The 53,834-nt window shown below is 62.2% G+C and carries 54 protein-coding genes, 1 tRNA gene and 1 pseudogene (1 of these 56 cut by a window edge); 19 read left to right on the top strand and 37 right to left on the bottom strand.

All coding sequences use genetic code 11. From position 1 onward, the window contains the following. A partial coding sequence (locus ABIC75_RS20670) for a transposase (protein WP_354015775.1) occupies window positions 1-200 on the bottom strand: 200 nt, incomplete at its 3' end. A 619-nt stretch (window positions 201-819) separates the two neighbouring features. After that, window positions 820-1,797: a hypothetical protein gene (locus ABIC75_RS20665; protein ID WP_354015774.1), complete on the bottom strand. Its 978-nt coding sequence runs from the start codon at window positions 1,795-1,797 to the stop codon at window positions 820-822. 667 nt (window positions 1,798-2,464) lie between these two features. On the opposite strand from ABIC75_RS20665, the gene ABIC75_RS20660 reads away from it, so the two are divergent. Continuing rightward, on the top strand, window positions 2,465-3,859 hold the full coding sequence (locus ABIC75_RS20660) for a hypothetical protein (RefSeq protein WP_354015773.1): 1,395 nt from the start codon (window positions 2,465-2,467) through the stop codon (window positions 3,857-3,859). A gap of 75 nt (window positions 3,860-3,934) precedes the next feature. After that, window positions 3,935-4,177 carry a helix-turn-helix transcriptional regulator gene (locus tag ABIC75_RS20655; protein WP_354015772.1) on the top strand — a complete coding sequence of 81 codons (243 nt, stop codon included), beginning with the start codon at window positions 3,935-3,937 and terminating at the stop codon, window positions 4,175-4,177. Window positions 4,178-4,680: 503 nt separating this feature from the next. On the opposite strand, the gene ABIC75_RS20650 is transcribed toward ABIC75_RS20655, so the two are convergent. The 5 genes from ABIC75_RS20650 to ABIC75_RS20630 all read right to left on the bottom strand — a co-directional run bounded on the left by ABIC75_RS20650 (window position 4,681) and on the right by ABIC75_RS20630 (window position 8,754). Continuing rightward, on the bottom strand, window positions 4,681-4,989 hold the full coding sequence (locus tag ABIC75_RS20650; protein ID WP_354015771.1) for a hypothetical protein: 309 nt from the start codon (window positions 4,987-4,989) through the stop codon (window positions 4,681-4,683). After that, window positions 4,961-5,809, bottom strand: a complete 849-nt coding sequence (locus ABIC75_RS20645) for a ThiF family adenylyltransferase (RefSeq protein ID WP_354015787.1) — start codon at window positions 5,807-5,809, stop codon at window positions 4,961-4,963. Before ABIC75_RS20645 ends, ABIC75_RS20650 begins: the two co-directional genes overlap by 29 nt. 319 nt (window positions 5,810-6,128) lie before the next feature. Continuing rightward, a complete protein-coding gene (locus tag ABIC75_RS20640) occupies window positions 6,129-7,103 on the bottom strand; it encodes a fatty acid desaturase family protein (protein ID WP_354015770.1) in 975 nt (324 codons plus the stop codon). A gap of 25 nt (window positions 7,104-7,128) precedes the next feature. Continuing rightward, window positions 7,129-7,983: a fatty acid desaturase gene (locus ABIC75_RS20635; RefSeq protein ID WP_354015769.1), complete on the bottom strand. Its 855-nt coding sequence runs from the start codon at window positions 7,981-7,983 to the stop codon at window positions 7,129-7,131. 147 nt (window positions 7,984-8,130) lie between these two features. Beyond that, complete coding sequence (locus tag ABIC75_RS20630) at window positions 8,131-8,754, bottom strand: alpha/beta hydrolase (protein WP_354015768.1); 624 nt, start codon at window positions 8,752-8,754, stop codon at window positions 8,131-8,133. A gap of 6 nt (window positions 8,755-8,760) precedes the next feature. Here ABIC75_RS20630 and ABIC75_RS20625 point away from each other — a divergent pair, with 6 nt between their 5' ends. After that, window positions 8,761-8,985: a hypothetical protein gene (locus tag ABIC75_RS20625; protein WP_354015767.1), complete on the top strand. Its 225-nt coding sequence runs from the start codon at window positions 8,761-8,763 to the stop codon at window positions 8,983-8,985. 42 nt (window positions 8,986-9,027) lie between these two features. Here ABIC75_RS20625 and ABIC75_RS20620 read toward each other — a convergent pair whose 3' ends face one another. The 10 genes and pseudogenes from ABIC75_RS20620 to tpiA all read right to left on the bottom strand — a co-directional run bounded on the left by ABIC75_RS20620 (window position 9,028) and on the right by tpiA (window position 16,211). Beyond that, a complete protein-coding gene (locus tag ABIC75_RS20620) occupies window positions 9,028-9,513 on the bottom strand; it encodes an acyl-CoA thioesterase (protein WP_354015766.1) in 486 nt (161 codons plus the stop codon). Continuing rightward, window positions 9,510-10,301, bottom strand: a complete 792-nt coding sequence (locus ABIC75_RS20615) for a class I SAM-dependent methyltransferase (RefSeq protein WP_354015786.1) — start codon at window positions 10,299-10,301, stop codon at window positions 9,510-9,512. Before ABIC75_RS20615 ends, ABIC75_RS20620 begins: the two co-directional genes overlap by 4 nt. Window positions 10,302-10,303: 2 nt before the next feature. Then, window positions 10,304-10,399 (bottom strand): annotated as a pseudogene (locus tag ABIC75_RS20610) (class I SAM-dependent methyltransferase); the annotation flags it as partial. A 3-nt stretch (window positions 10,400-10,402) separates the two neighbouring features. Further along, the gene (locus tag ABIC75_RS20605) at window positions 10,403-11,245 is read right to left on the bottom strand and encodes a hypothetical protein (RefSeq protein ID WP_354015765.1); all 843 of its coding nucleotides are present in this window, start codon (window positions 11,243-11,245) and stop codon (window positions 10,403-10,405) included. 292 nt (window positions 11,246-11,537) lie between these two features. After that, entirely contained in the window at window positions 11,538-12,425 is an 888-nt protein-coding gene (locus tag ABIC75_RS20600) for a patatin-like phospholipase family protein (protein WP_354015764.1), read from the bottom strand. A 568-nt stretch (window positions 12,426-12,993) separates the two neighbouring features. Beyond that, on the bottom strand, window positions 12,994-13,488 hold the full coding sequence (locus tag ABIC75_RS20595) for a hypothetical protein (RefSeq protein WP_354015763.1): 495 nt from the start codon (window positions 13,486-13,488) through the stop codon (window positions 12,994-12,996). A 14-nt stretch (window positions 13,489-13,502) separates the two neighbouring features. Continuing rightward, the gene (locus ABIC75_RS20590; protein ID WP_354015762.1) at window positions 13,503-14,708 is read right to left on the bottom strand and encodes a tyrosine-type recombinase/integrase; all 1,206 of its coding nucleotides are present in this window, start codon (window positions 14,706-14,708) and stop codon (window positions 13,503-13,505) included. A gap of 185 nt (window positions 14,709-14,893) precedes the next feature. Next, window positions 14,894-14,978: transfer RNA gene (locus tag ABIC75_RS20585), tRNA-Leu, on the bottom strand. Between the two features lie 11 nt (window positions 14,979-14,989). Further along, the gene (gene secG, locus ABIC75_RS20580) at window positions 14,990-15,436 is read right to left on the bottom strand and encodes a preprotein translocase subunit SecG (RefSeq protein WP_354015761.1); all 447 of its coding nucleotides are present in this window, start codon (window positions 15,434-15,436) and stop codon (window positions 14,990-14,992) included. Between the two features lie 25 nt (window positions 15,437-15,461). Then, complete coding sequence (tpiA, locus tag ABIC75_RS20575) at window positions 15,462-16,211, bottom strand: triose-phosphate isomerase (RefSeq protein ID WP_354015760.1); 750 nt, start codon at window positions 16,209-16,211, stop codon at window positions 15,462-15,464. Between the two features lie 122 nt (window positions 16,212-16,333). Here tpiA and ABIC75_RS20570 point away from each other — a divergent pair, with 122 nt between their 5' ends. Then, the gene (locus ABIC75_RS20570) at window positions 16,334-17,149 is read left to right on the top strand and encodes an SDR family NAD(P)-dependent oxidoreductase (RefSeq protein WP_354015759.1); all 816 of its coding nucleotides are present in this window, start codon (window positions 16,334-16,336) and stop codon (window positions 17,147-17,149) included. Window positions 17,150-17,286: 137 nt separating this feature from the next. Further along, window positions 17,287-18,024 carry a class I SAM-dependent methyltransferase gene (locus ABIC75_RS20565; RefSeq protein WP_354015758.1) on the top strand — a complete coding sequence of 246 codons (738 nt, stop codon included), beginning with the start codon at window positions 17,287-17,289 and terminating at the stop codon, window positions 18,022-18,024. Window positions 18,025-18,127: 103 nt separating this feature from the next. Here ABIC75_RS20565 and ABIC75_RS20560 read toward each other — a convergent pair whose 3' ends face one another. The 5 genes from ABIC75_RS20560 to orn form a co-directional block, all read right to left on the bottom strand. Continuing rightward, window positions 18,128-19,063, bottom strand: a complete 936-nt coding sequence (locus tag ABIC75_RS20560) for an isopenicillin N synthase family dioxygenase (RefSeq protein WP_354015757.1) — start codon at window positions 19,061-19,063, stop codon at window positions 18,128-18,130. A 109-nt stretch (window positions 19,064-19,172) separates the two neighbouring features. Continuing rightward, window positions 19,173-20,519 carry a phosphoglucosamine mutase gene (glmM, locus tag ABIC75_RS20555; protein ID WP_354015756.1) on the bottom strand — a complete coding sequence of 449 codons (1,347 nt, stop codon included), beginning with the start codon at window positions 20,517-20,519 and terminating at the stop codon, window positions 19,173-19,175. A 57-nt stretch (window positions 20,520-20,576) separates the two neighbouring features. Next, complete coding sequence (folP, locus tag ABIC75_RS20550; RefSeq protein WP_354015755.1) at window positions 20,577-21,491, bottom strand: dihydropteroate synthase; 915 nt, start codon at window positions 21,489-21,491, stop codon at window positions 20,577-20,579. Beyond that, entirely contained in the window at window positions 21,488-22,087 is a 600-nt protein-coding gene (locus ABIC75_RS20545) for a YiiX family permuted papain-like enzyme (protein ID WP_354015754.1), read from the bottom strand. The genes folP and ABIC75_RS20545 overlap by 4 nt, the downstream gene beginning before the upstream one ends. Before the next feature lie 14 nt (window positions 22,088-22,101). Continuing rightward, window positions 22,102-22,674, bottom strand: a complete 573-nt coding sequence (gene orn / locus ABIC75_RS20540) for an oligoribonuclease (protein WP_354015753.1) — start codon at window positions 22,672-22,674, stop codon at window positions 22,102-22,104. Between the two features lie 128 nt (window positions 22,675-22,802). Between orn and sbcB the strand changes: the two genes are divergently transcribed. Then, on the top strand, window positions 22,803-24,251 hold the full coding sequence (gene sbcB / locus ABIC75_RS20535) for an exodeoxyribonuclease I (RefSeq protein WP_354015752.1): 1,449 nt from the start codon (window positions 22,803-22,805) through the stop codon (window positions 24,249-24,251). Window positions 24,252-24,262: 11 nt separating this feature from the next. Further along, complete coding sequence (locus ABIC75_RS20530; RefSeq protein WP_354015751.1) at window positions 24,263-24,949, top strand: DUF2461 domain-containing protein; 687 nt, start codon at window positions 24,263-24,265, stop codon at window positions 24,947-24,949. Between the two features lie 142 nt (window positions 24,950-25,091). Here ABIC75_RS20530 and ABIC75_RS20525 read toward each other — a convergent pair whose 3' ends face one another. Both ABIC75_RS20525 and ABIC75_RS20520 read right to left on the bottom strand, forming a co-directional pair. Further along, the gene (locus tag ABIC75_RS20525) at window positions 25,092-26,003 is read right to left on the bottom strand and encodes a LysR family transcriptional regulator (RefSeq protein WP_354015750.1); all 912 of its coding nucleotides are present in this window, start codon (window positions 26,001-26,003) and stop codon (window positions 25,092-25,094) included. Window positions 26,004-26,197: 194 nt separating this feature from the next. Continuing rightward, window positions 26,198-28,789 (bottom strand): bifunctional aconitate hydratase 2/2-methylisocitrate dehydratase, encoded by a 2,592-nt coding sequence (locus ABIC75_RS20520; RefSeq protein WP_354015749.1) that lies wholly within the window; start codon window positions 28,787-28,789, stop codon window positions 26,198-26,200. Window positions 28,790-29,256: 467 nt separating this feature from the next. Between ABIC75_RS20520 and acnA the strand changes: the two genes are divergently transcribed. Next, window positions 29,257-32,007, top strand: coding sequence for an aconitate hydratase AcnA (acnA, locus tag ABIC75_RS20515; RefSeq protein ID WP_354015748.1), 2,751 nt, complete (start codon window positions 29,257-29,259; stop codon window positions 32,005-32,007). A gap of 69 nt (window positions 32,008-32,076) precedes the next feature. Here the strand turns inward: acnA and ABIC75_RS20510 are convergent, their stop codons facing one another. After that, the gene (locus ABIC75_RS20510; RefSeq protein WP_354015747.1) at window positions 32,077-32,523 is read right to left on the bottom strand and encodes a hypothetical protein; all 447 of its coding nucleotides are present in this window, start codon (window positions 32,521-32,523) and stop codon (window positions 32,077-32,079) included. Between the two features lie 118 nt (window positions 32,524-32,641). On the opposite strand from ABIC75_RS20510, the gene ABIC75_RS20505 reads away from it, so the two are divergent. Further along, window positions 32,642-34,333, top strand: a complete 1,692-nt coding sequence (locus tag ABIC75_RS20505; protein ID WP_354015746.1) for a long-chain-fatty-acid--CoA ligase — start codon at window positions 32,642-32,644, stop codon at window positions 34,331-34,333. Between the two features lie 141 nt (window positions 34,334-34,474). On the opposite strand, the gene ABIC75_RS20500 is transcribed toward ABIC75_RS20505, so the two are convergent. Continuing rightward, the gene (locus ABIC75_RS20500; protein WP_354015745.1) at window positions 34,475-34,843 is read right to left on the bottom strand and encodes a PilZ domain-containing protein; all 369 of its coding nucleotides are present in this window, start codon (window positions 34,841-34,843) and stop codon (window positions 34,475-34,477) included. Between the two features lie 94 nt (window positions 34,844-34,937). Then, window positions 34,938-36,113, bottom strand: a complete 1,176-nt coding sequence (locus tag ABIC75_RS20495; RefSeq protein ID WP_354015744.1) for a DNA polymerase IV — start codon at window positions 36,111-36,113, stop codon at window positions 34,938-34,940. A 471-nt stretch (window positions 36,114-36,584) separates the two neighbouring features. Here ABIC75_RS20495 and ABIC75_RS20490 point away from each other — a divergent pair, with 471 nt between their 5' ends. Genes ABIC75_RS20490 through arsC form a run of 4 tightly spaced genes read left to right on the top strand, consistent with a single transcriptional unit; the run spans window position 36,585 to window position 40,295 of the window. After that, window positions 36,585-37,496, top strand: a complete 912-nt coding sequence (locus tag ABIC75_RS20490) for a segregation and condensation protein A (protein WP_436407956.1) — start codon at window positions 36,585-36,587, stop codon at window positions 37,494-37,496. Window positions 37,497-37,546: 50 nt separating this feature from the next. Continuing rightward, on the top strand, window positions 37,547-38,428 hold the full coding sequence (gene scpB, locus ABIC75_RS20485; RefSeq protein WP_354015743.1) for an SMC-Scp complex subunit ScpB: 882 nt from the start codon (window positions 37,547-37,549) through the stop codon (window positions 38,426-38,428). Continuing rightward, window positions 38,425-39,936 carry a pseudouridine synthase gene (locus ABIC75_RS20480; protein ID WP_354015742.1) on the top strand — a complete coding sequence of 504 codons (1,512 nt, stop codon included), beginning with the start codon at window positions 38,425-38,427 and terminating at the stop codon, window positions 39,934-39,936. The genes scpB and ABIC75_RS20480 overlap by 4 nt, the downstream gene beginning before the upstream one ends. A gap of 11 nt (window positions 39,937-39,947) precedes the next feature. Then, window positions 39,948-40,295: an arsenate reductase (glutaredoxin) gene (gene arsC, locus ABIC75_RS20475; RefSeq protein ID WP_354015741.1), complete on the top strand. Its 348-nt coding sequence runs from the start codon at window positions 39,948-39,950 to the stop codon at window positions 40,293-40,295. A gap of 42 nt (window positions 40,296-40,337) precedes the next feature. On the opposite strand, the gene ABIC75_RS20470 is transcribed toward arsC, so the two are convergent. Together ABIC75_RS20470 and ABIC75_RS20465 are read right to left on the bottom strand one after the other, a co-directional pair. Continuing rightward, a complete protein-coding gene (locus tag ABIC75_RS20470; protein ID WP_354015740.1) occupies window positions 40,338-40,562 on the bottom strand; it encodes a helix-turn-helix domain-containing protein in 225 nt (74 codons plus the stop codon). Between the two features lie 7 nt (window positions 40,563-40,569). Beyond that, window positions 40,570-41,016, bottom strand: a complete 447-nt coding sequence (locus ABIC75_RS20465) for a DUF2975 domain-containing protein (RefSeq protein ID WP_354015739.1) — start codon at window positions 41,014-41,016, stop codon at window positions 40,570-40,572. A gap of 119 nt (window positions 41,017-41,135) precedes the next feature. On the opposite strand from ABIC75_RS20465, the gene ABIC75_RS20460 reads away from it, so the two are divergent. Then, complete coding sequence (locus ABIC75_RS20460) at window positions 41,136-42,473, top strand: retropepsin-like aspartic protease (protein WP_354015738.1); 1,338 nt, start codon at window positions 41,136-41,138, stop codon at window positions 42,471-42,473. A gap of 18 nt (window positions 42,474-42,491) precedes the next feature. On the opposite strand, the gene ABIC75_RS20455 is transcribed toward ABIC75_RS20460, so the two are convergent. Genes ABIC75_RS20455 through ABIC75_RS20445 form a run of 3 tightly spaced genes read right to left on the bottom strand, consistent with a single transcriptional unit; the run spans window position 42,492 to window position 45,442 of the window. Next, window positions 42,492-43,295, bottom strand: coding sequence for an amidohydrolase (locus ABIC75_RS20455; RefSeq protein ID WP_354015737.1), 804 nt, complete (start codon window positions 43,293-43,295; stop codon window positions 42,492-42,494). Next, window positions 43,283-44,428, bottom strand: a complete 1,146-nt coding sequence (locus ABIC75_RS20450; RefSeq protein ID WP_354015736.1) for a pyridoxal phosphate-dependent aminotransferase — start codon at window positions 44,426-44,428, stop codon at window positions 43,283-43,285. Before ABIC75_RS20450 ends, ABIC75_RS20455 begins: the two co-directional genes overlap by 13 nt. 60 nt (window positions 44,429-44,488) lie before the next feature. Then, window positions 44,489-45,442 (bottom strand): LysR substrate-binding domain-containing protein, encoded by a 954-nt coding sequence (locus ABIC75_RS20445; protein ID WP_354015735.1) that lies wholly within the window; start codon window positions 45,440-45,442, stop codon window positions 44,489-44,491. A 115-nt stretch (window positions 45,443-45,557) separates the two neighbouring features. On the opposite strand from ABIC75_RS20445, the gene ABIC75_RS20440 reads away from it, so the two are divergent. Then, window positions 45,558-46,142, top strand: coding sequence for an FMN-dependent NADH-azoreductase (locus ABIC75_RS20440; protein ID WP_354015734.1), 585 nt, complete (start codon window positions 45,558-45,560; stop codon window positions 46,140-46,142). Between the two features lie 39 nt (window positions 46,143-46,181). Here the strand turns inward: ABIC75_RS20440 and ABIC75_RS20435 are convergent, their stop codons facing one another. Together ABIC75_RS20435 and ABIC75_RS20430 are read right to left on the bottom strand one after the other, a co-directional pair. Beyond that, complete coding sequence (locus ABIC75_RS20435) at window positions 46,182-47,858, bottom strand: amidohydrolase (protein WP_354015733.1); 1,677 nt, start codon at window positions 47,856-47,858, stop codon at window positions 46,182-46,184. Window positions 47,859-47,972: 114 nt separating this feature from the next. Next, window positions 47,973-48,209 (bottom strand): hypothetical protein, encoded by a 237-nt coding sequence (locus tag ABIC75_RS20430; protein WP_354015732.1) that lies wholly within the window; start codon window positions 48,207-48,209, stop codon window positions 47,973-47,975. Between the two features lie 328 nt (window positions 48,210-48,537). Here ABIC75_RS20430 and ABIC75_RS20425 point away from each other — a divergent pair, with 328 nt between their 5' ends. Together ABIC75_RS20425 and ligD are read left to right on the top strand one after the other, a co-directional pair. Further along, window positions 48,538-48,774 carry a hypothetical protein gene (locus tag ABIC75_RS20425; RefSeq protein ID WP_354015731.1) on the top strand — a complete coding sequence of 79 codons (237 nt, stop codon included), beginning with the start codon at window positions 48,538-48,540 and terminating at the stop codon, window positions 48,772-48,774. Window positions 48,775-48,812: 38 nt separating this feature from the next. Continuing rightward, window positions 48,813-49,721 carry a non-homologous end-joining DNA ligase gene (gene ligD / locus ABIC75_RS20420; RefSeq protein WP_354015730.1) on the top strand — a complete coding sequence of 303 codons (909 nt, stop codon included), beginning with the start codon at window positions 48,813-48,815 and terminating at the stop codon, window positions 49,719-49,721. Here the strand turns inward: ligD and ABIC75_RS20415 are convergent. The 3 genes from ABIC75_RS20415 to ABIC75_RS20405 all read right to left on the bottom strand — a co-directional run bounded on the left by ABIC75_RS20415 (window position 49,718) and on the right by ABIC75_RS20405 (window position 52,435). Beyond that, complete coding sequence (locus tag ABIC75_RS20415) at window positions 49,718-50,173, bottom strand: response regulator (RefSeq protein ID WP_354015729.1); 456 nt, start codon at window positions 50,171-50,173, stop codon at window positions 49,718-49,720. The two genes, ligD and ABIC75_RS20415, sit on opposite strands and share 4 nt — an antisense overlap. 112 nt (window positions 50,174-50,285) lie before the next feature. Beyond that, complete coding sequence (locus ABIC75_RS20410) at window positions 50,286-50,936, bottom strand: response regulator transcription factor (RefSeq protein WP_354015728.1); 651 nt, start codon at window positions 50,934-50,936, stop codon at window positions 50,286-50,288. Further along, the gene (locus ABIC75_RS20405; protein WP_354015727.1) at window positions 50,897-52,435 is read right to left on the bottom strand and encodes a sensor histidine kinase; all 1,539 of its coding nucleotides are present in this window, start codon (window positions 52,433-52,435) and stop codon (window positions 50,897-50,899) included. Before ABIC75_RS20405 ends, ABIC75_RS20410 begins: the two co-directional genes overlap by 40 nt. A 539-nt stretch (window positions 52,436-52,974) precedes the next feature. On the opposite strand from ABIC75_RS20405, the gene ABIC75_RS20400 reads away from it, so the two are divergent. Further along, window positions 52,975-53,670, top strand: coding sequence for a response regulator transcription factor (locus ABIC75_RS20400; protein WP_354015726.1), 696 nt, complete (start codon window positions 52,975-52,977; stop codon window positions 53,668-53,670). Window positions 53,671-53,766: 96 nt separating this feature from the next. Then, window positions 53,767-53,834, top strand: partial view of a glycine zipper domain-containing protein gene (locus ABIC75_RS20395; RefSeq protein WP_354015725.1) — the start only. Its footprint extends 391 nt past the window's final position; the window shows 68 of its 459 coding nt (coding positions 1-68); its start codon is at window positions 53,767-53,769; its stop codon lies off the right edge, out of view.

Raw genomic sequence — 53,834 nt, 5'->3', positions numbered from 1 at the left:
TTGAGCTTGGCGTGCTCCGCTTCGATGTCCCGCAAGCGCTGCACATCCGAGGCCCCCATGCCGCCGTACTTGGACTTCCACACGTAGTAGGTCGCCTCAGAAATGCCGAGCTCGCGGCACACATCCTTGACCTGCCGACCGCCTTCGACCTGCTTCAACGTCGCGACGATCTGGCTCTCAGTGAACTTGCTTTTGCGCATCGTGGGTCTCCTTGGGGCTAGTTTGCCCGGAGACCTCTAGTGATGGGTGGAGTGAGCTTAAGGGGAGTCGACAATTGAACGCCCCGAGCAACAGAATCTTTTGGATCAGCATCTCGTTACGTTGACCGATGTTGAGCGGCAATTGCTTGGCTCATCGAACTTAAATACTGATTCGGTAGCAACATCGACTGGGTAGTAAGACGCACCCGTAGTGACATATGCCGTGGAAAGCCGCTGACTTAATCCCATCCGTCGCCATAGAAAATAGAAGAGTCGGGTCCGCAGCACCCGCCCTTCCTTGTTGGGCTAAATCTGGCCCAGCCTTTTCGCCTACGCTTCCTCGCTGGGCCAAATCTGGCCCAACCTTTTCGTCTACGCTTCCTCGCTGGGCCAAATCTGGCCCAGCCTTTTCGCCTACGCTTCCTCGCTGGGCCAAATCTGGCCCAGCCCTTTCGTCTACGCTTCCTCGTTGGGCCAAATCTGGCCCAACCTTTTCGACTACGCTTCCTCGCTGGGCCAAATCTGGCCCAGCCTTTCTGACTACGGTTCCTTGCTGGGCCAAATCTGGCATAGCGCTCACAGCCTGGGCAATCCGGCTCTAATCACAGTGGTATGAAGCCTAGATGCGGACCGCCCGGGCACGACGGGACGACGGGTGCGCTCTCAACTTCCGTCGGATCCCTGCGACATCTACAGAGGACGCCCGCACATGGATCCCTGCCGTACCTTGCGCCCGCCTGGCGTAATGAAACGTCGCTGTTGCGTCAGTCGCGTGCCCCATTAGAGCTGCTAGCTCTTCCAATGGCACCCCAGAGGCTTTGGCATCCGCCGCGAACTGATGTCGGAACGAATAGATCGATGGATAACGCTTCCGACGACCAAGTATTGAGCGCCCCGCCCGCGTCATGAAAAGCGACACCCGCCTAAGCCACTCACTGAATGCCAAACCTCCTGGGCGTTCTTGGATATGGGAGAGAAGTGCCCGGACGGCATTGGCCACAATCGGCTGATCAGGCGACAAGTGCAGTCGACGAAACATTTGCCCTGCCCGATGCTCCCCGAACTTGGCATTGCGAACTACAAGCACCACCCCGTCCTCACGCTCTTCCAAATAAGCCTGGCCCCACTCACATGGACGCAGACCCGTTAGATAGGTGGCTCCGAGTAATACTCCCAAGGATTTTGCCCAGCGATAGTGGTCCATATTCGCGCGAAGAAAGCGAATAATTTTGACAAAATCTTGTCGACCACAACCTTTCTGCTTGATAGCAGACGTGCGCGTTCCTCGCCTCATGGCACCGGTCTGCGGTTCATTCGATAAGATCTCGAGCGCACCTTGAAGCTCCCGAGCACGAATGTCGTCCCTGGAGCCACAGGCCAATTCCTCGAGATGGAACTTTAGCGCTGCCTTATTCTGGCGCCAGGTCGACTTCGATACAGACGGCTTTTGATCTATCAAATAGCGGACGGCCAACTCTGGCGGTAATGGCTCATGAGGACCAAGGCCATACAAATTCGATACCCGGACACAAATTTCGCGACCACGCTTGGCATACGCCTTTTCGGTCTCAATTGATCGGCTCAGCACGTTCATCATTAACGACTCCCTACGTTACCTCGCGCTTTGAAGTAAGAGGTAACGCTTTAGCGATACCTCTTCGCCCTGCGACAACTCGCTGGACATGCTGGCTGGACGAGCGGCAAGCCACCTAGCCGCTAAGCGCGTGACCATTGCTTGCGGCCGCCACTTTTGAGGCTTGAAGTTGGCGAACCTCATTTGCGAGACGAGCGTCATACTCGGCTTGAATTCGGGCCCGTGCTTGCCGCCCCACCCAGGCGAGGCGCCTTTTTCTTCGAGCCTCAATGCGACGCTCAAAAGCTATCTTCGGCGGCACACGAAGCTGTCCATCTCGCGCCGCGTGCGTCAAATAATTGACATACGCCTCCATGTCAGCGATCGGCTTCGTCGCCTTGGCTGACTCGTCTGGATGTAACTTCGACCAAAGTTGAAGTGTCACTTCATGCCGTTTACCAGGCACATTGCGAAGCGCGCGACGAAGGTCCCATTTCGAATAGCCAGAAGTGTCGTAGCCACGCGAAGAGATATTTCTATCTATAGAATCTTTTGGTACGTACAACGTACTAGTACGTACCAATGGTTGAGGATCTTTGAATGAGGTACTTGCTTCGCTGCAGCGTTTGTCGGTCACCGAAATTCCCCGTGTGGTTGGAGTCCAAAGTCTACCCAGGAGCTCAGCACGTGTATGGATGATTTCTTAGCTTTTGAAAAAAAATCGTCTCCAGATCGGCAGGCACACACCATCGACCGTTTTCAGATCTCCGAAGCCTTAGATGCCGCAGCAAATCGTTATGCGTCATCGAAGACTTCGCGGTGGGACGAGCAGCTCTCTCATCTACGGCACGCTTTGGTTGATTTGTGGCAAGCAGACCCAGGCGTTATTCTTGTAGCTATCGAGCATTTCGAATGGCTCACGGCACGTGCGACGAGCAAAACTGGACTTCGGCAGCGCGATGTCATCAAACGGGCGAGATTGGACTTCAAAAAGGTAGTGCTGGAGGCGTTTCACGTCTTAATGCTGCCCCGCGCTTATGACGTGCTATTCGAAGGGCATGCGGGTGCCGCGGATTTTATAAAGGTCATGGAGAGCTCCATTGACCTTTGGGAGGTGAAGAACGATACCCTCCCTGAGAGGGCAGACACGTTACGGCAAACAACCGATCTTCTTTTCGAGATCGCGTGGTTTGGCCACAGCCTATTACCCACCAGGCCGTCCACTATCGGTGGCCACCGCACGGTGAGGACATCAACGGGCCGGGAGTTTTGTGCCCTCTGCTTCAGGCCGAGCCACCGATACAGGATCCAACATAGTCTTCAAACCTCGCGGTGGGCCTTGGAAAGTCGTGAACGACACCGCTTTCTGTTCACTCGCGCGTGTCCAGCCCCCTCACTGTTACAAGAGGAAATATCGCCGCATCAGGCTTGCTCTAAGTACTGCGAGGAACGACACAGCATTCGGGTTGGATCAGATAGCAAGCTGGATGAGAAGAACGCCGCGATGCGTTGCTCAGACGGCAAGCTATCCAACCGCGTGGCGTTCGATCAGGAACTCAAGAACCTTACCGGTACTCTTGATAGCTTGATGCTTGCAGCACCACGATCGGTGAGAATGAAAAGGATGGTTGCGTGGTATCGATGCCATCCATTGTTCGCAAAAAGAGAAATTCCCCCTCGCCTCACATTGATCACCGCCAACCGTTACCGAGCGGAAATGGTTGTGAATCACATTCTGAAACCCATCCCAAGGGCAGATCACGGCGAGACAGCGCTTCAAGATGATGTGCTACTCATTGAAATCTGGGCAGTCGGCCTGGCGAAGATCGTCCGCCACGATGGTTCGACAACTTTCATTACCAAACCAGACTCCGAAGGCGCATTCCGACATGTATTCGCCGAGTGCACAGACAAGGCACTGAGCGTTCTGGATATTGGTGGGAAAGATCTGACGGGTTTTGACGTCGCCGTGTTTGAAGACCTAGGCATAGAGCTCCAGATCTCGGATAACTTCATCCGGTTCGTTTTTGAATCGCCAACCTGGCTTCGATTGGCCTGTGGCCTCCGCACCAAAGGTGCGCGCTGAAAGCTTATAAATTGGACATACGGGAGTCTCCGGGCGCGATAGCCTTCTATCAACACACCGCGCTACGGACCCTCCATGGCTAACCGTCTTATTCGACTTACAGAAGTTAGATCACGTACCGGCCTAGCACGCTCGACTATCTACGCGAAGGTCAAACTCGGGCTGTTTCCAAAGCCCGTGAAGTTGGGCCACCTCGCGGTCGCATGGATCGAGGCAGAGATCGAAGCCTGGCTCGAAGCACGTATTGCCGAGCGCGATATGTCATCTAGCGCAATTTCAAGCCGACACGCTCAACAGGATCATCGGCCTACTTCGTGATCCGACGATCGCCGACCTCCGAATGGCCCAAACTGGACCATTTACGGATTGTCTCAGTTTTGATCACTCACTGATAATTGGTGCCTGAGCAAAGATCTTCTTGCGCCACGCTCGCATCGTATCGAAAGAAGACTCTCGACAAAGCGATAAAAACATAACGTCAGATCCTGCCTTTGGCCCGACTCATCCAAGCAGTCGGCCCGCACCAGCACCCCTGATAACACCGGCTAATCGCCCTTAATCGCCCGGCCACGACGTCGGTTCTCGACCAAGTTCAGACACTCGCAGTAGCTGAATCCCGCCCAGAGGATCATCATGAGTGGCGCGTCGCACGCGGCCTCTGGGGTTTGGATAATCGCCTTGATTACCCCTTTGTCCTTGAGACTAAGCCTTCCGTGACTTGCACGCGGATGGCTAAGTTCCGCCACTTCAAGCCGACACGTCGTGCAAGGCAAATTCCGATTCGTCCAGTTGGAGTCTGCAGGGACGGATCCTCAGCTGAGTCAATCCAAGCCAGTGTCTGAGGTCACCGACCCAGGTTGCGGCGTGCCATTCAGGCGTTTATGCCAGTCACCGAGGTATGTGGACTGGCCATTGGTTTCGTAAAAGCGCTTTGCAATTTGCTCGTGCTGCCACGGTAGATCAGGGATGAAGCGAAAGCGCCCGTGTACGGCATTTTGGCCGGGGCCGATGACATGATCGACCTGCCAGAAATTTTTCCCTTGCTGGCGCCCCATCAGGACGCCACCGGATTCGAGGGAAAATGTAGTGGATGCTTCGGCCTCACATATGCTGCGGAACTTCGGGCTCATCTGCACTATTGGCATCTTCATTCCGGGTTCGCTCGTGCATGCAAGGACAATGAGGAGGAGGAGGAAGTGCGGATGTCTCCCATGCCGGCGGCATGGCGCCTCCATGCTCATCCCGCAAGGCCAAGGTATAGACCGTCGATTCACTACGAGTTTTGCCCGAAGACAATACCCCTACCGCAACGCGCATGGCTTGAAGCGACAGTTCTTGCAAGTCGTAGTCGGCATCTTTGAACGTACGCTCAGTACAACCGGGCGGCTGGATCAGATCGGTCGAATCTGCTCCAGGTGGAGAAGGAATGGATGCCTGAGCTTCCTCCCGGTGCCATTGGAGGCACACCGGACAGCCTCCGTCAGGCGTATGCAGCACGACGGTGCCGCCGGTGACATCGGGAGTAGCGCCAAGGTGAACCAAAGGAAGCCCTGCGCGCTGACCGTGATCCCACAGTAGGCGATTGATGCCATGGGAGGCCGACGCATCGATGATCAGGTCGACGCCGCGAAGTATCTTTTCCAGTACCTCATCATCGATCTGCAGTTCTTGGGTCCCACCGAGCTGATGCACGAACGGCTCCACCTGGCAGCTGGGGTAATGCTGATCGATATACTGTTTTAGAGCCAGGACCTTGTACTTGCCCCACACCGCGGCACCGAGCGGCCAGCGGATACTGTTGCCAGGCTCTAGGTCATGGTCAAGTAGGCGCAGCTCAGAGGCGCCGTTGCGTGCCAATTCGATGGCGAGAGGAGCTCCAAGCGCGCCAGTGCCGATCACGGCGATGCGCTTACCGTTAAGGGCACCAACCGCGGGTACGCGCTCGCCAATGTCCCTCTTCCCTGCACGGTAAACCGGAATGACTCGACTCTCACCTGCTTGTTCCCTCTCTGACTGAAGTGGCGCAGGGGGCCGACATCCATGCCAACAATCCAGCCATCACCGATCTCCCTCTCGGTAAGTTCCGTGGGGTGAACGAATGCAAAAAAACGAGCGCCAAGGCCGTGACTGGAAAAAACCAAGCAATTGCGCACTAGCACCAAGCAATCTGCACACTAGCGCCAACAGTACTGCACAGGCGCGCCAGAATGCACAGAAACACCAGGCTGAGCGCTCCGGCTTCGGTATGGACATTACTTAATCGGTCGGCTTATGCCTCGTTAAATTCGTCAATATCGCTATCGGATTCAACGGTGATAGCCAACTGATAGGCCGACGATGCCTGCATGAAGACTGCCCAAAAGCGAGGCTCAAGGCACATATCCCCTCCCTTATAGAAATCCTCTCGCAACAAGATCTGATGCACCTGCGGCAGCCGCCAACATGGCACTCGCGGATAGAGGTGATGTTCGTTGTGGTAGTTGGAGCCAGCCTGGAGCAGGGTCCAGAAGACCGAGCTGTTTGTCCTGGAATCGTAACCTAGCCCCATTCCCGTTCCTGCATGCATCTGATATGGCGATAGGCCACCGATGAAGATGATTCCCACCATTGGCACCGCCACATATTGGAGGAACACATAAGGGTGCACCCAAGCCAACAGCGAGAAGCATGTGACCACGAGGACTTGGCATCCAACATTGAATAGCGCGAACGCCTGCATCTCAGAACGGCTAAACGGCGGCTTGTATTTGAAGCCAAGGTCTCGGCCAGCGGCCATGGCAAGGGTATAGCGCAGGTAATTCCTGTTAGCTGCTAGTCGAGCGAGGAACAGTCGCTGGAAAAAGGTGCGGAACCTACTGAAGGTCTTGCAATCGGGATCTGACGGTTGGTTCGTATACCGATGGTGCTCCCAATGTGAGGCGAAGAATCCAACCGCGAACGCTCCTGGCACAAGGGAGCTGATCATGACGCCTAAGGCCCCGCTCACGCGCCGGTTTGCGTGTAACGTGAAGTGAAAGCCTTCATGTCCCGCCACAGCGAGCATAAACCCACCGTACCCAGCGACAACCATGCACGGTAGTGACAGCACAATTTTGAAAGCCATCGGACTGCTGGTCTCAAACAGCAGTCCGATGGCGTTGCAAGGAATCAGCGACAGCGCCAGGCCGTAGACCACATACAGCAGTGTTTCCCATGCGCTAGGCCTGTAGAGGTACTCTGGGATGACTGGTTTGACAATGGGCATCGCAATTCCTTTTCGCGTGAAACATCTATCGACCTAACGCCCCGTCGTATCGAGGACCGGTAGTTTCAGCCAATTTCTTGGCGGCGATATCGGCCGCGCTCGGGTGGACGACATTGCTAATCCAACCGCACTTAGCGAAGAACCCATTGATCCACTGCATCGGGTCGATTTCACCATCAACCGCGGTACTTAGCGATTGCGGGAAAGCGTGATGGTTGTGGTGCAGCGTTGTTCCCATGCTTAGCATGGCTAGGGACGAGATATTCGTTGCACGGCCCTTGGTCGCGAACTTGCGGGATCCGACGCAATGGCAGAACCCGTTGATCACAAGCTCGGTAAAGGCATACCCAACGAACACGCGAAACGCCCCGAAATAGGCGAACCCCTTGAGACCGGTCTGCCAACCACCCAACGCGTAGCCCACTGCAAAGGGCACCATCAGGCCCAGGTACGAGACGACTACAAAATGTTTGTCGAAGAATCGCAGGACGGGGTCCTTGAGGAGCGAACCGGCGTAGTACGCCTTGGAAGTCGAACGGCGCGCGTACTTCCAGCCCACAGACGCCCAGAAGAGCCCCACCGTATAGACGCGCCAATTGCTCTCCCCAAACTGCCACGGCGTATGCGGATCTCGGTCCGGGACGTCGACGTGTCTGTGGTGTCGCTTGTGGTTCGCGACCCACTGAATCAGAGAGTCCTGGCACAGGATGGTTCCGAATACCGCGAGGACGACTCGGAAGGAGGGCTTCGCCTGGAATGCCCCGTGCGTGAAGTACATGTGGTAGGCCGTGTTGACCCCGATAGCGTTCGCGATAAACGCGACAGGTACTACGTAAGCCAAGTCCCAAGGGGAGATGAACATGAAACGAACAGCGAGCACGGTACCCACATGACGACAACCGTCGTCATGATGAAGTACGAGACACGACGGCCGTAAGCGCCGCGGCCCATTACCAGGATTTCGCCGGGATCAGCGACATTCATTGTCTCGTCCTTCCATGATTGGCGGGCGCATCTGCCTTGTCGTTCAAGCAGAGGCCGCAGTCAGAAACGCAACGGCACGCTCGACTACCGCGTCATTACGAACGATGCGGCGGTGGCCGAACCCCCTCGTTGAGTAGAGCTCCGTCTTGGATGGGCTTTCCTTATGGAGAAGCTCTGCATTCCAATATGGGATCTCCTGATCATCTTCGTCGTGAATGAGCAGCGTCGGTCTATTGAGACTGGCCAGCATCCCGCTGATAGACAACTTTTCCCAATAGAGCTTTCCGGGGTGTTCAGCTTCCAGGAGGGCACGCATGCGGGCCACGACACCTGCTGGGATGCCCAATAGGGTTCCGAATGCCTCAGTAACCCAGACGGCGTTCGAGAAGCAACCGATGAGGACCATCTTCGGCGCCTGCACACCGAAGTCGTGGGAGGCATACACGACATTGCCCGCCCCGAACGAGTGACCAAGGATTCCCCATAGCGGCCCGAATTGATTGGCAATGGCCTGCACCGTGGAAGCGTACTCCACCATATCGGTTCGGTTTCCTGTTGACGCCCCGTGAGCAGGTGCATCAAACGCGATAACGCGATAGCCACGCGCGATGGGCGGCGCCACAAACGCACCCAGCTGGCCGCCCCTCCCCCCCCCCAGGCATGACAAAGGAGAATGAGCTTCTCCCCGTCACCCCATTCGTACACCGCCACATCTTTGCCGGCCACCACCAGCCTGTGCTTCACAGCTCTTTCGATCAGCGACTGCTCTTTAGCCGACGGCCGGTGCTTTGGTGGCGTCAGGAACAGCTTCAGCGCCAACTTGGCCGCAGCCTCGCTGGACACGGCGCGCACCACACGCAAAGCCAATTTGATCGCCAACAAGGAGGCGTTCTTCTGATATCCCACCCGGGCAGGAGCGGGTGACTGCTGCATGGCTTCGTTACTCATACGGCCTCGATAGTGGCGTGGTGTTGTGGAGCGTCGCTGGGGGTGTCCGGGAAACATTCCTTATCGCGCCAACCAGAGGCGATGGAATCTTGCGTGGCCTATGGGATTCAGGATCGATAAAGACTCCAACCTGGTGTGCAGTGATGGCTTCGACAGCACGGTCAGCGAGTTGAAATGTGAAATCGACGCGCCACTTCACGGGGCTGAGTAGCGCGATGCCAAGCTGTCCTACAATCACATCGGTGTACGTGATCGGCCTGAGATAATTGACATGCGCTTCTGCGATAACGGAAAGGTTCTCTCGTAGCTCATGGCCAAAGGAGGCGAACACGTCGCGCATCATCTCGACGCGCATATCCTCCATCCAGCGGAGCACTACGGTGTTGCTAAGAAACCCCGTGAAGTCAACCTCGTATGGCTTTGGCCGGAAGATCCGCGAAACGCAAATCCCTTGCGCCGATGCGGCACTGGCGATCATCCCTGACGGACCTTGGCAAGCCTGGTCTGAGCGGCGGCCTTCTTACGCAAGGAGATTTGCAGAAGGTCCACGAGACCGGAGCTGAACCCACGCTCTGCCGCATCGAAGTAGCGGTCGTAGTGCGTGAACAGATTCTCGCCATAGCGCTCAACGACGACGACGCGGTTTTCGATCAGCGTGGCCTTCCACTCACGAAGCGTGCGGGCGTAATCCTTGCCAATACGCCTAAGCTCAATCGCTTCATAGATGCTTCTGCTGGACATCAGGACGTCATCGACACTCGGTAGCACGGAGCCCTTGAATACGTCTTCAAGCAGGAAGCGCACATCACGAACTTCGCTCAAGTCGCGGGGCAGTCGGTTAGTGATGATCGTCTGAAGCCCGAGGCTCGCGCTGTCGACAGAGATGTCGGAGCACCACTGGAAGAACTTGCGGTAGATCGTCCGGTGCTCATTTCGTGTGCGGTCTTCCATAGACGCGAAATGCTCGAAAGCGCCAACCGACATCACCGCATCGAACTTCTCCGCAGGCACCGGGTAATCGGCCCACGAACGAAGCTCAACCGCAATGTCTTCACGGGCATCCTGTGTGATGTAGTTGAACTGGTCCGTGCTCAGAGTCAGACCGACGGCCGACGCGGCGCCACGCTGGTCGAGGGCGTAGCGGATCAAGCCACCCCAGCCGCACCCCACATCCATGACGCGGTGGGTCGCACCGACGTTAGCGAAGGTGGCGATGCGGGCCAACTTTTGCTGCTGGGCATGCTCAAGGTTAGTGGCCCGTCCCAGACGCCGCAGCTGTAGGCCATGTGCGCCTTGTCGAGGAACAGCTCGTAGAAGGCATTATCCACGTCGTAGTGGTAGGAGATATCCGATTGCGTAGCCATGGATTAGTGCGCTGCTTCCAGTTCCGGAGACTTCAGCTTCTTGTTGAAGCGGCGTAGGTCGTGTGACGTCGCGAAGGACTCACCGAAGGCCGAGGACAGGTTCATGAGAATCGCGTCCTCAACCTTCGATTCCCAAGAGCGATCAAAGCAGATCTCATCGTTCAGCCAGATCTCCACCCACTCCGGGTCGGGCATGCGGCCGTTGACCGTATCGTTCGGATAGAGCGATCGATTGACGTGCAGATTGGTCGGGTGCATAGCGCGGTTCAAACGCGCGTTGGTCATCAGGACGCCGATCTTTGAGAAAGCGCGGTAGGCGTCTTCGCCCTGACGCGATATGGCTCGCCGCATATAGTCGTAATAGACGCGCGCGTGACGGGCCTCGTCATTCGCCAGCACCGTGTAAATGTGCTTGATGACGGGCTCTGTGTGATAGGCGGATGCGCACCGGTACCAATGATTGAGGCGAATCTCACCGCAAAAATGAAGTGCCAAGCTTTCGAGCGCAGGTGCCGGCTCAAACTCAAACCGGACCGCCGCAAGCTCCTCCTCGGTCGGGGAGAACTCCGGCGCGAAGCGACGCAGGTACTCGAGCAGCGTGAGGCTATGCTTCTGCTCCTCGAAGAACCAGATGGACATGAACGCCGAGAAATCCACGTCGTGCTGATTGTCCCGCAGAAACATCTCTGCCGTTGGCATCGCCGACCACTCGGCAATGGCGTTCATCTTGATACCGTGCAAATGTCTTTCAGTTAGCTTGCTGCGGTCGAACTGGTCCCACGGGATGTCGGTTTCCAAACTCCAACGAGCCCGCTCAAGGCGATGGAAAATTTCCGGAAATAGCATGATGTTCCCCAGGATAGTTTAGACAGCCGCCGAGTCGGGCACGAGAATCCCCTCGCGGTCGAACAGTTCGTAGATCTCGCTGATGCAGGAGCCACACCCGCCATTGCAGCCGGTGAACTGATCAATGGCCTACTCGAATGGGAGCGCATTCGTTTTCTGAGCGATCACGATGTCGTCGAGCGACTTGTTTGAGCATATGCAATACATCGCAACAATTCTCCTATTTTCCCTTTCGGGGTACGGCAAAGCAGCCGTGACGAACATGTGTCACGGCTGGGGGCCTACGCTGCGCTTAAGCCGATTGGATTAGCAGCCCAGACTGCATGGAGCACAAAGCATCCCGCCGTCCCATCTCGAATGCGCATGTCACATCTGTTTTGGCCGTGCAGTCCCACGTCGATACGGGCACTTTCGCGCTCGGCTGCAAGTACGTTCTGTCGCCCAAGGTGAACAACATTGGCAAGTCCGGGTAATGGCGCGTCAATAGCACCAGCGTCCTGCGACGCTGCTCAAGCGTTTGCTCTTCCACGGGCACGCTGTCTACGAAGCCACCGTCTAAGGCGAAATCTCCATTGACCCGCAGCGCCGGCATGATTGGCGGCGCCGTAGCAGACGCCACTAGCAACGTCTGTGCGGCATCCATCGATGTGTCGGCGCAGATCGTGAGGAAATCCTGGCGCAGCCCTAGCCACCTGGGGAGCTTCGGGTGCAGGCTCTTGGACCAGTACTTTTCGACAAGGTATGCGAGCGTTCCCGCGAGCGCGCTGCCACTGACGCCAAGCAGTTTGTTTGGCCGCGTCACCGCAACCGTAAGGGTTGTCGTGGATGCGCGGAACTTGGAGAACGATTCAGCGTTGAGGAAAGTCGCAATCCACGCGGGATAGATCGTCGTGTGCGCAAAACGTAGTTTGGGGCGCCGGGAAAAATCGAAGATGCTGGGATTGCTGGCATATGCGGTGATGCATGTGTCCAGCGCATGTTGCGCGCCATACGTCAAAAGCGATGCAGCTACCGCTGCGCCGCCACTGGTCCCAACGAACCTTTGCGGACGCCCGAAGCCCGAGTCGAACAACTGGGTTAGAAGTCCCGCCTGCCACCAGCAACGGTTGCCACCGCCAGCAAAGACCAAGGTCTCCACCTGATCAAATTTGTAGTAGGCCATCCCCGCCACTGCAGACATCATACCCATCCTATAGATCCGTCCACCTTTCTTGACTCTATTAGGTCGTTTTCTGCAAATGTGTCACCAGATCTGGTGCGACAGGCCCTGGCTCTTCATGGCAATACAGTGCTGGCCGACTTGATGGCTATCCGAGGTTAGCCATCGTCATTACGGCGACACCATCGGACATGCCCTATTTCTGGCGGAAAAGTTGTTGCGACAGGGTCGACTGGCAGACAAGTTTGAACGAACGTGTTTCCAGCAAGGTGTGACCAGTGCGGTGTGGCGAGGGCGGAGATGGCCTACCAAATGGCGGTAAGCGAGGGGAGCGGATGGATCATCCACTTGAAACCAGCGGTGTCCGCGATCAGTCACAGGTGAGCGCCATCGAGGATGGCATACAACCCCAGGCATACTTATGCCGCGAAACACTGAGGCGGATCGCCAGTGCGATGTATCGGTGGGTTCAAGCATCGCGGAGTGCCGCACCCGCCGCCCAGGAGAACCGATGGCGCGCGATCGCGGGAGCCATGGCTGTACGGCGGCATATGGTATCGAGTACCCGTGAGCATGCCGCTTGCCTCAATCACGGCTTCCGCTGATAGACCTGCGTGCGTCGCTGAATCAACCAGGGGCGAATGTAGATGCGCTGAATGAACCAGCCCATGCCCACGAAGATGGCTGCCAGTTCGACCAGTTTGGCGATCAGCAGGAGCGTCACAGTGCTTTGACGCGACGCCAGATGGTACGCCTGAAACCCCATTAGGCCCAGCATCGCGAGCATGAGTCGGCCGTACACCATCATCCAGCGGCTGGCACTCAAGAGCACCTCCTTCGGCTTGAAGGACAAGGCGCCGGCGCGATATCGAAAAACCCAGCGACGCAACATGTGGTTGTCAAGAACGCCGAAGACGTTGCGAGATGGGTAAAAGAGGATCGGGAAGGAAAATAAGATAGCGAAGCCGCAAAGCCTGGGCTCAAGCAAGCGAATTGGGTAATCGCTGGGAATGTGGGTGACGTAACGCGCAAGGCAATGCCCCTTCCCTAGCCCTGCCAACTGTCCCTCATCACCTTGCTTCACGGCTCCTTTCGCATTCAGGACACAGCTCCACCTGATACGCGCAGCGCGTCCAGGTAATTAGCCCATGCCTTCATCATGCGTACCCGTTCGTCCAGGTATTGAGCAGCATGGGTATATGCCTCGCGTACCTTATTGGTTTCGGCATGAGCAAGCTGACGTTCAATGGCATCTGGATTCCAGCCCATTTCATTGAGGCGGGTCGCGGCCATGCTGCGAAAACCATGTCCGGTCATTTCCTCTCCGGAATAACCTAGCCGACGCAGCGCAGCATTTACGGTGTTTTCGGACATAGGGCGATTCCCTGTGCGCAAGCCTGGAAATACATAGCGCCCAATCCCTGTCAGCGGGTGAAGCTCCCGCAAGATCGCCACCGCTTGCGGTGCCAATGGAACCAAATGCGCTGCTTTCATTTTCATTCGTTCGGCAGGAATTCTCCAAAGTGCTTGATCAAGATCGATCTCGCGCCACTCAGCCTGCCTAAGTTCACCAGGGCGCACGAACACTAGTGGTGCCAATCTCAACGCAGCCAAAGTCACGAACTGGCCCGCAAATCCATCAATCGCACGGAGCAGCTCCCCCATTCGCAGCGGGTCCGTGATGGCAGCATGGTGCTTGTTCTTGGGTGGTTTCAGTGCTCCACGCAAGCTGGCAGTTGGATCAGCGTCGACCTTGCCTTCCAATACAGCGTAACGAAACACTTGCCCAGCTTTGATCTTTGCTCGCTTCGCGGTTTCCAACTTACCCGTAGCTTCAACCTTGCGCAGCACATCGAGCAGATCTCGCGCGCTGATTCCTCCGATGGGGCGACTGCCAAGATCCGGAAACAGGAAGGTCTCGAGTAGCCAGCGAGTCTTGTTGGCTGTCACCTCAGCCACATCCTGCCGCGCCATCCACTCTCGAGCGACGACTTCAAACGTATCGATCGTAACCGCCATGGCCTCAATCTTGGCCAGTTTGGCTGCCTTTTTATCCGCACTGGGATCACGCCCTTGAGCGAGCATCCTGCGCGCATCTTCTCTGCCGTTTCGGGCGGCGGCCAACGTCACATCCGGATAGACCCCCAGAGCCAGCCTTTTCTCCTTGCCGTCCACCCGATATTTCAATCTCCAGTATTTGGAGCCGGTGGGCATCACCTCCAGGTAGAGGCCCCCACCATCAGCAAGCTTGTAGGGCTTGTCGCGCGGCGCAGCTTTCCGGATAGCTGTATCGGTCAGTGGCATGGGGGCATCTATGGAGGGAGTAGAGGGTATTCGAGCTCGAATGCCCCCAAATATGCCCCCGAAGACCACCGGCTTACAAGGGATGCCCCTGGATGCCCCTGGACACTCCAGACACAAAAAAACCCGCTAAATAGCGGGTTTCTTTGAAGTTTCTGGACTCAATGAGACGTCCTGAAACAAGTTATTGGTGCCCAAGGGGGGACTCGAACCCCCACGCCTTACGGCGCTACCACCTCAAGGTAGTGCGTCTACCAATTCCGCCACCTGGGCAGGTGTCTTGCTTAGTTTTTCTTTGCCGGTTCCGTCGCGGCTGGCACGTCGCCCGAAGACTTGGCCGGAGCCGTGGCAGCGGGAACGTCACCCTGTGCCGGCTTGGTGGCCTGCGGGATTTCCGCGTTGGCCGGAGCGGCGGGCTGCGCATTTTGCGTTGCAGCCGGCTTGTTGGCAAGACCGGACATCACACCCAGGTCGCTGCCGTTATCGGTCTGCGCCTTGCCGTTGTGGCCCAGGTAAATACCCATGCCAAGGCTGAGCGCGAAGAACAGCGCTGCCAGCACCGCCGTGGAGCGAGTGAGGAAGCTGGCCGAACCACGTGCACCGAACACGGTTGCGGACGCGCCGCCACCGAAACCCGAGCCTGCGTCGGCACCAGCGCCGCGCTGCATCAGGATCAGCACGATCATCGCCGCGGCGATCAGAATGTAGAAGACGCTGAAGATGACGAACATGGTTCTGTTTAAGAGTCCGTAGCGCTCAATGCGCCGCAGCGCAGATTCCCAGGAAATCGGCTGATGCCAGCGAGGCGCCCCCGATCAATCCACCATCCACGTCTGCTTGCGCGAACAATTCCGCAGCATTCGCCGCTTTGACGCTGCCGCCGTAAAGCAGCCGGGTCAGACGGGCAATCATAGCATCTTCTTTTTCCAGTTGGCTACGGATGAACGCATGAACGTGTTGCGCCTGCTCGGGCGAGGCGGAGTGGCCGGTGCCAATGGCCCAGATGGGTTCATAGGCGATCACGGCGGTGTCGAAGCTGCCGATGCCGTTCACTTCCAACACGGCCTTGAGCTGTCGCGCCACCACTTCTTCGGTTTCGCCGGCCTGGCGCTGCGCCAGCGTTTCACCCACGCAGAGAATGGGCGTGAGGCCGCCGGCGCGCGCGGCGGCGAATTTGCGCGCCACCTGCGCGCAGGTTTCGCCGTGATATTGGCGACGCTCGGAATGACCCACGATGGTCCATTGCGCACCCACGTCCGCCAGCATGGCCGCGGAAACTTCGCCGGTGTACGCGCCCTGCCCGTCATGCTCGCTCACGTCCTGGCCGCCGAAGCCAAGGCCCGAACCGGCATGCTGCCCCGCCAGTTCGCCGAGGTACGGGAACGGCGGACACACCACCACGTCGACGGCGGTTGGCAGGGCCGCGACGATGTCGCTGACCAGAGCCGTCGCCATGCTGCGGCTACCATGCATCTTCCAGTTGCCGGCGACGAGTTTCTTGCGCATGCGCGTATTCCATTGCGTATAAACCCGAAAGCTTACCGATCGACCATGCCACTGGCAACGTAATAAAGACAAACCATTGCCGTTACGGAAAAAATCGGTCGGACCACAAGGAGACCACTTTTATGCCACCAGCCCGTCCCCTCAGCCTGGTCACCGGCGCCTCTGCCGGCATCGGTGCCGCCTTTGCGCGCGATCTTGCGGCGCGCGGCCACGACCTGGTGCTCACTGCCCGGCGTGTCGAGCGGCTTGAAGCACTGGCTCAAGAGTTACGCGACCAGCATAAGGCCAGTGTGACGGTGCTACCGGCCGATCTAGCCGACCCGGCCGCCGTACTCCAATTGTGTGAGGCGCTGGATGCGCGTGGACTTAGGGTGGACTGGCTGATCAACAACGCCGGTTACGGTGTGCCCGGCACGTTCGAGGCGGTGGATTGGCCGGTGCACGAGGCCTTTATCCGCGTATTGATGACGGCACCGGCCGAACTGGTGTGGCGCCTGCTGCCCGGCATGCGCGAACGTGGCTACGGCCGCATCATCAACGTGGCCTCGTTGGCCGGACACGTGCCGGGTTCCGTCGGCCATACGCTTTACGCGGCGAGCAAGGCTTACCTGATCAAGTTCTCGCAATCGCTGGCGCTGGAGAACCGCCATCGTGGCGTGAACGTATGCGCGCTCTGCCCGGGCTTCACCTGGTCGGAATTCCACGACGTCACCGGCACGCGGCAACTGATGAACAACCTGCCCGGCTTCATGTGGCAAAGCGCGGAAGACGTGGTGCGCGAAGGCCATGACGCGGTGGAGCGCGGCGACGTGGTGCATGTGACCGGTGGCGTGAATCGCTTCATCAAGGCGTTGATGAAGTTGCTGCCGGACAGGTTCACGCTGTGGCTGTCGGCGAAGGAATCGAGGCGTTATCGGGATCTCGGCGAAGCTTCCTAGGCCATCGCGAACACTCGATATCCTTCCCTCAAGGGATGCGTTGCCTCGCACAAGGCAACGCATCCGGCGCGTTGCGCTCAATCGCCGCCGATATACTGCGCGTGTTCCATTTCCCGCAGCACCTGTCGGAGATGTCGATGAGCTTCAAGGATCATTTCTCCGGGCACGCCTCGATCTATCGCGAGGCACGCCCTTCTTATCCCGATGCGTTGTTCGAATGGCTCGCGAAGACGACGCCTGCGCGTGATCTTGCGTGGGATTGCGGTTGCGGCAACGGGCAAGCCGGCGTGTCGCTCGCGGCGCATTTTGCGCGTGTATTCGCGAGCGACCCCAGCGCGAGCCAAATCGCCAACGCCGAGCCGCGCGCAAACATCGAATACCGCGCAGAACCTTCCGAGCATTGTTCGCTGCCCGACGGCAGCGCCGATCTGGTGACCATTGCGCAAGCGCTGCACTGGTTCGATTTCGATGCGTTCTATCCGGAAGTGCAGCGCGTGCTCAAGCCTGGCGGCGTGATCGCGGCGTGGTCATACGCGGACTGCCACATCACGCCGGCCATCGAGGCACTGAAGAACCGCGTGTATGTGGATCTCGTCGGCCCCTACTGGCCACCGGAGCGCGCGCTGGTGGAAGCCGGCTATCGCACGATTCCGTTTCCGTTCGCGGACATCCAGGCGCCGCCGTTCGAAATGTCGGCACACTGGAAGGTCGATCACTTCCTCGCCTATCTGCGTTCGTGGTCGGCAACGCAGCGTTACATGAAAGACAAAGGGGAAGATCCGGTGGCGCTGGTGGAAGCGGAGCTTCGCGCGGCGTGGGGAGAAGGTGTGCGCGAGGTGCGCTGGGATTTTTATATGCGATGCGGGCGCGTCTAGGGCGAGATAGAAACGTTCCTGCGAGAGCACCCGCCCCTCGCCACCGTAAAGGTGGCAATGCCCCAACCCTCTCCCCGAAGGGGAGAGGGAGGAACGCGCAACGTCAGATCAACTTGATCTCACGCAAGCGCTCCAGCAGATACTCATGCGAGGTGATGCTGGTGTTGTAGCGGCTCGGGTTGTCCGGCGTGATCGTCTGCGGCAGCGGATCGAGCACCACGTCCGGGTTCGGATGCAGGAAGTACGGCACCGAGTAACGCGGCGTGCGGGCGTTGTCGTTCTGCGGGTTCACCACGCGGTGCGAGGTGGACGGATACACGTGGTTTGTCAGGCGCTGAAGCATGTCGCCGATGTTCACCACAATGGCGTCGCCTTCGGTGGTGATCGGCAGCCACTCGCCTTCGCGCGTGAGCACTTCCAGGCCTTCGGCGCTGGCGCCGACCAGCAGCGTGATGAAGTTGATGTCCTCGTGCGCACCGGCACGCACGTTCGGAATGTTTTCCTCGGTGATCGGCGGGTAATGAATCGGGCGCAGGATGGAGTTGCCCTGGTCGATCTTGTCGTCGAAAAAGTGTTCCGGCAGGTCGATGTGCAAAGCCAGTGCGCGCAGCACGCGCGAGCCGAGCTGGTCGAGTGCTTCGAACAGGCCGTAGCCGTTCTGCTTGAAATCCGTAATTTCTGCCGGCCAGATATTGGGCGGCATCACGTCGGCGAATTTCGAATCACGCGGGATTTCGCGGCCGACGTGCCAGAACTCCTTGAGGTCGGCGAACTTGCTGTCCTTGGCCGTTTCCACCTTGTACGGCGTGTAACCGCGTGCGCCGCCGCTGCCGGCCACGTGGTACTTCATCTTGGTTTCGTTGGGCAGCGCGAAGAAGCGCTGGAACGAGTCGTAGGCGCCGTCGATCAGCTCGCGCGGAATGCCGTGGCCGCTGATGCAGCAGAAGCCGTATTCACGGTAGGCGTTGCCCAGTTCGGCAACGAATGCGGCACGGTCGGTGCCGTAACGACGGATGTCGAGAGTCGGAACTTTCTTCATGATCTGTCCACAGGTTGTGCGTGCGGTCCACTTGTCAGTCCGCCACCGCAGGGGCGGGGCACGTCGGGCCAATCCTTGGCGACCTGGGTAACAAAAACGCTTTACAGGCTCACGAACGTTCTGCGGCGGATTTTACGACACCTGCGAGCTGTTCGGCCAACTGGCGCACCTCGGCCTCGTCGGCTGCTTCCACCGTCACACGCACCAGCGGTTCGGTGCCCGAGGCGCGCAGCACCACGCGGCCGCGGCCGGCCAGGGTCTGCTCGGTCTCGGCCAGCGCGGCGCGCACGGCCTCGCTGCCCAAGGCTTCGCGGGCACCATCGGCGCGCACGTTGATCATGATCTGGGGCATCTTGTGCAATCCCTGGCGCGCCTGGGACAGGTCCGCACCGGCCAGCGCTTCGAGCACGGCCAGCGCGGAGACGATGCCATCGCCGGTGGTGGCGCGATCCAGGCACAGGATGTGGCCGGAGGTTTCGCCGCCCAGGTTGCCGCCGTGCTCCTTGAGCTGCTGCAGCACGTAACGGTCGCCCACGTTGGCGCGGATCAACTTCACGTTCAGCTTGGCCAGCGCCAACTGCAGGCCGTAGTTGCTCATCAACGTGCCGACCACCGGGCCAAGCAGCAGGCCCTGCGCGTGCCAGGCGTTGGCGAGCACATAGAGAATGTCGTCGCCATCGGCCAGCTTGCCGTGGCGGTCGACGAGCTGCAGCCGATCGCCATCGCCGTCGAAAGCAATGCCGATGTCCGCGCCCTGCTCCACCACCGCGCGCTGCAACGACTGCGGATGCGTGGAGCCCACGTCGCGATTGATGTTGAAGCCATCGGGCTTGTCGCCCAGGGTGGTGACCACCGCGCCCAGCTCGGCAAACACCTTCGGCGCCACCTGGTAGGTCGCGCCGTTCGCGCAGTCCAGCACGATCTTGATGCCGCGCAGGTTGAAGTCTTCGGACACCGTGGATTTGCAGAACTCGGCGTAGCGCGTCACCGCATCGGCGATGCGGATGGCCTTGCCCAATTGCTCGGACGGCACTGTGGCAAAGTCCAGCTCGAGTTCTTCCTCGATGGCCAGCTCCACTTCATCGGACAGCTTCTCGCCGTTGGCGGAGAAGAACTTGATGCCGTTGTCGTGATGCGGGTTGTGCGAGGCGCTGATCACGATGCCCGCATCCGCACGCAGCGAGCGCGTGAGGAAGGCAACGCCCGGCGTGGGCATGGGACCGAGCAGCGATACGTCGGCACCGGCTGCGACCAGGCCGGCTTCCAGCGCCGATTCGAACATGTAGCCGGACACGCGCGTGTCCTTGCCGATCACCACCTTGGGGCGGGCGCGGCCGTTGCGCGCGAGCACCACGCCCAGGGCACGCCCCAGGCGCAGCATGAAGTCCGCGCTGATCGGCCACTGCCCTACGAGACCGCGAATACCGTCGGTGCCGAAATATTTCCGTTGCGTCATGGTCGTGCTCCTACCGGGTCGGCGCATGCGTGCGCCCGACATCCTGGTCTGTATGGTTTATTCGTCGTCCGGCCAACGCGGCGCGGAAGGTTTGTCGTCGCGACGCGCCGGTGTATCGCCTGCCTGCACGGCATGCCATACCGCGAGCGCGTCCACCGTGGCCGCCACATCATGCACGCGCACCATGCGCGCGCCACGCTGCACCGCGATGACGGCGGCAGCGATGGAGCCGGCCAAGCGGTCCGTGGCAATCTTTCTGCCGGTCATCGCGCCGATCATCGACTTGCGCGACAGGCCCACGTACACGCCGCTGCCCAGGCTGGCGAAACGCTCCAGCGCGCGCAGCAGCGCGAGATTGTGTTCTAGGTTCTTGCCGAAGCCGAAGCCCGGGTCGACCATCACCTTGCGGCGGTCGATGCCGGCCAGTTCGCATGCGAACAGGCGATCGGTGAGGAAGCGATGCACGTCGCCCACCACATCGTCGTACTGCGGATCGTCCTGCATGCCGCGCGGCTCGCCCAGCATGTGCATCAGGCACACCGGCACGCCGAGTTCGGCAACGGCGTCCAACGCGCCTTCGCGACGCAGCGCGTAGACATCGTTGACCATGCCCGCGCCTGCGGCCACCGCGGCGCGCATCACTTCCGGCTTCGAGGTATCGATGGCGAGCGGCACGTTGGTGCGCGCCGCCAGTTGTTCGATGACCGGCACGACGCGGCGAAGTTCTTCCTCCACTAACACGTCCTCAGCGCCAGGGCGCGTCGACTCGCCGCCGATGTCGAGCATGTCCGCGCCCTCTTCCACCATGCGCAGGCCGTGCGCCACGGCATCATCCAGCGAGGCGTAGCTGCCGCCATCGGAGAACGAATCGGGCGTGACGTTGAGAATGCCCACCACGCGCGGGCGGTCGAGTGTGAGCGGCCGGCCGTTGCAGTCGAGCACGGTGGCAAACAGGTCCGCAATCATCATCATTCCTCGATGGCGGTAACGAGCTGGGGCGAATCGAACAAAGCGCTGGGCGCGATCACCGGCTCATCGAGAGGCGGCTTGCCGTGATAGCGCTCCTGCAGCTTGCTGCGAACGATGGGATTGTCCAGGCGGAAATCGCGCAACCTGGCGAGCGGAGCCAGCTCGATGCCGTAAGCCCGCTTGTAGAGCTTCCAGACCAGCTCGGAGCAATACATGCGCTGGTCGGACCAGGCGAAGGCCGCATCGTAGGGCTTGCCCAGCATGGCGCGAGCCTCGCGCTGCAGGCCGGCCTCGGCGACGGTCGACTGGAGCGGGCGAACATCCCGCAAGCGGCGCACGGTGTAATGCCCGCCGCGCCCACGCGCCACCCAGCGATCGAGCTCGGTATAACGCACCGTGCCTTCGGCCTCCAGCACGTACGGCTTGCCCTGCCGATACACCACCACGCCCACGTGGCTCCAGCGCGACCCCGTGGCCACTTGGATGGCCTGGCTCTGCGACGAGGTCGACGTCTGGAAGATCAGGTCGCCGTCACGCAGCGCAGCGGGCGCCGCCGGCGCCGCGCTGGCGCAGATCAGCCAGAGCAGTCCGAGCGACACGGACCCGATGGTCCTCATACGTCGGCGACGACCATGCCGCTGAGCGGACCCATGTGCTGGCGGTAATAGCGCAACTCGTCGATGGAGTCGCGGATGTCCGACAACGCCGTGTGCGCAGATTCCTTGGCGAAGCCCTTGCCGATGGCGGGCGCCCAGCGGCGCGCCAGTTCCTTCAGGGTCGACACGTCGAGGTTGCGGTAGTGGAAGTAGCGCTCCAGGCGCGGCATCTGGCGATGCAGGAAGCGGCGATCCTGGCAGATGGAGTTGCCGCACATCGGCGACTTGCCGGGGGCCACCCAATCCTTGAGGAAGTCGAGCGTGGCCTGCTCGGCGGCGAGATGATCGTCGGCCGAGGCGACCACCTGGTCCCACAGGCCCGAGCGGCGATGCTGGTTGCGATTCCACGCATCCATGCCTTCCAGCCGCTCCAGCGCATGGCGGATCGCGAACACCGGGCCTTCGGCGAGAATGCGAAGGTCCTTGTCGGTGACGATGGTGGCGATCTCGAGGATGGAGTCGTTGTCCGTATCGAGCCCGGTCATTTCCAGATCGATCCAGATCAGATTGTCTTCGTTCGCTTGGCTCATGCGCCCTCCTGGACGCGAAGTCTAACAGCAGCTTGCCGGGCGCAACCCTAATTTTCGGCAAGGCTCTCAGGCCGAACCCTCACCGGGGGTGCGTGGAGCACGCATGAAGGCCGTGCGATGATCGCTGCATGCAGACCTTCTTCTGGCACGACTACGAGACCTTCGGCGCCGATCCATGGCGCGATCGCCCCGTCCAGTTCGCGGGCATCCGCACGACCATGGAGCTGGACATCGTAGGCGAGCCGGTGATGTTCTTCGGCAAGCCCCCGCGCGAGATGCCACCTCACCCCGATGCCTGCCTGATCACCGGCATCACCCCGCAGCAGGCCGAGCGCGAGGGCGTGATCGAGGCCGACTTCGCCGCGCGCGTGCATGAACAACTGGCCCAGCCCGGCACCTGCGGCGTGGGCTACAACTCGCTGCGCTTCGACGACGAGATCGGCCGCCAGCTGTTCTATCGCAACATGTTCGAGCCCTATGGCCGCGAGTGGGAGAACGGCAACTCACGCTGGGACCTCATCGACCTGGTGCGCATGTGCCAGGCGCTGCGGCCCGAGGGCATCGAGTGGCCAAGGCGCGAGGACGGCTCGCCGAGCTTCAAGCTGGAACACCTGGCCACGGCCAACCACCTGCGGCAGGAACGCGCGCACGATGCCTTGTCGGACGTGTACGCACTGATCGATCTGGCGCGCCTCATCCGCGTGCGCCAGCCACGCCTGTGGGACTGGTACTTCAGCCTGCGCCGCAAGCAGCGCGTGTTCGAGATGCTCGACGTGGTGGCGATGACGCCGGTGGTGCATGTGTCGTCGCGCTATCCGGCGAGTCGCCATTGCCTTGCCGTGGTGGCGCCGCTGGCCGCGCATCCGAGCCGGCCCGGAGAGATCATCGTCTACGACCTGGCCAGCGATCCCTCGGAACTGCTCGCGCTGGACGAGGACGAGATCGCCGACCGCGTATTCACCGCGCGTGCCGACCTGCCCGAAGGCGTCGAGCGGATTCCCTTGCGCACAGTGCGCGCCAATCGCGCGCCGGCACTGGCGCCGCTCTCCACGCTCAAGGGCGTGGACCTGGAGCGCCTGCAAGTGGACCTGGATCGCGCACACGCGCATCGCGACATGCTCGCTTCCGCCGATGGCTTGGCCGCCAAACTGCGTCGCGTGTTCCAGCGCGCTGCTGAACTGCCGCCGCCGCAGGATCCGGAACTGGCCTTGTACAGCGGCTTTCTTCCCGATGCGGACAAGCGTCTGCTCACCGAGATCCGCGGCACGCCGCCGGCGCAACTGGGGCAGCGAGAATTTCCCTTCCGCGATCCGCGTTATCCGGAGCTGCTGTTCCGCTACCGCGCACGCAACTGGCCGGACACGCTGAGCCTGGACGAACAGACGCGCTGGCAGGCTTTCTGCCGCGATCGCCTGACCAAGCCCACGCCACTGACGAACCTCACCCTGGACGACTATTTCGCGCGCATCGCTGCGTTGCGTGCGGACGATGCGCAGCAGGGCAAACGCGACATCCTCGATCAACTGCAAGCCTGGGGCGAGATGCTCGCCGCCGAGGTTGCCCCCATCAGCGCCTGACAACCGACACCATGGCCAAGACCTATTTTTCGCCCGCCACCTTCCGCTTTCTCCGCGCGCTCGCCAAGAACAACAACCGCGAATGGTTCCAGGAGCACAAGGACGATTACGAAACGAACGTGCGCGAGCCGTTCCTTGCGCTGATCGGCGACATCCAGGCGCCGCTGAGCAAGATCAGCAAGCATTACCGCGCCGATGCGCGCAAGAACGGCGGCTCGCTGTTCCGCATCTATCGCGACACGCGTTTTTCCAACGACAAGCAGCCGTACAAGCCGTGGCAGGGTGCGCGCTTCTTCCACGAGCGTCGCCACGAAATTCCCGCGCCCTCGTTCTACGTGCATATCCAGCCGGGCGAGTGTTTTGCCGGCGGCGGCATGTGGCATCCGGAGCCCGACGCGCTCAAGCGCATCCGCGAATTCCTCGCCGACAATCCCGAGGCCTGGAAGAAGGCGACGCGCAGCAAGGCGTTCCGCGATCACTTCGAGTTCTGGGGCGAGGCGCTGAGCCGGCCGCCGCGTGGGTTCGATCCGGCGCATGAGTTGATCGACGACATCAAGCGCAAGGATTTTGCGTGCGGCGAAGTGTTCGACGAGAAGCTGGCGTGTTCGGCGGAGTTGTTGCCGTGGTTGGTGGATACGTATAAGCGAGTGGCGCCGATGGTGGATTATTTGTGTGCGGCGCAGGAGTTGGAGTTTTGAACCCTATAGCCTGACCTCAGCCTCACAGCGTCGTCATCCCAGCGAAAGCTGGGATCCAGTGTCTTTACACGGTGAGCTAAAACATCAAAGTCTCTGGATCCCAGCTTTCGCTGGGATGACGAGCATCAGGAAGCCGGGCAGATCAGCTTCCCTCTTCTACCAATCGCAGGCCCGGCCGCTGCTTCGCCAACTTCCGCAGCAGTGCAGCGAAGTTCTGCAGGTCTTCGTGCCACGGCGTGGCTTCGCGCCAGTAGAGCGCAATCTCGCGGCCGGGCGCTTGCCCCTTGAGCTTGGCGAGTACCACGTTCGGCATCGACGCGAGTCGTTCGTGCGCCAGCGCCGGCACCAAGGCGTAGCCGCCGCGCAGTTCCACCAGCGCGGCGAGGCTTTCCAGGCTCACGTCCTGCACGTGTCCACCACCGAGCACGTCCTCGCTATGGCTTTCCATCATCAAGGTGGCGTCGCTCGCTTCCAATTGCTCGATCGCCACGCTGCGCTTGCCAGCCAAGGCATGGTCAGCGCGGAACATCACTTCCCACGGTTCGAAGAACAATGGACGCATGGCCACGCCGCTGACAGGCGGCACGCGCGGCGCGAGCACGGCGTCAAGCTCGCCTTCGTTCAAGCGGCGCAGCAATCCACGCGGCTTGCCTTCGGAAAGGCTCAGGCGCGTGCCGGGGAAATGCTGGGGAAACGGTCCAATCAAATGCGGCAGCAAGTACGGGCCAAGCGACGCGGGAACGCCAAGACGAAGCTCGCCACCGAATGCCACCTCGCCAGCACGCGCGACTTGCTGAAGATGCTCGGCCGAGGCGAGCACGGCATCGATCTGCTCCAGCAGACGTTGGCCGCCTGCGGTGGGAACGATGCGACGACCACCGCGCTCGAACAGCGGCGCGCCTAGCGCCTGTTCCACTTTCTGCACCTGATGCGAGAGGCCCGACGGACTGATGTGCATCGCACGCGCTGCGCTGTTGAAGCTGCCATGGCGACGCACCGCCTGCACCAGCATCAGGTCGCGAAGCGAGACTACCGATAGGTGGGAAGAGATCATCCGCTGGGTGCTGGCCTGGCCTGTGACGGAGCGAAGCATAAACGACGACGCCCCTGTTCGCCTCAGACCGTCATTCCCGCGCAGGCGGGAATGACGGTGAGGAAAATTTCCAAGCTTCAACAAAGGTACTGACGCAAAAAGAAAGGGCGGCTTTCGCCGCCCTTCCCTTGCCACCTTGCGATGACTTACCGCTCTCAGGCGATGACCGTGTTGGCCACGTCCTGGTAGTCGGCGATCTGGTCGAAGTTCAGGTACTTGTAGATCTTCTCGCCATTGGCGTCGATCACGCCGATGTCCGTCATGTACTCCGCCTTGGTCGGGATGCGGCCAAGACGCGAGCAGATCGCGGCCAGCTCGGCCGAACCCAGGTACACGTTGGAGTTCTTGCCCAGACGGTTGGGGAAGTTGCGGGTGGAAGTGGAGAACACCGTGGCGCCCTCGCGCACCTGCGCCTGGTTGCCCATGCACAGCGAGCAACCCGGCATTTCCATGCGGGCGCCGGCGGTGCCGAGCACGCCGTAGTGGCCTTCCTCGGTCAATTGCTGCTGATCCATCTTGGTCGGCGGCGCAACCCACAGCTTGGTCGGGATATCGCGCTTGCCTTCCAGCAGCTTCGACGCGGCACGGAAGTGACCAATATTCGTCATGCACGAACCGATGAACACTTCATCGATGGTGGCGCCGGCCACGTCGCTGAGCGTCTTCACGTCGTCCGGGTCGTTCGGGCAGGCCACGATGGGCTCGTGCACGTCGGCCAGGTCGATCTCGATGACGGCGGCGTATTCGGCGTCGGCATCACGCTCCAGCAACTGCGGGTTGGCGAGCCAGGCTTCCATCGCGGCGATGCGGCGCTGCAGGCTGCGCGGATCCTTGTAGCCCTGCGCGATCATGTACTTCAGCAGCGTGATGTTGCTGTTGATGTATTCGATGATCGGCGCCTTATCGAGGTGCACCGTGCAACCGGCGGCGGAACGCTCGGCGGAGGCGTCGGACAGTTCGAACGCCTGCTCCACCTTGAGATTCGGCAGACCTTCGATTTCCAGGATGCGGCCCGAGAAGATGTTCTTCTTGCCCTGCTTGGCGACGGTGAGCAGACCGCTCTTGATCGCGTACAGCGGAATCGCGTTGACCAGGTCACGCAGGGTCACGCCCGGCTGCAGTTCGCCCTTGAAGCGCACCAGCACGGATTCGGGCATGTCCAGCGGCATCACGCCAGTGGCGGCGGCAAACGCCACCAGGCCCGAGCCGGCCGGGAAGGAAATGCCGATCGGGAAACGCGTGTGGCTGTCGCCGCCGGTGCCGACGGTGTCGGGCAGCAGCATGCGGTTGAGCCAGGAGTGGATCACGCCATCGCCCGGACGCAGCGAGATGCCGCCACGCGTGCTGATGAATTCCGGCAGCGTGTGGTGGGTCTTCACGTCCACCGGCTTCGGATAAGCGGCAGTGTGGCAGAACGACTGCATGACGAGGTCGGCCGAGAAACCCAGGCAAGCCAGGTCCTTCAGTTCGTCACGGGTCATCGGGCCGGTGGTGTCCTGCGAACCCACCGAGGTCATCTTCGGTTCGCAGTAGGTGCCCGGGCGCACGCCCTGGCCTTCCGGCAGGCCAACCGCGCGGCCCACCATCTTCTGCGCCAGCGTAAAGCCCTTGCCGGTATCGGCCGGCTGCTGCGGCAGGCGGAACAGCGTGGACACCGGCAGGCCCAGCGCTTCGCGCGCCTTGGCGGTAAGGCCGCGGCCCACGATCAGCGGAATGCGGCCGCCGGCGCGCACTTCGTCGAACAGCACGTCGGACTTCACCTGGAACTCGGCGATCACTTCGCCGTTCTTCAGTGCCTTGCCTTCGTACGGACGCAGCTCGACCACGTCGCCCATGTTCATGCTGGACACGTCGAGTTCGATCGGCAGTGCGCCGGCATCTTCCATGGTGTTGTAGAAGATCGGGGCGATCTTGCTGCCCAGGCACACGCCGCCGAAGCGCTTGTTCGGAATGAAGGGGATGTCTTCGCCGGTGAACCACAGCACCGAGTTGGTGGCGGACTTGCGGCTGGAACCGGTGCCGACGACGTCGCCGACATAGGCCACGAGGTGACCCTTTTCCTTCAGCGATTCGATGAAGGCGATGGGGCCGCGCTTGCCGTCTTCTTCCGGCTGGAACGGTGCGCCGTCGCGCTTGTTCTTCAGCATGGCCAGCGCGTGCAGCGGGATGTCCGGGCGCGTGGTGGCGTCGGGTGCCGGCGACAGATCATCGGTGTTGGTTTCGCCCGGCACCTTGAACACGGTGATGGTCAGGCTTTCCGGTACTTCCGGCTTGCTGGTGAACCACTCGGCGTCGGCCCAGCTCTGCAGCACGGCCTTGGCGTTGGCATTGCCCTTGTCGGCCTTGTCCTTGACGTCGTGGAAGGCGTCGAACATCAGCAGCGTGTGCTTGAGCGCGTTGGCGGCGACGGTGCCGATCTGCGCGTCGTCGAGCAACTCGATCAGCGGATGGATGTTGTAGCCGCCGAGCATGGTGCCCAGCAGTTCCGTGGCCTTCTCGCGCGAGATCAGCGCGTTCTTCTCGGTGCCGAACGCCACGGCCGCCAGGTACGAGGCCTTGACCTTGGCCGCGTCGTCCACGCCAGCCGGCACGCGGTGGGTGATCAACTCGACCAGGAAGGCTTCCTCGCCAGCCGGCGGGTTCTTCAGCAGCTCGATCAGCTCGGCGGTCTGCTGGGGCGACAGCGGCAGCGGCGGGATACCCAGCGCGGCGCGCTCGGCAACATGTTGGCGGTAGGCGTTGAGCATGTGGTCTCGTCCGGTGAACTTCGATCAAAGGGGCAGCGGGCGGTGGCTTGCGCCATCGCAGCGGAGAATCGCCCGAGGGGAGAGGTTCCGCGTGGCCGCTGCCGGCGTCCGACAAGGCGCAAGGCCTTGTCGCCATGCCGTTTTTGGCGGCATCACAGCCCGCTATTTTGCCAGCCGGAACCCTTACGCCGCAACGCAAGACATCGCTTCCGGGAGCGTTCGAAATCTTGCAATGCGAATGTGCGGGAATGCCCGATCGGGTCTCTTGCAGGGCTGGGGTTTTGGCCCAAACTGAATGGTGCGCATGAAATGGAGCAATTTCTGGTCCCTGTCCTCATCGCTCGCCAGTCCAGCGACGACGAGATGACGAGATCAAGGGCTTTGAAATTCCCCTCACGTTTCCTGCTCTAGGATCACCGAGTTACGCGTCCGCGCGTTCGCAGACTCACGCAACAGGAGTTAGCCCCATGCTGGATTCATTCGCCACCCGCGACACCCTCACTGTCAACGGCAGCCAGTACCAGATCGCCAGCCTGACCAAGCTCGGTCAGCGCTTCGACCTCAAGACCCTCCCCTACTCGCTCAAGATCCTCCTGGAGAACCTGTTGCGCCACGAGGATGGCGTCAACGTGACCTCGAAGGAAATCGAGGCCATCGCCAACTGGGACGCCAAGGCCGAACCCGATACCGAAATCGCCTTCATGCCGGCCCGCGTGGTCTTGCAGGATTTCACCGGCGTGCCCTGCGTGGTGGACCTTGCCGCGATGCGCGATGCCGTGGTGAAGCTCGGCGGTGACGCCAAGCAGATCAATCCATTGGCGCCGGCCGAACTGGTGATCGACCACTCCGTGCAGGTGGATGTCTACGGCTCCGAATCCGCGCTGGAGAAAAACGTCGAGATCGAATTCCAGCGCAACCAGGAACGCTATGCCTTCCTGCGCTGGGGCCAGAAGGCGTTCGACAACTTCAAGGTGGTGCCGCCGCGCACCGGCATCGTGCATCAGGTGAACCTGGAGCACCTGGCACGCGTGGTGTTCACCGCGAAGAAGGACGGCACTGACTGGGCCTACCCGGACACCGTGTTCGGCACCGACTCGCACACCACCATGATCAATGGCATCGGCGTGCTGGGCTGGGGCGTGGGCGGCATCGAGGCTGAGGCGGCCATGCTGGGCCAGCCTTCGTCGATGCTGATTCCGCAGGTGGTGGGCTTCAAGCTCACCGGCAAGCTCTCTGAAGGCGTCACCGCCACCGACCTCGTACTCACCGTGACGCAGATGCTGCGCAAGCTCGGCGTGGTGGGCAAGTTCGTGGAGTTCTTCGGCAGCGGCCTCAAGCACCTGGCGCTGGCCGACCGCGCCACCATCGGCAACATGGCGCCGGAATACGGTGCAACGTGCGGCATCTTCCCGATCGACCAGGAAGCGCTCAATTACCTGCACCTGTCCGGTCGCAGCGAAGAGCAGATCCGGCTGGTGGAGGCCTATGCCAAGGCGCAGGGCCTGTGGCACGACGAAAACGCCATCGAGCCGCGCTTCACCACCACGCTGGAACTCAACCTCGCCGACGTGAAGCCATCGCTCGCGGGCCCCAAGCGTCCGCAGGATCGCGTGCTGCTGGAAGGCGTGCAAAAGAGTTTCCATGACGCCGTGGGTCCGCTCACCGCCAACCGCAAGCCGCGCACCGAGGAAACCTCGGCCTTCATCGCCGAAGGCGGTTCGGCGGCGATCGGCAACCCGGCCAACGACATCACCGATAGCGGCGTGCGCGTGGACAAGGACGGCGAGTCGTTCAAGCTGGGCGATGGCGCCGTCGTCATCGCCGCCATCACCTCGTGCACCAACACCTCCAACCCGAGCGTGATGCTGGGCGCCGGTCTCGTGGCGAAGAAGGCCGCGGCCAAAGGCCTGAAGGCACAGCCGTGGGTGAAGACCTCGATCGGTCCGGGTTCCAAGGTGGTCACCGACTATCTCGAAAAGACCGGCCTGCTGAAGGAGCTGGAAAAAGTCGGCTTCTTCATCGTCGGCTATGGCTGCACCACCTGCATCGGCAACTCCGGTCCGCTGCCGCCCGAAATCAGCAAGGGCATCGCCGAAGGCGATCTCGCCGTGGCGTCGGTGTTGTCGGGCAACCGCAACTTCGAAGGCCGCGTGCATCCGGAAGTGAAGATGAACTACCTGGCCTCGCCGCCGCTGGTGGTGGCCTACGCGCTGGCCGGCACGCTCGACATTGACCTCAGCAAGGATCCACTGGGCACCGGCAGCGACGGCAAGCCGGTGTACCTCAAGGACATCTGGCCGACCAACCAGGAAATCTCGGACATCGTGGGCAGCGCGCTCAATCCGGAAATGTTCGAGAAGAGCTATGCCGATGTGTTCAAGGGCGACACGCGCTGGAACCACATCGCCTCGCCCGATGGCGACGTGTACAAGTGGGACGACTCCACCTACATCAAGAACCCGCCGTACTTCGAAGGCATGAGCAAGGACCCGGGCTCCATTGAAGACGTACACGGCGCACGCGTGCTCGGCCTGTTCGGCGACTCCATCACCACCGACCACATCTCGCCGGCCGGCTCGATCAAGAAGGACAGCCCGGCGGGCCGCTTCCTCATCGGCAAGGGCGTGGAACCGAAGGACTTCAACTCCTACGGCTCGCGTCGCGGCAACGACGATGTGATGGTGCGCGGCACCTTCGCCAACATCCGCATCAAGAACCTGATGCTCGATGGCGTGGAAGGGGGCTATACGCTCCACGTGCCGAGCGGCGAGCAGATGGCCATCTACGACGCGGCGATGAAGTACAAGGCCGACAAGACGCCGCTGGTGGTGCTGGCCGGCAAGGAATACGGCACGGGCTCGTCGCGCGACTGGGCGGCCAAGGGCACGCTGCTGCTGGGCGTGAAGGCGGTGATCGCCGAGAGCTTCGAGCGCATCCACCGTTCCAACTTGGTGGGCATGGGCGTGCTGCCGCTGCAGTTCGAAGACGGCCAGAACGCACAGTCGCTGGGCCTGACCGGCAAGGAAACCTTCGACATCACCGGCCTCAACGGCGGCGAATCGAAGACCGCCAAGGTCACCGCAACGGGCGCCGACGGCAAGAAGAAGGAGTTCACCGTGAAGGTGTTGCTGCTCACGCCGAAGGAGCGCGAGTTCTTCCGTCACGGCGGCATCCTGCAGTACGTGCTGCGCCAGCTGGCCGGAAAGAAAGCCGCCTGATCCTCGTTGCAGGCCGCTTTCGGTAAGGAGGAGACGCCGCCGCTGGGCGGCGTCTTCTTTGGAGGAACCTTACCCCGCGGACGTCCACGTGGCCGAATAACAGCGCCACTCGCTCCCTTCCTTCCGCCACGCCGTCTCCACCTGATACACGCCGATCTGCGCGGGCAGCATCTTTCCGCCGCTGGTCAGGGTGAGGGTGAAGCGCGCGATGTAACGCTCGCCGCGAGGCTCCACCTCAATCGGCCCGCTCAGGGCGTGGATCGTCTCGCCGCGAAACCGGGCGGCGTGCAGCAACCCGAGGATTTGCCGGCGCTCCATCTCGCCGTTGTTGCCGCTGAAATCCTCGCTCAGCAACGCGTCCAGCGACGAGGCATCCGCCTGTTCGGCCGCCCGCTCGGCCGTTTCGATGCCTTGGCGCACCCGACTTTCGTCGGGCGTGCGGTGACAGGCCGCCAGGCCGATCGCCAGCAGTGCGCAAAACAGTGGATTTACAAGCAGTTTTCGTGGCAAAGACATGGCGAATTCTCGTTGCGGCGCGGCTTGCTGCTATACGCGAGCGTATGCTCCAATGCCTCGCCATCATCTTGCCCTACGTCAATGGCGGGCCGATACATATAGGAGCGTTGGATCCAACATGAGCATTGAGCGTCCGTGGCTGGCCCATTACCCGGAAGGCGTTCCCGCGCAGATCGACATCAACCAGTACGCGTCGCTCGCCGCCGTCGTTGAAGAAGCCTTCGAGCGCTTCCGCCATCGCCCTGCGTTTTCCAGCTTCGGCAAGGTCCTCAGTTACGGCCAGATCGACGAGATGAGCCGCCAGTTCGCCGGCTACCTCACCGGCGAGCTCAAGCTCGGCAAGGGCGATCGCATCGCGATCATGATGCCCAACGTGCTGCAGTACCCCATCGCCTTGTTCGGCGCCTTGCGCGCGGGCCTGGTGGTGGTGAACACCAACCCCATGTACACCGCGCGCGAACTCAAGCACCAGCTCGAGGACGCCGGCGCCAAGGCCATCGTGGTGCTCGACAACTTCGCCGCCACGCTGCAACAGGTGGTGGCCGAAACGCACGTCGAGCACATCGTCACCACCGGCATCGGCGACTTGCTGGGCGCCAAGGGTGCGGTGATCAACTTCGTGCTCAAGCACGTCAAGAAGATGGTGCCGCCGTACTCGCTGCCGCATGCAGTGCGCTTCACGGACGCCCTCTCCAAGGGCACGCCGCACCCGCTGCCCAAGGTGCAGCTGGATCACGAAGACATCGCCTTCCTGCAGTACACGGGCGGCACCACCGGCGTGGCCAAGGGGGCCATGCTCACGCACGGCAACATGGTCGCCAACATGCTGCAGGCCGGCGCGTGGATCGGCAGCAACGCCAAGCAGGGCGAGGAAGTGATCATCACGGCGCTGCCGCTGTATCACATCTTCTCGCTGACGGCGAACGGCCTGGTGTTCATGCGCCTGGGCGGACTCAACTGGCTGATCACCAATCCGCGCGACATGCCGGGCTTCGTCAAGGAATTGAAGAAGTCGAAGTTCACCGCCCTCACCGGCGTCAACACGCTGTTCAATGGCCTGCTCAACACGCCCGGTTTTGCCGAATTGGATTTCTCGCGCCTGCACCTGTCGCTGGGCGGCGGCATGGCCGTGCAGCGCGCAGTCGCCGAGCGCTGGAAGAAGGTCACCGGCTGCACGCTGGCCGAGGCCTATGGCCTCACCGAAACCTCGCCCGCGGCCTGCATCAATCCGCTGGATTTGAAGGACTACAACGGCTCCATCGGCTTGCCGATTCCCTCCACCGACATCGCGATCTGGTCCGAAGACAACCAGCCGCTGGCCATCGGCGAAGTGGGCGAACTGATGGTGCGCGGCCCGCAGGTGATGAAGGGTTACTGGCAGCGTCCGGATGAAACCGCGAAGGTGCTCGGTTCCGATGGCTGGCTGCACACCGGCGACATTGCCCGCATGGACGAGAATGGCTACGTCTACATCGTCGACCGCAAGAAGGACATGATCCTCGTGTCCGGCTTCAACGTGTACCCGAACGAAGTGGAAGACGTGGTGATGCAGCATCCAGGCGTGGCCGAAGTCGCCGCCGTCGGCGTGCCGGACGAACACTCCGGCGAAGTGGTGAAGCTGTTCGTGGTGCGCAAGGACCCGAAGCTCACCGTGGAAGAACTCAAGAAGTTCTGCCACGACAATCTGACCGGCTACAAGCGCCCCAAGATCATCGAGTTCCGCGACTCGCTGCCCAAGAGCAACGTGGGCAAGATCCTCCGTCGCGAACTGCGTGACGAGAAGAAGTCTGAGAAGGCGGGAGTGAGTTGAGACGAGTGGGAAGTGAGAGTAGAGCTCACTCCGACCAACAAAAAGCCCGGCGACGTGCCGGGCTTTTTGTTGGATTACGTGGGCGATGAGTATCGAGTGATCGCTCTCGCTTCTCACTCGTCTCAACTCACTCCTCGACCGTCAGTCCTTCCACAACTCCAGGATATCCGCATACCCGCCCAGCAGGTTCCACAACGGCACCTGCTTGTCTTCGGGAATACGGGTATAGGCAAAGCCCAGATGGCGATCGGAAATGCGCGCCACCTGCGCTTCCAGATGGATGTGCAGGTCATGGCCGAAGATCATGTCGAGGATCCAGCTCTGGCCCTGCTCGCCATGCCAGCCCAACGGGCGGCGCAGCAGCACGCCGGTCGCAGAAATATCCACCAGCTCCGTGGAGTGCGACTCGTCGCCCCGGCTCATCAGCACGGTGGTCTCGATCCGCATGCGCGCCGGACGCAACTGCTCCGGGTCGGAGCCGTTCCTGGCCTTGTCTTCTGCTCTGCTCATCCTGCCCATTCTCCCCACGTCAGACGCTCGGGCGCCGACCGCTTCATCCTGAAGAACACTCTCATCGTTCGATGTGGAGTGTCTCCGTGCAACTTCAATCCTGCTCCCGCGTCCTTAAAACACCGGCGCGGACCAAACTCCCCGACCCAAAACGCGAATTGATCCTGTCCTGCACCTGATCGGTCACTCGCCGCTCGGCCGAGCTGTCGAACAGGTCTCGCTGACGTTCGGCCGCGAAACCCGAAAGACTCACGCCCAACAAGCGTAAACGTGGCCGTTGTTGCGACTTCCACCAGGCGTAAAGCAAGCCTCGTGCCAGCTTGTACAGCTCGCTCGCCGATGCACTGGGCGTGCTCAGTTGCGCCTGGCGAGTATGGGTAACGAACGGCGGCTCGCGCAGCTTCACGGTAACGGTTCGCCCTTCCAGGCCGCGCTGCCTTGCTCTGGCCGCAATGCGCTCGCAATGGCGCAGCAGCCAGGCCTCGGCCAAGGCGAGTTCGGCCACGTCGACGTCGTAGGTATGTTCCGCGCCGATGGATTGCTCGGCCTGGGCAGGTTCCACGCTGCGGTCGTCTTCACCCCTGGCGAGTGCCTGCAGCGCATCCACCTGACGTCCTAGCGCACTCGCCAGACGCGCCGTGTCACTTGCTGCCAATTCCCCCATCGTGCGAATGCCCAGCCGGTGCAAGGCCTGCTCGGTGACCTTGCCCACGGTCCACAAGCGCCCCACCGGCAAGGGCGCCAGTTCCAGCGCTGCGTGCTCCGCCCTGATGCGATGGAAGCCGTTGGGCTTGGACATCTCGCTGGCCAGCTTCGCCAGTAGCTTGTTCGAGCTCATCCCTACGGAGGCATGGAGCCCGGTGCGTTCCAGGATGGCGTCCTTGATGCGCCGCCCGATGGCCTCGATCGATCCCAGCAAGCGCAGGCTGGCAGTGACGTCGAGGAAGGCCTCGTCCAGCGACAGGCCCTCGACCAGCGGCGTCACCTCGTGGAAGACCTCGAACACGCGGTCGGAGACCTCCTCATAGCGCGCGATATCGGGCCACAGGTAGACGCCATCGGGACAAAGCCGCCGCGCCTGCGCCGTGGGCATGGCCGAACGAACCCCGAACGGCCGCGCCTCGTAGCTGCAGGTGGATACCACGCCGCGCGGGCCCAGTCCGCCCACGATGACCGGCAGGCCGCGCAGCTCGGGACGGTCGCGCTGCTCCACGGACGCATAGAACGCGTCCATGTCGACGTGGATGATGGCGCGGTCATCGGGCAGCATGTCCCTGTATTTTGCCGGTACGGGCACATCGGGTGTACTGGACTTGCCCGTCTGCAACGGCTAATCTTGGTCCCGCTTGGGTCATAAGGGTGCGCGCACGATCGGTGAGATCGACCGCTACGGCACCCGTCCCGATGCACTCAGCCGACCGATTGAGAAGCCAGTGACGCAGGTTTCGTCACGTTGTGGCTCGCGTCCCATGTCGTGTGGTCCCCACATGCCTTCAGACGCTCAAGGGTCGCTCACGGCCAGCCTGATCGAAACGCCAGACGCGCGATTTCATCATGCATGTCCGCGACGGTGGCGCCATGCGCACTGGCTAGGCATCGCGCAAGTTAGCTTCAACGGATCGCGCCTGCGGGCCACGATCCGGGCGGGGACATTCGTCAACCGAATGCCGGTGGGATCAACGTTTCCTAACGTGATTAAACGCAGAGCAAGCCGTCTTGAACGGCCCAACGACATGCATTGATGAGCACTGAGCCAGTCGAGCCTCAGGCGGTCGCCGCACCGCAAGACGCGTTTGCGTCGGTACCTCAACAGCAGGAAATGCCGCTGGCCATCGTGCGCGGCGAACCGATGTTGCAGATGCCGCAGGACCTGTACATCCCGCCGGATGCGCTCGAGGTGATCCTCGAGGCCTTCGAAGGGCCGCTAGATCTTTTGCTGTACCTGATCCGTCGGCAAAACCTGGACATTCTCGACATCCCTGTCGCCGAGATCACCCGGCAGTACATGGACTACATCGAGATGATGCGCGACGTGATGCGCCTGGAACTGGCCGCCGAATACCTGCTGATGGCGGCCATCCTCGGCGAGATCAAATCGCGCCTGCTGTTGCCCCGGCCGCCGGCCGAGGAAGGCGTAGAGGAAGACCCCCGCGCCGAACTGGTCCGCCGACTGCAGGAATACGAGCGCTTCAAGCGGGCCGCGGAAGACATCGACGCCCTGCCCCGCATGGAGCGGGACATGGCGCCGGCCCACGCGGACGTGGGCGAGCGCAACGTGATCAAGCTGCCGCCGCCGCTCGACCTGAAAGAGATGCTGCTGGCGCTGAAGGACGTGATGCGTCGTGCCGAATTGTTCGGCCACCACGCGATCAAGCGCGAAGCACTGAGCGTGCGACAGCGCATGGGCGAACTGCTCGGCCGCCTGACCGACCAGACCTTCCAGCGCTTCGAAACGCTGTTCGATGTCACCGAGGGCCGCCTGGGCGTGGTGGTCACCTTCCTGGCCATGCTGGAGCTGGCCAAGGAAATGCTGGTGGAGATCGTGCAGGAAGAACCGCTGGCACCGATTTACGTAAGGGCACGGGCAGGAAGCGCGGAAGAAACCGCCGCCGAACGCTATGCCGATGACGAGCCGGCCACCGCGGCCGAATAAGCCGCGCAGCCCGCCCCATTCACCGCAGCATCCGCATCCGATCCGAGGCCATGCAGATCGAGCAACTCAAACCCATCGTCGAGGCGGCATTGCTGGCATCCACCCAGCCGATGACCATTCCTCAACTGCTGGAACTGTTCGGCGAAGAGGACGAAGTCGGCCGCGAAGAGATCGCCAAGACCCTCGAAGCGCTGATGGAAGACTGCGCCAACCGCGGCGTGGAGCTGCACGAGGTCGCCTCGGGCTTTCGCTACCAGGTGAAGCAGAGCGTGCACCCGTGGATCTCGCGCCTGTGGACCGAGCGACCCAGCCGCTACTCGCGCGCCCTGTTGGAAACACTGGCACTGATCGCCTACCGCCAACCGATCACGCGCCCGGAGATCGAGCAGATCCGCGGCGTGGTGGTGTCGTCCAACATCATCAAGACGATGGAAGAGCGCGAGTGGATCCGCGTGGTCGGTTACCGCGACGTACCCGGCAAGCCCGCGCTGTTCGGCACCACGCGCGCCTTCCTCGACTACTTCAACTTGAAGTCGCTGGATGAGCTGCCGCCGCTGTCGGAAATCCGCGACATGGAAGATCCGCAGATGAGCATCGCGCCGGAGCCGCTGCCCGCCCGCGTGGCGCGCGACCTGCCGATCGATCCGGACGAAGAAAACGAAACCCTGGTGGTGGCCGGCGAAGAAGACATCGACGCCACCATCACCGAACCCGCCGGGCATGACGCCTTGGCCGAGAACGAAGAAAGCCAGGCCGCCGATGCCATCGACGAGCCCGGCCATGAAACACCCGAGGCGATGGAAGTCGCCTCCTCCGAACCCGGCGATGCGCTGCACGCCGAGACCCATGTTGACACTGCCGACGAGGCAGCGACCCACGCGGACGCCGACCAAGGCGACGCCACGCAAGACACCGAGGAGTACCGCGCATGACTGCGCCCCAGAAATCCGTTTTGACCCTCAAGCGCACCCCGCGCGACGAAACCACACCCGCCATCGAGGAGCGCCTGCACAAGGTGCTCGCCAATGCCGGCCTCGGCTCGCGCCGCATGCTCGAGCAGCGTATCCAGGCCGGTGAGGTCGAACTCAACGGCACCCCCGCCACCATCGGCGCGAGCGTGCACGCGGGCGACCGCGTCGTGCTCGACGGCAAGCAGTTCGTCGTCGCCACCGACAACCGCGACGAAACCGAAGTGCTGGTCTATCACAAGCCCGAAGGCGTGGTGACCACCCGCGAAGATCCCGAAGGCCGCCCCACCGTGTTCGAGCAGCTGCCGCGCCTGAAGGGTGCGCGCTGGGTCGCCGTGGGTCGCCTGGACATCAACACCACCGGCCTGCTGCTGCTCACCACTGACGGCGAACTGGCCAACGCGCTGATGCACCCCAAGAGCGGGCTCGAGCGCGAATACCTGTGCCGCGTGCATGGTGAAGTGCCCGATGAAATCATCGAGAAGCTCAAGGCTGGCGTGGAGCTGGAAGACGGCCCGGCCCGTTTCGACGAAATCGCCGTGATCAGCCGCGGCGGCAGCCACAGCTGGTTCCGCGTGGTGATCCGCGAAGGCCGCAATCGCGAAGTGCGCCGCCTGTGGGATTCCCAGGGTTTCCTGGTGAGCCGCCTCAAGCGTATCCGCTATGGCAGCGTGGAGCTGCCGCGTGCCCTGCGTCGTGGCGATTGCGAGTCGCTGGGCGAGGAAGCCGTCAAGGATCTGCGCAAGACCACCGGCCTGGGCGCGCCGCAACCGGTGCTCACGCTGAGCCCAGTGCTGCATCAGCGTCGCGCACCGCGCAACGTCACCGAGTACCGCCCCGAACGCGGCGCGGCCGGTGGCTGGAGCAGTGCGCACCAGGACGAGGCGCGCGAGCTGCGCGCTTACGACCGCATTCGCGAAGAACCCGTGCGCGGCAAGCAGCAGCGTGGCCGTCCGGGTCGGGAAGTGAACGGCAACGTCGCTCGTCCGGAACGCCCGGGCGGCGGCGGTCAGCGCAAGAATCGCCGCGGCGTGGCGCCGGGCCAGGAGCTGCCGTCGGTGCGCACCTGGTTTGCCGGTGAATCACGCGAAGGCGGAGCCGGTGGCGCCGCCCGTGGTGGTGCGGCGGGCAATCGTCGTCCGGGTGGCGGCAAGCCCTCGTTCGGCAATCGTGCCGGTGGCGCCGAAGGTCGCAGCGGCAACCCCTACAGCGGTTTCGGCGGTGGTGCCGGCGCCGGTGGCAACCGTGGCGGCAAGCCGGGCGGACGTCCCGGTGGTCGCCCCAGCGGTCAGGGTGGTCCCGGTGCGGGACAAGGCGCCCCGGGTGGTCGTCCGCAGGGCCGCGGCGGCAATCGCCCGCAAGGTGGCGGTGGCCGTCCGCAAGGCGGTGGCGGTCGCCCCCAGGGTGGCGGCGGTCGCCCGCACGGCGGTGGCGGCGGCAATCGCGGCGGCGGCCGTCAAGGTAATCGCTGAGGCCGGCGTCCATGTCCGTTCGCATCTATCACAACAACCGTTGCTCCAAGTCGCGCGCCACGCTGGCGTTGCTGGAGGAGCGAGGCGTCGTCTGTGATGTCGTGAATTACCTGGACACGCCGCCGAGCAGCGCCGAGCTGATGCAGTTGCTCGACATGCTTGGCATGACGCCGCGCGAGCTGATGCGCACGGGCGAGGCCGAGTACACCGAACTCGGCCTCGACGATCCTTCACTCGACGACACCACGCTCATCGCGGCCATGGTGAGCCATCCGCGGCTGATCGAACGCCCCATCGTGGTCTCCAATGGCAGGGCCGCGATTGGACGTCCACCGGAAGCGGTGCTGTCCATTCTCTGAGTGCACGCATCCTCGCCTTGCGCGAGGATGCGTCGCCATCGCTCAATCGTTCTGTTCTTCCTCGTCCGGCACGTAGGCCAACAGGTCGCCCGGCTGGCATGCCAGGAATTCGCAGATCTTGCTCAGCGTTTCGAAACGCACGCCGCGCACGTGGCCGGACTTGAGCAAGGACAGATTGGATTCGGTAATACCAACGAACTCGGCGAGTTCGCGCGAGCGCACCTTGCGCATCGCCAGCATGACATCGAGTCGGACCACGATCGCCATCAGGACCTCACACGATCGAGCGCTGGTCGTCTTCGAGTCGCGCTGCCTCGTCGAACAGGCGCGCCACGAAGAAGAACACGGCCACGGGCAACAACGACAGCAGATCGTCGCCGCTGAATTCCAGGCGGGCGGCGCCGGCACCTGATCGCCACGCCAGCCAGAGTGAAACGGCCGGAGGCAACAACACACGGAGCGCCGCAGCCACCATCAGCAGGCACGCGAAGCGCCGGAAGCGTTTCGTCACCGCAGTGGAAAACAGCGCATCGGGCGCCACGCGCCCCAACATGCGCGCCAACTCGACCAGCGCCGCGCAGGTCACCAGCGCAAGAACGACGGCGATGCCCGCTGCCCACGCGCGCGGAAGGCCATCGGACGACAAGCTGGCCACCACCGCAGCGTCTTGCGTAGCGCCATCGGCCCAGATACCCAGCGCCGTGACCAGCAGACAGGCCAAGGCCCCCAACCAGCAGGCCGCAGCCAGCGCACGTGCCGCCTGCACGATGCGCCGCGCTGTTGCATGATCATTTTTTTCTGTATTACGATAATTTTTATTCGTCATACGGGCACCATACCATGAAAAGCGGACCGCTGATCTGGCTTCATCTCTGTGCATGGGTGGCCGCCCTGGCCTGTCCGGTCCAAGCCACCGAGGTGACATCGACGCCTATTTCGAGCCAGCAGGCTGAAGACGCCCTGATCGATGCCGCTGGCGGTGAGGTGTTTCACCTGGCCAGCGTGCTTCCCCGCATCGAGGATCCAGGCCTCGCATGGCTCGCCCGCGCCAGGTTGGCCGCGGCAAGGCTGGATGCCGTCGAAGCAGGACAGCTCGTCGATCGCTATTTGGCCGATGGCAACCGCACACCCGCCCAACGCGCACTGGCATGGCCTATCGTGGCCGATGCCAGCTTTGCCGTTGGCGATTACCACAAGGCGGCCGAGGCTGCGCACGCATGGGAACAGGCGCTCGCCGCGGAAGGTGCGGCGGCAGACAAGCGCGCCGACGCGCTCCAAATGGCGACACTTGCCGACCAGCTCGCCAGCGCCACCGCACAGCATGTAGACGTCTATACGCCCAAACCCGAGGCGGTGAAAAGAGACAAGGTCGGCCTGCCACGCTCGCTGGCCCGCATCAATGGCAAGCCGCAGGAGGTCGTACTGGACACCGGCGCCAATCTTTCCGTCGTTTCACTTTCCACCGCCCACAAGCTTGGCCTTCGTCTGCTCGAGGGCGCGACCAGCGTGGGAAGCGCCAGCCGCCAGGCTGTGGCTTCGCGCATCGGCGTTGCGGATCACCTGACGTTCGCCGGACTCTCTTTGAGCCATGTGGCGTTTCTGGTTCTCGACGACCAGCAACTGAACATGCCGGTGCCTGGCGGTTACCAGATCGACGCGATCCTCGGCTTTCCGGTGCTGCGCCAGTTGCAGCGCCTGGAGTTCACTTCCGACGGCAAGCTGTTGCCATCGCATAGCAGCGCATCGAAGCCTGGCGAGGGCAATCTGCGCATGGCGGGCAGCGATCTCTACGTGGAGGTGATACTCAATGATCTGCCCGTGGCGATGCACCTGGACAGCGGCGGCGCGTTCTCGTCGCTGTCTTCGCGTTTCGCATCGGAGCATCCCGACGTGGTGAAGGGACTCAAGTCGCGGCAAGACCATATTGCCGGCGCGGGTGGCGCGCGCGCCCGCCAATCGGCAACGTGGCCGCAAGTGCGCGTGCGCATTGGCGATCAACAGACCGTGCTGCCGGCGATGACGATCTCGCTGAGCGACGCCGGCAACGTCAAGGAGCCGAACGTGCTGGGCGGCGACATCCTGCAGTCGTTCGATCACTGGACGATCGACTTCCCGCGCATGCAGTTCGACGTAGGAAAGCCGTTGTCGCACGCCACGACAAAGCCGCATGCGGGTTGACCGCACGCGGCAAGCGGATCAACCCGGATCGAGCGTGAAGCGGTCGGCATCCATCCACGCCGGGAAACGCTCGCGATGCGCAAGCAGCGGCGCGGGATCGATGGTGACGGTCACCACCTGCTCTTGCGGGCCTAGCTCGACCAGCGGTTCGCCGATGGGATCGAGCACCGCGCTGTCGCCGGCATAGGGCAGATCGTTGCCGTCGACGCCGACGCGGTTGAGGCCGATCACATAGCTCAGATTTTCGATGGCACGCGCGCGCAGCAGCGTGCGCCATGGCTGGCGCCGCGGCGCCGGCCAGTTGGCCACGAAGATGGCGAGGTCGTAATCCATGCCGCCGGTGGCTTCTTCACGGCGACCATTGCGCAGCCACACCGGGAAACGCAGGTCGTAGCAGACCTGCGGAAGAATGCGCCAGCCCTTGAGTTCGACGATGAGCCGCTCGTTGCCGCCGCCGTAGCGCGTGTGCTCGCCGGCCATGCGGAACAGGTGACGCTTGTCGTACCGCGCGAAGCTGCCGTCCGGCCGCGCCCAGATCAGGCGGTTGTAGACCGTGTCGTTTTCGCGGATGGCCAGGCTGCCGCACAACACGGCGCCCACGTCCTGCGCGAGCGCACGCATCCATGCCACGCCCTCGCCTTCCATGGTGTCGGCGCTGGCACGCGTATCGTTGCTGAAGCCCGAGAGAAACGTCTCCGGCAGCACGACCAGATCGGTCTGTCCCGCAACACGACGCACCAGCTCGCCGTAATACTCGCGGTTGGCGGGCGCATCGTGCCAACGCGTGGCGCCCTGGATCAGGCTGACCTTCAAAGCTTGCATAGACGCTCCGCGGCGGCTTCCATCGTGGCATCGCTCTTGGCAAAGCACAGGCGCAGGTAATGGGTGCCCGGCGCCTTGTCGTAGAACGGCGTGAGCGGAATGGCCGCCACGCCACCTTCCTTCACCATCCATTCGCAGAACGCCACGTCGTCCTTGTCGCTGATGGCGGAGTAATCGACCAGCTGGAAATAGCCGCCCGGTACGTCGAGCAGCTTGAAGCGCGACGGCTTGATCAGCTCGCGGAAGCGATCACGCTTCTCCTGGTAGAACGCGGGCAGTTCCAGATAGTGCTCCGGCGTGCTCGCCATGAACTCGGCAAAGGCAACCTGCGCCGGATGGAAGGTGCAGAACGTGAGGTACTGGTGCACCTTGCGGAATTCAGCGGAGAGCGCTTTGGGCGCCACGGCGTAGCCGAGCTTCCAGCCGGTGCAGTGATACGTCTTGCCGAACGACGACACCACGAAGCTGCGTGCCGCCAACTCGGGATGGCGCAGCACGCTCTCGTGCTGTGCGCCGTCATAGACGATGTGTTCGTAGACCTCATCGGAGAGCACCACGATCTCGGTGTCGCGAACAATCGCCGCCAGCTCGTCCAGATCAGCCGCGGAAAGCACGGCGCCCGTCGGGTTGTGCGGGCTGTTGATCAGGATCATGCGCGTCCTGGGCGTGATCGCGTCACGCACGCGCTGCCAGTCGATGCCGAAACTGGGCGCCAGCAACGGGATGTGCACGGCACGCGCACCCTGCAGCTCGATGGCCGGCTCGTAACTGTCGTATGCCGGGTCGAACACGATCACTTCGTCGCCCGCGCGCACCACGGCGGCGATGGCGGCGAACAGCGCTTCGGTCGCGCCCGAGGTCACGGTGACTTCGGTGTTGGGGTCGAGCTTATGGCCATACAGACGCTCGGTCTTCAGCGCGATCTGCTCACGGAGCGGCTGCAGACCGATGCCGGGCGCGTACTGGTTGCGGCCTTCGGCCATGGCGCGCGTGATGGCGTCGCGCAACGGTTGCGGCGGTTCGAAATCGGGGAAGCCCTGGCCGAGGTTCACGGCCTTGTGGTCCAGCGCCAGCTGGCTCATGACGCTGAAGATGGTGGTTCCAACTTTGGGAAGCTTGGTCTCGATCTGCATGGTCCGGATGTCTGGAAGGCTAAACGATGATGCTAACACGAGGCGTGTTGCGTGCCTGCTTCAAAGGTATTTGCCGCACTGCGCGTGCTTCTCGCGTACGGTATCGGGCAGCTTTTCCGCAAGAAAATCCACGAAGGCGCGCACGCCGGGCAACAGGCCACGGCGGCTGGGATAGACAAAGTGCATGGTGCCTTGCGGCACGCTCCATTCGGGCAGCACCACCTCCAGCTCACCGCGCTCGATGGCCGGACCACAGACGAATTCCGGCAGCAGCGTCACGCCGATGCCGGCCTTGCAGTTCTGCAGCAGTGCGTTGAAGTCGCCACAGATCAGGCGCGGCTGGATGTCCACCAGCACGCGCTCGCCGTTGCCGTCCAGCAATTCCCAGCTCTGCGCTCCCTCGTGTTCCTGGTTGGTGAGCGCAGGCAACTGCGACAGGTCGCTCAGTTCCTTGGGATGGCCGTATTGCTTGAGCAGGTCGGGGCTGGCCACCAGCAACACGCGCGATTGCCCGAACGTGCGCACCACCAGCGTGGCGTCGGTATCGAGCTTGCTGCGCACGCGGATGGCCACGTCGAAGCCTTCGCCGATCACATCGACACGTCGGTCGGTGGCGTGCAGGCGCACCTGCATCTTCGGATGCAGCGCGAGGAATTCCGGCAGCATGTGGCCCACCACGGTCTGCACCAGCGACACCGGGCAACTGACGCGCACCAGCCCGCGCGGCTCGGAGCGCACTTCTTCCACTGCCTCCTGAGCCGCCCTCGCCTCTTCCAGCACCGCGCGGCAATGGCCGTAGAAGCGTTCGCCCACTTCCGTGACCACGAAACGGCGTGTGGTTCGCTGCAGCAGGCGCACGCCCAGGCGTTCTTCCAACTGTGCGATGCGCTTGCTGAGGCGCGACTTGGGAATGCCCAAGGCGCGGCCAGCAGAGGAAAAGCCGCCGTGCTCAACCACCGCGGCAAAGAAGTAGAGATCGTTGAGGTCCTGCAGGGCGCCGTCCAACACCGTCATCGTCGTTTCCCATTTTGAACGATACGTTCGAGTTTACCCGTCTTATCGGAAGATTGTCCGATGAGTACCTTAGTTCCGTCGCCGGTTGGTCCGGCCCGTCAACTGAGGAAATACCATGAAACTGCTGCATCTCGACGCAAGCGCCCTGGGTAGCCACTCCGTTTCGCGCGGCCTCACCGCCGCCATCGTCGCCGAACTGAAGGCCAACAACCCGGCAGCGGAAGTGATCTACCACGATCTGGTCGCCAACCCGCTGGCCCACTGGACCCCCGTGGCCGACGCCAGCGATCCGGTTGCCGTGCAGGCCAGCCAGATGATCGACGAGTTCCTGGCCGCCGACGTGGTGGTGATCGGCGCCCCGATGTACAACTTCTCGATTCCCAGCCAGCTGAAGGCCTGGATCGACCGCATCGCCGTTGCCGGCAAGTCGTTCCGCTATACCGCGAATGGTCCGGAAGGCCTGGCCGGTGGCAAGCGCGTGATCATCGCCTCGTCGCGTGGCGGCATCTACAGCGAAGGCAGCGCCGCCCAGCCGATGGACTTCCAGGAAACCTACCTGCGCGCCCTGTTCGGCTTCCTCGGCGTGACGGACATCGAGTTCGTGCGTGCCGAGGGCGTCAACTTCAGCGAAGACCACAAGGTTGAAGCCCTGAAGTCGGCCCATGCCTCCATCGGCGTGGCGACCCGCAAGGCTGCGTAAGCTAAATCACGCTCCACCGTCCCCGGCAGACGCCGCACCTCAGGGTGCGGCGTTTGTCTTTTCAGCGCGGTAAACCGCCTTGCCATCCACCCAGGTGCTGAGCGGCTTGAGGTCGGCGATCTGCCGCGGCGATACGGTGAGCAGATCGCCACTGAGCACCACGAAGTCGGCACGCATGCCGGGCTTCAAGGCGCCGACCTGGTCTTCCATGAAGGACGCATACGCCGCGCCGCGCGTGAAACCGGCCAACGCCTGGATACGGCTCACGCGCTGATCCGGCAACCAGCCGCCCGGCGGCTGTCCGTTGAGATCCTGCCGCGTCACGGCCGCATAAAGGCCCAGCATCGGATTGACCTGCTCCACCGGGAAATCCGAGCCGAACGCCAGCGGCACCTTTTCTTGGATGAAGCGCTGCCAGGCATAGGCCCCCTTCAAGCGCGCCGCACCGAGACGTTGTTCGGCCCACGGCATGTCGGAGGTGGCGTGCGTGGGCTGCATCGAGGCGATCAGATGCAAGGAGGCGAAGCGCGGAATGTCGTCGAGCGCCACGATCTGTGCGTGCTCCACGCGCCAGCGATGATCGCTGTCGGCGTGATCGCCCAGCACGGCCTGATAGGTATCGAGCACGTTGCGGTTGCCACGATCACCGATGGCATGCGTGGCCACCTGCACGTGGCAGCGATACGCCTTTTCCACGGCGGTGCGATAAGCCTCGGGCGAGGTGACGAAGATGCCCTTGTTGCCGTGGTCGTCGCTGTAATCAGCCAGCAAGGCCGCGCCGCGGCTACCCAACGCGCCGTCCATGTAGAGCTTCACGGTGCGCATCTGCAGGCGGCCGCTCGCATCGGCCCAGTGACCGCCCTGGCTGCACAGCCAGTCGAGTGCCTGGTGATTGCCGTCGGCCATCTCATAAAGGCGCAGCGGAATTTCACCGGCTGCGGCCATTTCCTGCAGCACCTTGAAATCCTCCAGGCTCACGCCCGGATCGTGCACACCGGTAAGGCCGGCAGCGACAGCATCCGCGAACGCCGCCCTGTAGGCATCGCGCGTCTGTTCGTGCGTCAGTGGAGGAACGGCCTGGCCAACCAGGGCCTGCGCACCATCCACCAGCACGCCCGTCGCCCTCTTGCCGACGCGCTCGATGCGACCGCCCTCGGGTTGCCAGTCGCCATCCAGCGACTTGGTCGCGTGTTTCATCGCGGCGGTGTTGGCCCAGGATGCATGACCATCCACGCGCTCGAGGTACACCGGGCGATCGGGAAACGCTGCATCGAGATCGGAGGCGCTGGGGAAATGCTTGTCGGCCCAGCGGTTCTGATCCCAGCCGCGACCGATCAGCCACGTACCCGGCGGCAGCTTGGCGGCAGCGGCCTTGAGGCGCGACACCACTTCCGCTCGCGACGTGCTGCCGACCAGATCCACCTGGATATGCGTCATGCCCAGGCCGAGCATGTGCCCGTGGGCATCGATCAGGCCGGGAATGACGGTGGCACCCTTGGCGTCCTCGATCGTGGCGTCGGGATACTGCTTCTTGAGGTCAGCCGTATCTCCTACGGCAAGTAGGCGTCCATCGTCCTTCCAAGCCAGCGCCGTGGCTTCAGGACGCGAGGGATCCATCGTGTGGATGTGGGCATTGACCAGCAACGTGGTCGCCTGGAGCGGCAGCGCGGCAAGCGCGAGCAAGGCAATCGAAGAACAGCGTAGCGGCAGGCGCATGGACGAATCCCGGGCGGAAGGATGCCGCGACTTTGCCCAGCCCGGCCATGACACACAAGCGGCCATGCAACATGTACGTACCCAGGGCGCCCCTTCGCCCCGGATACAAAGGACTTACGCGGCCTGTTCCAGCACCGCTGCCGGGCGCGCGTACTGCGCCAGGCGAATGGAAGTGTCGGTACCCGGCATCTCCACGCACACCGAACGCCCGGAACGCAGGTGTTCATCGCGCGCCACTTCGCGGGCGAGCTTGATGGCGCTGCCAAGCCGCAGATCACTGAACAAGGAAAAGCCGAGACGGCACACGCACCACGAACCGTCCGGAGACTGCTTGAGTGAATAGGTGACCATGTTCCAACCCTGTGGGGAAAAAGAGTTCCTGCCACCAGCTGATCGTGTACGCATCCCGCGTGACGATCTGTCCGTTACGGACTAAAAGAGCATGCCTCTGTTACACCTTCCATCCTATCGGTACGACACCTAAAGTCGCGTAGGAATACGACTACGACAATGGGAATAGTGGTGGCTCCGCATGTGTTTCACGATGGATACACATGCGCTTGCCATCCATGAACGCCATGGCAGGCCAGTGCCGTCGGTCGCAGAAATCACATCGATACGTCACCCGTCGTTAACTGTCACGTCGTCAAGTTCGGAGACCCGATCATGGAGTCTTCCGATGACGGACGGCACGCAAGAATTTCACCTGCCCTTGCATGAGGCGTTCGAGGAATTGTTGCAGCTCTATCGCATGCTCGAACTGGAAAACGAACTCCTGCGCGGACAGCTACGCCGGCATCCGGTCGGTGAGCTGCAGATCCGCGAAACGGAGCGCAAGATGATGGAACTTCGCGGCGACACGCCGGCAGCCACGCCGGGCCGCCTGACAGCACTGCTCGCCGCTCGCACCGAATAAGCACGCAGCTATTTCGAAACATCAACATGAGAGCGCCCATGGCGACGAATGAATTCCACGGTGTGGTGGTGACGCATCCCGAGCGCGTCGTATTTCCCGACGACGACATCACCAAGCAGGACGTAGCCCACTATTACGACGCCGTCATGCCATGGTTCCTGCCTGGCGTCGAAGGACGACCCACGTCGGTGTTCCGCTTTCCGGAAGGACTCGCCCAACCGGGCTTCTTCCAGAAGCATCCCATGCGCGGATTGCGGCACGTCGGCCACGTTCGACTGCGCGAGGAAAGCGGCGACCTCGACGACTACCTTTGTCCTGGCGATGCAAGCGCCATCATCGAACTGGTCCAGTACGGAACAATCGAATTCCATCCATGGGCGTCGAAAGCCGATGCATTGGAAGAGCCCGACTATCTCGTGTTCGATCTCGATCCCGGCACGGGCGTGGCGTGGCACGACGTGATCGACGCCGCGCGCTGGTTGCGGGACCGCCTCGCCAAGGTCGACCTCAAGAGCTTCGTGCGAACGACCGGAGGCAAGGGCCTGCATGTGCTCGTTCCGCTGCACTCGGCTTGCCGCTGGGAGGATGCCAGCGGCTTCAGCAGCGCGTTCGCACATCAGCTTGCCAGCGATCGTTCCGACGGATTTACCGCGACGTCGGTGATGAGCGAACGCAAGGGACGCATCTTCATCGACTATCTGCGAAATACGCGCGGCGCCACCAGCGTGGCGTCGCTCTCGCTGCGCGCACGTGCCGGCGCACCGGTGGCGATGCCGCTGCGTTGGCAAGACCTGGGCCGCTGCGCCAGCGGAAACGCGTTCGACCTGCGAAACGCCAGGCAGCGGATTGCGCGCCTTCGTGCCGATCCATGGGAGGGTTTCGCCACGATGCGGCAAAGCCTCGACAAGGCGACACGCACCTATGGCACATCGAAAGACCGGGACTAGCCTCTGGATGGCGACTGGTCCAGCAGTGCCTTGAGATGACCCATCGCAGGCGAGAGGAAATAGCGGCCGTCCAGCACCTGCTTCAGCGCATCCACCAGTTCGTCTCCTGCCGAGGCCTTCAGCACATAGCCTTTGCCAAGACTCAGGGCTGTGCGAGCCAACGTGGCATCGTCATGCATGGTGATGAAAACCACCGGCAGATCGGGGCGGTCGGCAAGCAGTTCGCGCGCCGCCTGCAAGCCATCCACGCCAGGCATGCTGATATCGGTCACCACCACGTCCGGGCGAAGACGACGCACTGCCTTCACCAAGGCTTCGCCATGCGCGACCACGGCCAACACGTCGAACTCCTCGCCGAGCAATTCACGCAACTCCTCGGCGACCGGCACGTGATCCTCGGCCAGCACGAGCGTGGCGCGTTTTACGCTGGTTTCAGGCGATTTACTGGGCATCGAACGCAGGATCGTCCAATGCAAGAACTTTCGCCACCGAAAGAGAACGCGTCCTCGCTAAGTAAAACTACCCATCACGGTATCCGGCATCGTGCGCGGACGTGCCGTCGTGTCAAAACAGCAAGCCGAGATCCTGCGCGCGCCGCACCAACTCCAGCGTGGAATGCACGCCGAGCACCTGCATCATGGTGTACTTGTGCGCCTCCACCGTGCGCACCGACAGGCCCAGCTGCAACGCGATCTGCTTGGAGCGCAACCCTTCGCCGACCAGACGCAGCACCTGCAACTGCTTGGAGGTGAGGTTGCGCATGTCGGTCATCTGGCCACTGATGTAGCGCGCCCCCAGCGCCGGCGTGACATAGGTGGCCCCCGCCATCACCTGCTGCGCCGCATTGCGCAGATCTTCTCCCGCCGAATTCTTCAGGATGTATCCCCGCGCACCCGCGCGCAGCGCCGCCACGGCCAGCGCCGGTTCCATGTGCATGGTGAGGAACACGAAGCGCGTATCGAAGCCGGCATGGCGCAGCCGCTTGAGCGCATCCATGCCGTTGCAGCGCGGCATGTTGATGTCCGCAACGACAAGATCCGGTTGCAGCCGCTGCACGGCGTCGACCAGCGCATCGCCGTCGGCGACGATATCCAGCAGTTCGAAATCCTCATCGAGGATATGCTGCACGCCCTCGGCCACCATGCGGTGATCGTCGGCGATGATGAGCTTGGGCTTCAGGTTGGCCCGTGGGCTTCTAGCGGAATTCGTATGCATAGCTCAGTCCCTTTTCCCAGAGTTGATTGCAAGCGACAGCTGCCACTGAGCAGCTTCGTGCGTTCGTCGATGCTCATGAGTCCCAGCCCTCGACGCCCCTCTCCTTCCGTGACAAATCCCTTGCCGTTGTCAGTGATGGTGAGATCCACCTGGTGGTGCGCAATCTGGAGCGCCACTTCGATGCGCTGCGCATCCGCATGTCGAAGTGCATTGCCAAGGCCTTCCTGTGTCACGCGATAAAGGCAGAGCGCCACGTCTTCCGGAAGATCCTTGGCGTGCGGCGACACCCTCAACTCGATCACCGGGCCGCATCGACGCCGAAGGTTTTGGCACAGCCCTGCCAGCGCCGCGGTGAGGCCGGTCTGCGTCAGCATGCTGGGATGAAGATCGTGCGACAGATGACGCACGTCCTCTGACAGAGCGATCAGGTCGCTTTGCAGCTGGCTCACGTCCTGCTTGTTGGTGTCGTCCACCTTGCGCCGCAGGGCACTCAACCGTATCGACGCCACCGCGAGGCGTTGGTTGATGTCGTCGTGCAGATCGCGCGCGATGCGTGCACGCTCCTCTTCCTGCGCCACGATCAACCGACCCGCGAGTTCGCGCACTTCCGTGCTGGTAATCGCCAGATCCCGTTGCGTGGCCCGGCGCTGCTCAACCAAGGCGGCGAGATAAAGCGACGCGATGGAGACGGCCAGCATCCATAGCTGCACGCTGATCGTGGTGAGTTCGGATTCCGGCTGCACGAACGGCCCCTCATGCGACAGGCTGAGCTCGATGGCCATCATTCCGACGACGAGATTCACCGCGCAGGCGCCGACCACCTGTGCACGCAAGGCCACGAAGATCGCCAGCGGCACCGGCGCCAGCAACAGCAGCGGACGTATGGTGGCGATTCCGCCCAGCTCTCGCCATCCCACCCAAAGCAGCACCAATGCGACCAGCGTGATGAGCGGCATGTTCCATCCCGGCAGCGTGTCACGCCGCAGCGACGAGCCCGGATTGAGCAGGCTGAGAATGGCCGGCGTCAGCACGACATAACCCAGCGAATCGGCCAGCGCCACATGCCACCATTCCCTGGACAGCCACGAAGGCAATTCAATCAGCGCGGACAAACCAAATACCGCAGTGCCTGTCGCGACGGGCAACGCCACCACCGCTACGACAAGGAAGAGCAGAAGCTGCAGAAAATTGCCGGTCGATTGATCCTTGCGCAGCTGACTGAGCACCCACGCAGCAGCGCTGATGAGTAAAAGCACGCACACCGTCACGGTGGCGATGCCCTTGGCAGGCAACCCCATCAGCAGCGACAGTGACAGCATGCCGGTCGCCCAACCCACACCGTAGGCAAGCCAGTATCTGTAGGGCGAACACAGCAGCAGGGCCAGCAACAATGGCCCGGATAGCCAAATCACCTGAAAATCGAGGGTGTGATCCCACAACGCCAGCGACAGCCATTGCGCCGCCATCGCAGCCAGGCCTGCGCCTATGCCACGCGTCACGTGTTGAGGCAAGGCACCGACCGGCGCTTTGCCACTGATGATCCCCTCTGCTCCGTGCATCCTTTCGCCCCGCTGTGATCAACAGCTGCGGCCCTTGCGACACGTCGCTGGACCATCGAAGCCAAGGCACATTTGCCCACGATGGCCGTCATTGCTCCGTGATGGCCTAGGTAGTTCTACGAATGGCGTGGCAAGGCCATCCAGCCCTGCATTTTTCCCTGGATGTCGCGTCCGGCCTATTGCATCGATGCAGGTGGAATCGCGACGCGGAGAGTCGACGCCAAAAGCTTCGCTGCCCCCGAAATTTCACGCCATCTTCAGTAAATTTACGTGCCCTGTTTGAGTGAAAGTTCGCTTACCAAGCAGGCGTCGAAAGCCCAAGCTGGCCCAAGGACAAACAGCGGCTCGGCGGGGATCAGACCGATCATGAAACCGAAGTGTCCTCGGCCCCGGTGCGGCGGCTCGGCCGAGCGCCAACGCGGCTTTGTCGCCGCCAGCGCGCTTCATGCGCAGCGGCAAGCCACCTTGCGCGCCGTCGTATGAAGGCGAACGCGCGCGCAGCCTCCAAAAGCACCCGCAAGCTTCGCGTGTTGCTGGCGGACGAGCATCGCTGCGTCGCCGAAGGCCTGGCGGGCCTGCTCGCCAAGCGCACCAGCTCGGTTCTCCTGGTGCACGACGGGGAAGCGCTGGTGGATGCCGTGCTGGATGGCCAGGTGGATCTGGTCATCACCGACATCGCCATGCCGCCCTTCAGTGCCTTGCAGGCACTGCAGCGATTGCGGCGGCAAGGCAGCGCCATTCCCGTGGTCGTGCTGTCCACCCATAGCGAACCCTTGATCGTGCGCGAAGCCATGCAGGCCGGCGCGAACGGTTACGTGCTCAAGCAATCACCCAGCAGCGAACTGTTCAACGCGATGGCGGAGGTCTGCGCAGGCAATCAGTTCATCAGTCCGCAACTGATGGCCACGCTGCTCGACGCGCCTGAGTCCCTGCATCGGCTCACCCGGCGCCAGCGGGAAGTGATCGAATCCATGGCCAAGGGCAAGCGGACCAGCGAAATCGCGGCGGAACTCGGCATCTCGGTGCGCACGGTGGAAAGCCACCGCCAGTCACTGCTCGACCTGCTTGGTGTGCACAGCGGTGTCGCGCTCATTCGCGAAGCGGAGCGACTGGGTCTGATTCCGGTTGCGCCTTACGAGCTTGACTTGGCGGCGGAGGACGAGCCGCTTCAATAGACCGCGAATTCCATGGCGGGCATCGCATCCGCCAACGTAACGGGGCTGGCGCGGCACGCGCGGCCCGCTTTTCTCAGGTTGCCAGAGGGAGCACACATGAACATCTCAAGCCTGCGAAACACCGGATGGGCACTCGCCTTCATCGCTGCTGCCGCATCGGCCCA

Source organism: Dyella japonica (assembly GCF_040545895.1).
Classification (GTDB): domain Bacteria; phylum Pseudomonadota; class Gammaproteobacteria; order Xanthomonadales; family Rhodanobacteraceae; genus Dyella; species Dyella japonica_D.
This window is presented reverse-complemented; position numbering and strand designations above follow the sequence as displayed.

Excerpts from the sequence above, each read along its gene's own strand:
- ABIC75_RS20455 (WP_354015737.1), bottom strand. The coding sequence starts at position 43,295 with ATGCAAGCTTTGAAGGTCAGCCTGATCCAGGGCGCCACGCGTTGGCAC.
- ABIC75_RS20480 (WP_354015742.1), top strand. The coding sequence starts at position 38,425 with ATGACTGCGCCCCAGAAATCCGTTTTGACCCTCAAGCGCACCCCGCGC.
- ABIC75_RS20650 (WP_354015771.1), bottom strand. The coding sequence starts at position 4,989 with ATGAGCCCGAAGTTCCGCAGCATATGTGAGGCCGAAGCATCCACTACA.
- glmM (WP_354015756.1), bottom strand. The coding sequence starts at position 20,519 with ATGACGCAACGGAAATATTTCGGCACCGACGGTATTCGCGGTCTCGTA.
- ABIC75_RS20445 (WP_354015735.1), bottom strand. The coding sequence starts at position 45,442 with ATGACGGTGTTGGACGGCGCCCTGCAGGACCTCAACGATCTCTACTTC.
- sbcB (WP_354015752.1), top strand. The coding sequence starts at position 22,803 with ATGCAGACCTTCTTCTGGCACGACTACGAGACCTTCGGCGCCGATCCA.
- ABIC75_RS20560 (WP_354015757.1), bottom strand. The coding sequence starts at position 19,063 with ATGAAGAAAGTTCCGACTCTCGACATCCGTCGTTACGGCACCGACCGT.
- ABIC75_RS20640 (WP_354015770.1), bottom strand. The coding sequence starts at position 7,103 with ATGCCCATTGTCAAACCAGTCATCCCAGAGTACCTCTACAGGCCTAGC.
- ABIC75_RS20460 (WP_354015738.1), top strand. The coding sequence starts at position 41,136 with ATGAAAAGCGGACCGCTGATCTGGCTTCATCTCTGTGCATGGGTGGCC.
- ABIC75_RS20520 (WP_354015749.1), bottom strand. The coding sequence starts at position 28,789 with ATGCTCAACGCCTACCGCCAACATGTTGCCGAGCGCGCCGCGCTGGGT.
- tpiA (WP_354015760.1), bottom strand. The coding sequence starts at position 16,211 with ATGCGCAAGAAACTCGTCGCCGGCAACTGGAAGATGCATGGTAGCCGC.
- ABIC75_RS20470 (WP_354015740.1), bottom strand. The coding sequence starts at position 40,562 with ATGGCGATCGTGGTCCGACTCGATGTCATGCTGGCGATGCGCAAGGTG.
- ABIC75_RS20450 (WP_354015736.1), bottom strand. The coding sequence starts at position 44,428 with ATGCAGATCGAGACCAAGCTTCCCAAAGTTGGAACCACCATCTTCAGC.
- folP (WP_354015755.1), bottom strand. The coding sequence starts at position 21,491 with ATGATGATGATTGCGGACCTGTTTGCCACCGTGCTCGACTGCAACGGC.
- ABIC75_RS20570 (WP_354015759.1), top strand. The coding sequence starts at position 16,334 with ATGCCACCAGCCCGTCCCCTCAGCCTGGTCACCGGCGCCTCTGCCGGC.
- ABIC75_RS20400 (WP_354015726.1), top strand. The coding sequence starts at position 52,975 with ATGAAGGCGAACGCGCGCGCAGCCTCCAAAAGCACCCGCAAGCTTCGC.
- ABIC75_RS20605 (WP_354015765.1), bottom strand. The coding sequence starts at position 11,245 with ATGCTATTTCCGGAAATTTTCCATCGCCTTGAGCGGGCTCGTTGGAGT.
- ABIC75_RS20410 (WP_354015728.1), bottom strand. The coding sequence starts at position 50,936 with ATGCATACGAATTCCGCTAGAAGCCCACGGGCCAACCTGAAGCCCAAG.
- ABIC75_RS20425 (WP_354015731.1), top strand. The coding sequence starts at position 48,538 with ATGACGGACGGCACGCAAGAATTTCACCTGCCCTTGCATGAGGCGTTC.
- ABIC75_RS20625 (WP_354015767.1), top strand. The coding sequence starts at position 8,761 with ATGAGCTTCTCCCCGTCACCCCATTCGTACACCGCCACATCTTTGCCG.
- ABIC75_RS20620 (WP_354015766.1), bottom strand. The coding sequence starts at position 9,513 with ATGATCGCCAGTGCCGCATCGGCGCAAGGGATTTGCGTTTCGCGGATC.
- ABIC75_RS20665 (WP_354015774.1), bottom strand. The coding sequence starts at position 1,797 with ATGATGAACGTGCTGAGCCGATCAATTGAGACCGAAAAGGCGTATGCC.
- ABIC75_RS20510 (WP_354015747.1), bottom strand. The coding sequence starts at position 32,523 with ATGTCTTTGCCACGAAAACTGCTTGTAAATCCACTGTTTTGCGCACTG.
- ligD (WP_354015730.1), top strand. The coding sequence starts at position 48,813 with ATGGCGACGAATGAATTCCACGGTGTGGTGGTGACGCATCCCGAGCGC.
- ABIC75_RS20530 (WP_354015751.1), top strand. The coding sequence starts at position 24,263 with ATGGCCAAGACCTATTTTTCGCCCGCCACCTTCCGCTTTCTCCGCGCG.
- arsC (WP_354015741.1), top strand. The coding sequence starts at position 39,948 with ATGTCCGTTCGCATCTATCACAACAACCGTTGCTCCAAGTCGCGCGCC.
- ABIC75_RS20430 (WP_354015732.1), bottom strand. The coding sequence starts at position 48,209 with ATGGTCACCTATTCACTCAAGCAGTCTCCGGACGGTTCGTGGTGCGTG.
- ABIC75_RS20660 (WP_354015773.1), top strand. The coding sequence starts at position 2,465 with ATGGATGATTTCTTAGCTTTTGAAAAAAAATCGTCTCCAGATCGGCAG.
- scpB (WP_354015743.1), top strand. The coding sequence starts at position 37,547 with ATGCAGATCGAGCAACTCAAACCCATCGTCGAGGCGGCATTGCTGGCA.
- orn (WP_354015753.1), bottom strand. The coding sequence starts at position 22,674 with ATGAGCCAAGCGAACGAAGACAATCTGATCTGGATCGATCTGGAAATG.
- ABIC75_RS20415 (WP_354015729.1), bottom strand. The coding sequence starts at position 50,173 with ATGCCCAGTAAATCGCCTGAAACCAGCGTAAAACGCGCCACGCTCGTG.
- ABIC75_RS20565 (WP_354015758.1), top strand. The coding sequence starts at position 17,287 with ATGAGCTTCAAGGATCATTTCTCCGGGCACGCCTCGATCTATCGCGAG.
- ABIC75_RS20590 (WP_354015762.1), bottom strand. The coding sequence starts at position 14,708 with ATGCCACTGACCGATACAGCTATCCGGAAAGCTGCGCCGCGCGACAAG.
- acnA (WP_354015748.1), top strand. The coding sequence starts at position 29,257 with ATGCTGGATTCATTCGCCACCCGCGACACCCTCACTGTCAACGGCAGC.
- ABIC75_RS20495 (WP_354015744.1), bottom strand. The coding sequence starts at position 36,113 with ATGCTGCCCGATGACCGCGCCATCATCCACGTCGACATGGACGCGTTC.
- ABIC75_RS20600 (WP_354015764.1), bottom strand. The coding sequence starts at position 12,425 with ATGTCTGCAGTGGCGGGGATGGCCTACTACAAATTTGATCAGGTGGAG.
- secG (WP_354015761.1), bottom strand. The coding sequence starts at position 15,436 with ATGTTCGTCATCTTCAGCGTCTTCTACATTCTGATCGCCGCGGCGATG.
- ABIC75_RS20435 (WP_354015733.1), bottom strand. The coding sequence starts at position 47,858 with ATGCGCCTGCCGCTACGCTGTTCTTCGATTGCCTTGCTCGCGCTTGCC.
- ABIC75_RS20440 (WP_354015734.1), top strand. The coding sequence starts at position 45,558 with ATGAAACTGCTGCATCTCGACGCAAGCGCCCTGGGTAGCCACTCCGTT.
- ABIC75_RS20525 (WP_354015750.1), bottom strand. The coding sequence starts at position 26,003 with ATGATCTCTTCCCACCTATCGGTAGTCTCGCTTCGCGACCTGATGCTG.
- ABIC75_RS20490 (WP_436407956.1), top strand. The coding sequence starts at position 36,585 with ATGAGCACTGAGCCAGTCGAGCCTCAGGCGGTCGCCGCACCGCAAGAC.
- ABIC75_RS20505 (WP_354015746.1), top strand. The coding sequence starts at position 32,642 with ATGAGCATTGAGCGTCCGTGGCTGGCCCATTACCCGGAAGGCGTTCCC.
- ABIC75_RS20655 (WP_354015772.1), top strand. The coding sequence starts at position 3,935 with ATGGCTAACCGTCTTATTCGACTTACAGAAGTTAGATCACGTACCGGC.
- ABIC75_RS20500 (WP_354015745.1), bottom strand. The coding sequence starts at position 34,843 with ATGAGCAGAGCAGAAGACAAGGCCAGGAACGGCTCCGACCCGGAGCAG.